33 protein-coding genes and 1 pseudogene are annotated in these 41347 nt (G+C 68.0%); 15 read left to right on the top strand and 19 right to left on the bottom strand.

Annotated features, from left to right (window positions below):
- Positions 1 to 119 precede the first annotated feature (119 nt).
- Positions 120 to 2216, bottom strand: coding sequence for a bifunctional 2',3'-cyclic-nucleotide 2'-phosphodiesterase/3'-nucleotidase (locus KHO18_RS21845; RefSeq protein ID WP_211943897.1), 2097 nt, complete (start codon positions 2214 to 2216; stop codon positions 120 to 122).
- 242 nt (positions 2217 to 2458) lie between these two features.
- On the opposite strand from KHO18_RS21845, the gene modA reads away from it, so the two are divergent.
- From modA to KHO18_RS21830, 3 genes are read left to right on the top strand one after another with little or no spacing between them, the layout of a single operon-like run.
- Positions 2459 to 3214, top strand: a complete 756-nt coding sequence (gene modA / locus KHO18_RS21840; RefSeq protein ID WP_144197358.1) for a molybdate ABC transporter substrate-binding protein — start codon at positions 2459 to 2461, stop codon at positions 3212 to 3214.
- 41 nt (positions 3215 to 3255) lie between these two features.
- Entirely contained in the window at positions 3256 to 3972 is a 717-nt protein-coding gene (modB, locus tag KHO18_RS21835; RefSeq protein ID WP_144197357.1) for a molybdate ABC transporter permease subunit, read from the top strand.
- Positions 3973 to 3985: 13 nt separating this feature from the next.
- On the top strand, positions 3986 to 4711 hold the full coding sequence (locus KHO18_RS21830; protein WP_149136586.1) for an ATP-binding cassette domain-containing protein: 726 nt from the start codon (positions 3986 to 3988) through the stop codon (positions 4709 to 4711).
- On the opposite strand, the gene KHO18_RS21825 is transcribed toward KHO18_RS21830, so the two are convergent.
- From KHO18_RS21825 to KHO18_RS21810, 4 genes are all read right to left on the bottom strand, one after another.
- Positions 4712 to 5518 (bottom strand): TOBE domain-containing protein, encoded by an 807-nt coding sequence (locus tag KHO18_RS21825; protein WP_211943896.1) that lies wholly within the window; start codon positions 5516 to 5518, stop codon positions 4712 to 4714.
- A gap of 93 nt (positions 5519 to 5611) precedes the next feature.
- Entirely contained in the window at positions 5612 to 5854 is a 243-nt protein-coding gene (locus KHO18_RS21820) for an RNA recognition motif domain-containing protein (protein ID WP_144197354.1), read from the bottom strand.
- Between the two features lie 42 nt (positions 5855 to 5896).
- Positions 5897 to 6676 carry an enoyl-ACP reductase FabI gene (gene fabI / locus KHO18_RS21815; protein WP_211943893.1) on the bottom strand — a complete coding sequence of 260 codons (780 nt, stop codon included), beginning with the start codon at positions 6674 to 6676 and terminating at the stop codon, positions 5897 to 5899.
- 13 nt (positions 6677 to 6689) lie between these two features.
- Complete coding sequence (locus KHO18_RS21810; RefSeq protein WP_144197352.1) at positions 6690 to 8978, bottom strand: DUF3141 domain-containing protein; 2289 nt, start codon at positions 8976 to 8978, stop codon at positions 6690 to 6692.
- Positions 8979 to 9253: 275 nt separating this feature from the next.
- On the opposite strand from KHO18_RS21810, the gene KHO18_RS21805 reads away from it, so the two are divergent.
- Positions 9254 to 10222, top strand: a complete 969-nt coding sequence (locus KHO18_RS21805; protein WP_211943892.1) for a phosphate acetyltransferase — start codon at positions 9254 to 9256, stop codon at positions 10220 to 10222.
- 40 nt (positions 10223 to 10262) lie between these two features.
- Complete coding sequence (locus KHO18_RS21800; protein WP_211943890.1) at positions 10263 to 11486, top strand: acetate/propionate family kinase; 1224 nt, start codon at positions 10263 to 10265, stop codon at positions 11484 to 11486.
- Between the two features lie 27 nt (positions 11487 to 11513).
- Here KHO18_RS21800 and KHO18_RS21795 read toward each other — a convergent pair whose 3' ends face one another.
- Positions 11514 to 12275 (bottom strand): tyrosine-protein phosphatase, encoded by a 762-nt coding sequence (locus tag KHO18_RS21795; protein ID WP_144197349.1) that lies wholly within the window; start codon positions 12273 to 12275, stop codon positions 11514 to 11516.
- A 310-nt stretch (positions 12276 to 12585) separates the two neighbouring features.
- Here KHO18_RS21795 and KHO18_RS21790 point away from each other — a divergent pair, with 310 nt between their 5' ends.
- The 4 genes from KHO18_RS21790 (at position 12586) to KHO18_RS21775 (ending at position 16507) form a co-directional block, all read left to right on the top strand.
- Entirely contained in the window at positions 12586 to 14097 is a 1512-nt protein-coding gene (locus KHO18_RS21790) for a DASS family sodium-coupled anion symporter (protein WP_211943888.1), read from the top strand.
- 36 nt (positions 14098 to 14133) lie between these two features.
- Positions 14134 to 15183, top strand: a complete 1050-nt coding sequence (locus KHO18_RS21785; RefSeq protein ID WP_144197347.1) for an Ldh family oxidoreductase — start codon at positions 14134 to 14136, stop codon at positions 15181 to 15183.
- 55 nt (positions 15184 to 15238) lie between these two features.
- Entirely contained in the window at positions 15239 to 15934 is a 696-nt protein-coding gene (locus KHO18_RS21780) for a transglycosylase domain-containing protein (RefSeq protein ID WP_211943887.1), read from the top strand.
- A 102-nt stretch (positions 15935 to 16036) separates the two neighbouring features.
- A complete protein-coding gene (locus tag KHO18_RS21775) occupies positions 16037 to 16507 on the top strand; it encodes an MgtC/SapB family protein (RefSeq protein WP_211943886.1) in 471 nt (156 codons plus the stop codon).
- A 1-nt stretch (position 16508) separates the two neighbouring features.
- On the opposite strand, the gene KHO18_RS21770 is transcribed toward KHO18_RS21775, so the two are convergent.
- The 5 genes from KHO18_RS21770 to KHO18_RS21750 form a co-directional block, all read right to left on the bottom strand.
- Positions 16509 to 16757: a formate dehydrogenase subunit delta gene (locus tag KHO18_RS21770; protein ID WP_144197345.1), complete on the bottom strand. Its 249-nt coding sequence runs from the start codon at positions 16755 to 16757 to the stop codon at positions 16509 to 16511.
- A gap of 7 nt (positions 16758 to 16764) precedes the next feature.
- Entirely contained in the window at positions 16765 to 17634 is an 870-nt protein-coding gene (fdhD, locus tag KHO18_RS21765; RefSeq protein ID WP_211943885.1) for a formate dehydrogenase accessory sulfurtransferase FdhD, read from the bottom strand.
- A 4-nt stretch (positions 17635 to 17638) separates the two neighbouring features.
- The gene (gene fdhF, locus KHO18_RS21760; RefSeq protein ID WP_211943884.1) at positions 17639 to 20515 is read right to left on the bottom strand and encodes a formate dehydrogenase subunit alpha; all 2877 of its coding nucleotides are present in this window, start codon (positions 20513 to 20515) and stop codon (positions 17639 to 17641) included.
- A 93-nt stretch (positions 20516 to 20608) separates the two neighbouring features.
- A complete protein-coding gene (locus KHO18_RS21755) occupies positions 20609 to 22165 on the bottom strand; it encodes a formate dehydrogenase beta subunit (RefSeq protein ID WP_211943883.1) in 1557 nt (518 codons plus the stop codon).
- Complete coding sequence (locus tag KHO18_RS21750; protein ID WP_144197341.1) at positions 22162 to 22674, bottom strand: formate dehydrogenase subunit gamma; 513 nt, start codon at positions 22672 to 22674, stop codon at positions 22162 to 22164. Before KHO18_RS21750 ends, KHO18_RS21755 begins: the two co-directional genes overlap by 4 nt.
- 146 nt (positions 22675 to 22820) lie before the next feature.
- On the opposite strand from KHO18_RS21750, the gene KHO18_RS21745 reads away from it, so the two are divergent.
- Positions 22821 to 23918, top strand: coding sequence for a helix-turn-helix transcriptional regulator (locus KHO18_RS21745; RefSeq protein ID WP_211943882.1), 1098 nt, complete (start codon positions 22821 to 22823; stop codon positions 23916 to 23918).
- A 42-nt stretch (positions 23919 to 23960) separates the two neighbouring features.
- On the opposite strand, the gene KHO18_RS21740 is transcribed toward KHO18_RS21745, so the two are convergent.
- The 3 genes from KHO18_RS21740 to KHO18_RS21730 form a co-directional block, all read right to left on the bottom strand.
- Positions 23961 to 25685: a M30 family zinc metallopeptidase gene (locus KHO18_RS21740; protein WP_211943881.1), complete on the bottom strand. Its 1725-nt coding sequence runs from the start codon at positions 25683 to 25685 to the stop codon at positions 23961 to 23963.
- 173 nt (positions 25686 to 25858) lie between these two features.
- The gene (ppk2, locus tag KHO18_RS21735; protein ID WP_144197338.1) at positions 25859 to 26809 is read right to left on the bottom strand and encodes a polyphosphate kinase 2; all 951 of its coding nucleotides are present in this window, start codon (positions 26807 to 26809) and stop codon (positions 25859 to 25861) included.
- Between the two features lie 88 nt (positions 26810 to 26897).
- Positions 26898 to 27938 carry a transporter gene (locus tag KHO18_RS21730; RefSeq protein WP_144197337.1) on the bottom strand — a complete coding sequence of 347 codons (1041 nt, stop codon included), beginning with the start codon at positions 27936 to 27938 and terminating at the stop codon, positions 26898 to 26900.
- 177 nt (positions 27939 to 28115) lie between these two features.
- Here KHO18_RS21730 and KHO18_RS21725 point away from each other — a divergent pair, with 177 nt between their 5' ends.
- The 4 genes from KHO18_RS21725 (at position 28116) to KHO18_RS21710 (ending at position 32062) form a co-directional block, all read left to right on the top strand.
- Entirely contained in the window at positions 28116 to 28364 is a 249-nt protein-coding gene (locus KHO18_RS21725; RefSeq protein WP_144197336.1) for a hypothetical protein, read from the top strand.
- 136 nt (positions 28365 to 28500) lie between these two features.
- The gene (locus KHO18_RS21720; protein WP_144197335.1) at positions 28501 to 28785 is read left to right on the top strand and encodes a hypothetical protein; all 285 of its coding nucleotides are present in this window, start codon (positions 28501 to 28503) and stop codon (positions 28783 to 28785) included.
- Between the two features lie 103 nt (positions 28786 to 28888).
- Complete coding sequence (locus tag KHO18_RS21715; protein ID WP_144197334.1) at positions 28889 to 29563, top strand: DsbA family oxidoreductase; 675 nt, start codon at positions 28889 to 28891, stop codon at positions 29561 to 29563.
- A gap of 285 nt (positions 29564 to 29848) precedes the next feature.
- On the top strand, positions 29849 to 32062 hold the full coding sequence (locus KHO18_RS21710) for a di-heme oxidoreductase family protein (RefSeq protein ID WP_211943880.1): 2214 nt from the start codon (positions 29849 to 29851) through the stop codon (positions 32060 to 32062).
- Positions 32063 to 32161: 99 nt separating this feature from the next.
- Here the strand turns inward: KHO18_RS21710 and KHO18_RS21705 are convergent, their stop codons facing one another.
- Together KHO18_RS21705 and KHO18_RS21700 are read right to left on the bottom strand one after the other, a co-directional pair.
- Positions 32162 to 37663, bottom strand: coding sequence for a trifunctional serine/threonine-protein kinase/ATP-binding protein/sensor histidine kinase (locus KHO18_RS21705; protein ID WP_211943879.1), 5502 nt, complete (start codon positions 37661 to 37663; stop codon positions 32162 to 32164).
- A 152-nt stretch (positions 37664 to 37815) separates the two neighbouring features.
- Positions 37816 to 38838, bottom strand: a complete 1023-nt coding sequence (locus KHO18_RS21700) for a LysR family transcriptional regulator (protein WP_211943878.1) — start codon at positions 38836 to 38838, stop codon at positions 37816 to 37818.
- Positions 38839 to 39141: 303 nt separating this feature from the next.
- On the opposite strand from KHO18_RS21700, the gene KHO18_RS21695 reads away from it, so the two are divergent.
- Positions 39142 to 39516: a response regulator transcription factor gene (locus KHO18_RS21695; RefSeq protein ID WP_144197332.1), complete on the top strand. Its 375-nt coding sequence runs from the start codon at positions 39142 to 39144 to the stop codon at positions 39514 to 39516.
- A 29-nt stretch (positions 39517 to 39545) separates the two neighbouring features.
- On the opposite strand, the gene KHO18_RS21690 is transcribed toward KHO18_RS21695, so the two are convergent.
- The 3 genes and pseudogenes from KHO18_RS21690 to KHO18_RS21680 all read right to left on the bottom strand — a co-directional run.
- Positions 39546 to 40220 carry a response regulator transcription factor gene (locus KHO18_RS21690; RefSeq protein ID WP_211943877.1) on the bottom strand — a complete coding sequence of 225 codons (675 nt, stop codon included), beginning with the start codon at positions 40218 to 40220 and terminating at the stop codon, positions 39546 to 39548.
- A 185-nt stretch (positions 40221 to 40405) separates the two neighbouring features.
- A complete protein-coding gene (locus KHO18_RS21685; RefSeq protein WP_144197330.1) occupies positions 40406 to 40984 on the bottom strand; it encodes a superoxide dismutase in 579 nt (192 codons plus the stop codon).
- A 157-nt stretch (positions 40985 to 41141) separates the two neighbouring features.
- Positions 41142 to 41347 (bottom strand): annotated as a pseudogene (locus KHO18_RS21680) (exodeoxyribonuclease VII large subunit); the annotation flags it as partial.

Genomic DNA, 41347 nt, shown 5'->3' with positions numbered 1-41347 from the left:
GGCACCGCCCACGCCGGCTGCGGCCACCGTCACCGCCACCAGCGCGGCGGCGGACAGCGGATGGGCCCGGCGGCGGCGGACGGACGGGGGAAACGGGGCGGCGACAGTAGCGGCGGTCATCAGAGGCTCAGGTCGATCTTGTACTGCGACAGGTTCTTGTTCGAGCCATCGTCGGCTTTGTCGAGCGTGATGTTGGTCAGGCCCGCATCGACCGCCTGCTGGAGCATGCCCACACCCGAGCTGAACACCACCTTGCCGGCCGTCGCCACTGGCGTGAAGCGCCAGCTACGCGCGCCGCCGTGCGCCGCACGCGTCACATTCGCCGCGTTCTTGATATAGGCGATCAGCACGTCGCGGTTGGCGTCCGGCGAGGCGTACACGGTCTTCGTGCCGTCCAGCCCCGGGAAGTTGCCGCCGCCGCTGGCGCGGTAGTTGTTCGTCGCGACGATGAACGACATGGCCGCCGTGACCGGCGCGCCCTGGTAGGTCAGGTTCTTGATGCGGCTGCCCACCGGCTGGGTGACGTCGATCTCGTACTGCATGTCCGCCGAGGTGAACATGTCGAAGTTGTAGCCCGGGAAGCTGCTGATGAGCTGCTGGTCCGTGGCCAGCGCCGGGTCGATCTGGTTGAAGCGCCTGGCGGCCGTCTCCAGCCACGCCTTGACCTCGTCGCCATTCACCTTCACCGCGTAGACCGTGTTCGGATACAGGTACAGGTCGGCCGCGTTGTTGATCGCCAGATTGCCGGCCGAGACGTCGGTGTAGTCGCTGCCGCCGCCGAAGCCGCTCTTGAACGGCGCGGATACCGACAGCACCGGCAGGCTGGCCAGCGCGGGCAGGTTGGCGGTGAGGTAGTCCTTCACGTACTGCGCCTGGGCCATGTTGACGATCTGGATCGCGCCGGGGTCGCCCACATCGGCAAAGTAGCTCGACATGCGGTAGTTCGTGGCGCCGATCGGCGTCTTCACGTACTGGATGGTGGCCTGGTGCTCGGTGTCGATGGCGGCGGCCACGGTGGCGTCCGCCGCCACATAGGTCTTGTCGGCGTTCTGGATCGAGCGCGCCTGGACCGTGGTGCCGGCGCGGTCCACCGACCACTTGCTGCCGTCATAGGCCAGCGCGAGGTGGATCACGCCCAGGTGCTTGCCCCAGTAGTTGGCCATCACGGTCGGCACGCCGTTGACCGTCCCCTTGACCTTGTCCACGCCGGGCAGGTTGAACTGCGGCACGGTGCTGGCGGCGTCCGGGAAGATCTGGTGCGAGTGGCCGATCAGCATGGCGTCCACGCCCGCCACCTTTGACAGGTGGTAGCTGCCGTTTTCCATGTCCGGCGAGTAGGTCGAGTTGTCCAGCCCGCCGTGGGAGATCACCACGATCAGGTCTGCGCCCTTGGCGCGCATCTCGGGGATGTACTTCTGGGCGGTTTCCACCGCGCCTTCGGTATAGACCTTGCCGTCGAGCCAGCGCTTGTCCCAGGCGAGGATGGCCGGCGGCGCGAAGCCGATGATGCCGACCTTGAGCGGCGCGGTGACCGGCTTGCCGTCCGGGCCCGTGGCGGTGACCGTCTTGGTCAGGATCGCGTAGGGCTGGAACAGCGGCGCGCGGGTCTTCACGCTGTAGACGTTGGCCAGCACCTGCGGAAACTTCGGCCCGGCGCAGACCGTCTGCGTGCCCGGCTCGGGCAGGCCATCGACATTGAAGCGGCTGCCCGTGACCTGGCTCAGGTACGGCAGGCCGTAGTTGAACTCGTGGTTGCCGATGCCGCCGCCGTCGTAGCCGGCGTCGTTCATCACCTTGTACATCGCCAGCGTCTCGCTGCAGGCCACGGGCTTCACCAGCGCCTGGTAGTCGGACAGCGCAGTGCCCTGGATGGTGTCGCCGTTGTCCAGCAGCAGGCTGTTCGGGAATTCCTGCCGCGCCGCCTTGATCAGCGTGGCCACGCGCTCGAAGCCGAGCGATGGGTCATCGGCCAGCTTGAAGTAGTCGTAGCTGCGGACGTTGGTGTGGAGGTCGGTGGTTTCCAGCAGCGCCAGCGTGGCCTTGGTGCCGGCCGGCACCGTGGCCGCCGGGGTGCCGCCATTGCCGCCATTGCCGCCATTGCCGCCGCCGGAGGCCGGGGTATCGTCATCGGCGCCGCACGCGGCCACCAAGGCCACCGTGCCGGCCAGGAGCGCCGCGAGGGTAGCGGACTGCAGAGGGGAGATGCGGTGTGACATGGTCTCGGATTCCCTTTTCGCGTTGTTTTTTGTTGTTTGCTGCTGCGCTGGGAATTTTGGTGAGCCAAGGCGTCAACGCTGTGACAGCCACCGGCTGCATCGAAATGTGTTTTTTACGACACATATAGCCCGACTGGACTATTCGATCCGGATGAAGTTGGCTATACGACCGGCGGATTGACGTAGCGCTATATAGCAACTTATATTGCGCCTGTGCCGTCCAGGCGACCTGTCCACCTCTTATGACACCCTTCCTCCGCCGCACCGTCTTTGCCGCAGCCCTGACCTTTGGCGCGCCTTCCGCATTTGCCGCCGACCTCGTGGTGTCGGCCGCCGCCAGCCTGACCAACGCGTTCAAGACGCTGGCCGAGCAGTACGAGAAGGGGCACCCGGACACCAAGGTCGTCCTGAACTTCGGCGCCTCGGACGTGCTGATGCAGCAGATCGTGCGCGGCGCGCCGGCGGACGTGTTTGCCTCCGCCGACCAGGACGCGATGAACCGCGCCGAGGCCGAGAAGGTGATCCAGCCGGCCTCGCGCAAGGATTTCGCCGCCAACCAGGTGGTGCTGATCGTGCCGGCCGACAGCAAGCTCGGCATTGGCGCACTGCGCGACCTGACCCGTGCGGACGTGAAGCGCGTGGCCTATGGCAATCCGTCGTCGGTGCCAGTGGGCCGCTACACCAAGGGCGCGCTGGAGGCCGAAAACCTCTGGGAAGCCGTCTCCGCCAAGGGCGTGCCGGCGCAGAACGTGCGCCAGAGCCTGGACTACGTGGCGCGCGGCGAGGTGGATGCCGGCTTCGTGTTCGCCACGGACGCCGCCATCATGCCGGACAAGGTGAAAGTGGCCGTACGCGTGCCGAACCGCACGCCGGTGACCTACCCCATCGCCATCACCGCGCAGACCCGGCAGCCGACGCAGGCCGCCAGCTTCGTGCAGTACGTGCTGTCGCCGGATGGCCAGGCCGTGCTGGCGAAGTACGGCTTCCAGAAGCCGTAAGCCCCCTGCCCCACATCCCACATCCCACATCCCACATCGACATGGACGGCATCTGGACTCCGCTGCTGCTCTCGCTGAAGGTAGCGGGCTGGGCCACGCTGCTCAACGCCGTGCTGGGCGTGGCGGCGGCGTATGGCATCGCGCGCTGGCGCTCGTCGGCGCGGGATATCGTCGACGCGATCCTGACCCTGCCGCTGGTGCTGCCGCCCACCGTGCTCGGCTATTACCTGCTGGTGCTGGTGGGCCGGCGCGGCGTGTTCGGCGCCTGGCTCGAATCCATCGGCATCACGCTGGTCTTCACGTGGCAGGGCGCGGTGCTGGCCTCCACGGTGGTGGCGTTCCCGCTGGTGCTGAAGTCCGCGCGGGCTGCTTTCGAGGGGGTGGATCACCAGCTTGAGAACGCCGCGCGGGTGCTGGGCGTGTCCGAGACCGGGATCTTCTTCCGTGTCACGCTGCCGCTGGCATTGCGCGGCATCGTGGCCGGTGTGCTGCTGGCCTTCGCGCGCGCGCTGGGCGAGTTCGGCGCCACGCTGATGATCGCCGGCAACCTGCCGGGCCGCACCCAGACGCTGTCCGTGGCCATCTACGAGGCGGTGCAGGCCGGCGACGACAACACCGCCAACCTGCTGGTGCTGGTGACGTCGGTCACCTGCGTGCTGCTGCTGGTGATTGCCGGCCGGCTCGTGCCGCCGGCCGCGCGCGGCATTGGCGACAGTTACGAGCGGCGCCGTTTCCGGCGCGGCCCGGCCACGCGCTGACGGTGAGATCGCCATGAGCATGCACGTCACCATCCGCAAGCGCATTGTCACGGCCGACCGCCAGTTCGCGCTCGACATCGACTTCGATTCCGACAGCCGGCGCATCGCCATGTTCGGCCCGTCCGGCGCCGGCAAGAGCCTGACGCTGCGCGCGATTGCCGGGCTGCTGGCGCCCGACAGCGGCCGCATCGTCCTGAACGGCCGCATCCTGTTCGACAGCGAGACCGGCGTGGATGTGCGCCCGCAGGAGCGCCGCGTGGCCTACCTGTTCCAGGACTACGCGCTGTTTCCGCACCTGACCGTGGCCCAGAACATTGCGTTCGGCCTCAGCAAGGGCTGGCGCAACCCGGCGCGCCGCGCGCTGCCGCCCGAGGCCGCGCGCTGGGTCGATGCGTTCGGGCTGCGCGAGATCGTCAACCAGTATCCGATCCAGATTTCAGGGGGACAGAAGCAGCGCGTGGCACTGGCGCGCGCGCTGGTGGCGCAGCCGGACATCGTGCTGCTGGACGAGCCGTTCTCGGCCCTGGACCCCGCGCTGCGCACGCGCATGCGCGCCGAGCTGCGCGCGCTGCAGGAGAGCCTGGACGTGCCGATGGTCGTCATCTCGCACGACCCGAAGGACGTGGAGGTGCTGGGCGACCACGTACTGGAGATCCGCGACGGCCACATTCACGGCGGCGGGCGCGGCCGCCAGCATCCGCCGGTCTACGCCCCGCAGCAGCCGGCGCACGCCATCTAGTCAGGCCATCGTCCCGAGGATCACGCTGGAGGCCTTGAAAATCGCCAGGGCGCGGGTGCCCTCCTTCAGCCCCAGGTCGGCCAGCGAGCCATTGGTGATGATGGCCGCCACGGTGCCGCCGCCATCGAGGTCGAGCACGATCTCGGCATTCACCGCACCCGGCACCACGCGCGCCACCATGCCCGGCAGCTGGTTGCGCGCGGACAGTCGCATGCCCGGATCGGGCAGCCCGATCAGCACCGACGAAGCCTTGACCAGCGCAAACGCCTCGGCGCCGGGCGCCAGGCCCAGCGTCTCCACGCTCTCGTGCGTGATCGTCGCCACCACCTGCTGGCCGCCGGCGAGCGTCAGCGTCACCTCGTCATTGACCGCCCCGCCGCGCACGGCGGCCACGCGGCCGAACAGCTTGTTGCGGGCACTGGTCTGGATCATGAGGCGTCTCATCAGGTGGATGTCATCGGGATTGGCTTCGGAAAGCGCCCCGCCCAGCTTGTCGAGATAGGCGACGAAGCGCGCGTGCTCGGTCTCCATCGCCCGATAGGTGCGGATCAGCCGCTCGGCGCGTTCGGTCAGCCGCGTGCCGCCGCCGCCCTTGCCGCCGGCGGCGCGCGAGACCAGCGGCTCGCCGGCGCTGTTGTTCATGGCGTCGATGGCGTCCCACGCGGCCTTGTAGCTGAGGCCCACGGCACGCGCGGCGGCAGTGATCGAGCCATGCTCGCCAATCGCGGCCAGCAGCGCGATGCGGTCGCGTCCGCCCCAGTCCTGCGTGCCGGCGCGAAACCAGATGGCGCCTTGGAGTTCTAGCATGTGGAGGTGTACGTTTGCCGAGGTGCGGCTATGGTACTGCGAAGCGGCCCCTCCGGCGACCTCCCTGCCCCCCCGCCATCCCCGCCATCCTCCTCAGCTCTGGTGCGCCGGGATGTACCAGCGCATCACGCTGCCGGCGAAGTATTGCCTGTCGAACTGGCGCAGCAGGCGCCATGCGGTGAACGGATCCACCGCCAGATCCACCCAGGCCCACGGGTGGTTGGGATCGCCATCGCGCACCAGTTCCACCGAGTTCACGGACGCGTAGCCCTTGAGCTTGTCCCGCAGCATGTCCTCGGTCACATCCCGATGCAGCCCACGGATCAATACCTGCATTGCAGCCTCTCCTGATTGCCGATAAGTCTTGCGCCGCCGGCGCTACGCCATGATGTGCACGCCACCGTCCACGTAGACCGTGTTGCCGGACAGCCGGCGCGCGTATGGCGTGGCCAGGAAGGCCGTGGCGAAGCCCACGTCCATGATGTCGACCAGCTCGCCGAGCGGCGCGCGGCCGGCGGCCTCCGCGAGCAGCAGGTCGAAGTCCTTGAGCCCGGACGCCGCGCGCGTCTTCAGCGGCCCGGGCGAGATCGCGTGCACGCGGATCCCCTGTGGCCCCAGTTCGTGCGCGAGGTAGCGGCAACTGGCCTCGAGCGCGGCCTTCACCGGGCCCATCAGGTTGTAGTTCGGCACCACGCGGTTGGCGCCGTCGTAGCTCATCGCGAACATCGTGCCGCCTGCGGTCATCAACGGCACCGCGCGGCGGGCCATGCGGATGAAGGAGTGGCACGACACGTCCATCGCCCGGGCGAAGCCCTCGGCCGACGAGTTGAGCAGCCCGCCCTGGAGGTCGGCCTTCGGCGCGAAGGCCACCGAATGCACCATGGCGTCGAGCCGGCCCCATTGCTCGGTGATGCGGGCGAACAGCGCGGCCATCTGCGCGTCGTCCTCCACGTTCAGCGGCATGAAGATGGAGGCGTCGACCTGCGCCGCCAGCGGCGCGACGTGCGGATGCGCCTTGTCGTTGAGATAGGTCATGGCGATCTCGGCGCCCAGCTCGCGGAATGCGCGCGCGCAGCCCCAGGCAATCGAGTCTTCATTGGCCACGCCCACCACCAGCACGCGGGCGCCGGCCAGCGGCGGATTGGGTACCTGCACCATGGCGCGGCCCTCCTCAGGTAGCGGAATCGGCAGCTGCACCGGCCTCGGCGTCGCGCGTGGCCGGGCTGCTGTGGTCCGCGCCGAGCACCGCCGCCACCTGGCGGTAGCGCGCCAGCCAGTCGTCATCGAGCGGCCCGCCCACGGTCAGTACGCGATGCGCGAGCACCATCACGCGGCGGCGCTCCTTCATGTCCGGCACCAGGGCCGGCAGCGCCTGGAGCGCCGCGTCCGCATCGAGGCTCACCACGTAGTTCTGGCGCCAGACCGCGTCCTTGAACTGCGCCAGCGTGACGCGCTTCTCCGGCGGGTGCTCGCGCGCAAGCTTGCGCAGCAGGTTGAACGGCCGCTCCTCGATGGCGGACTTGCCTTGCGTCACGTAGGCCAGGATGCGCGTGAAAGCGTCCAGGGAGGTGCCATCGCCCATGTGCGCCAGCGCCTCGCGCTTGCGCAGTTCGGCCACCTCCGCGCGCAGCGCCAGGATGGCCGGCGACTCCGCGCGCCGCACCGTGGTCTCCATGCCGAGCATCGCCGGCAGCCACGGCGTGGCGTAGAGCGATTCAAACCACTGCTCCTGCCAGGCGTCGCGCACGTCGCGGTACTGGTTCAGCATCGAGACGATCTGGTCGGACATCGCCGTCTGCATCGCCAGGAACGGATTGTCGGCCGATACCGGCTGGCGGTGCTCGCGCACCATCGGCGCCAGCGCGCCCACCCAGGCCATCAGCGGATTGGTATCGCTGGCGAGCTTGCGCTCCATGCGCGCGGGATGGGTCTCGCGGATCGCCTCGGCGGTGACTTCGGTGGCGGCGGCGCGGACGAACGGCGACGCGTAGGTGTCGTACAGATGCTGGTTGATCTCTGCCACGCGGCGCACCACTTCGAACGGGCGCTCGTCCTCGCGGCCATCGTCGAGCGCGAGGATATCGTCGATGGTGCGGCGCTCGAAGCGGACCAGATAGCGGCCCTCGATCAGGTCGCGGTGCGAGGTACCGGGCGCCACGTCCTCGATCTTCGCTTCATAGAGCCCGGGCGGCAGCACGTCGATCAGGTCGAGCGCACAGAACAGCTCGGTGTGCTCGCGGTTGGCCACGCTGGCCGAGACGAAGATGCCGAGGTGGCCAATCGACGGATGCAGGCAATAGACGATGGTCTGCTGGTTGGCCACGATCTCGTCCACGTTCGCGTAGAGATCGGGAATCCAGTTCAGCGCCTGCTGGGGCGGCGTGATGTTGTCGCCCCAGGACGCGAACACGATCACCGGCGAGCGCACGTTGCGCAGGTCGATCAGGGTCTGGCCGTCGGTGCTGTGGATCTCGCCGGCGGTCAGGTGGTTGCCGACGAAGAGGTTCTGGACGATCCAGTCGATCTCCTCGCGGTTCATCAGGAAGTGACCGCCCCACCAGCGTTCGAACTCAAGGAAGCGCGGGCCTTCCGTGTCGGCCTTGGCGTAGACGTTGTAAAGCTTTTCCCAAAGTGCGTTGGCCGGGTTGAGCTTCTCGAAGTTCTGCACCAGCCACGCGCCGTCGAAACGGCCGTTACCCATGTCGGCGGCCAGCGAGGAGAGCCATGAGCCGCCGAGCAGGCCGCCGCTGTAGCGCATCGGATTCTTGCCGCGCACCCCGGACCAGTACGCCACCGGCGCGCCGGCCAGCAGGATCGGGCCGGTCACGTCGGGCGCGGCAGCGGCCAGGATCAGCAGCGCCCAGCCGGCCTGGCAGTTACCGACCACGAACGGCTTGCCCGGCGCGTTCGGATGGCGCTCGGCCACCGCGCTCAGGAAGCTGGCCTCGAGCCGCGCCACGTCCTCGATGGTCTGCCCCGGGCAGGGATCGCGGAAGAAAGTGATGAAGTAGCACGGATGGCCGCCACGGATGGCGTTGCCGATCTCGCTGTCCTCCTTGAAGCCGCCGATGCCGGGGCCGTGGCCCGCGCGCGGGTCCATCACCACGAAGGGGCGCTTGTCGGGATCGGTCGGATTCGCGTCCGGCGGCACGATGCGCAGCAGCGCGTAGTTGACGGGCTTGGGCATGTCGCGCCCGTCCATCAGCACTTCATGCTCGAACACCAGCACGGGCGGCATGCCGCCGCGCTCATGCTCGGCAGTCTCGTTGCCGCGCCGGCGCAGGATATCGAGGAACAGGATGCTGCGCTGCCAGGCGTCGACGCCATACTCCCAGGCGGCCTGGGCCAGGGGATGGGCAGCGTAAGCGGAGATTGCCGAGAGATCAGGAAACGGCGAAGGCGATGCGGGAGCATCTTGCGCAGGAGCGAGACCGCTCCCGGCGGGTTGGCGTGCATTCATTCCGATTCTCCCCTCTGGGAAGGTGTAGAGGTGGTCAGACGGGTCGCAGCGGCGTACAAGGCGCCTGCTGCGATGCAGCAAGTAAAAATCTACCAGCCTCGGCGGGCGAAGACAACCGACGTCGCAGATTCGTGCAATTTCCGCGCCGGATATGACGCTGGCGTGTCATCGTCGTCCGGCCTATACTCGCAGATACCGTTTGCGCAATGCAGCATCCTTGGCCCCCGGGGGATGCCTGCCCGATTCCAGAATATTGGTTCCAGGGAACGCTGCCCATGCTCACACCTACGTTGGCCCCGTCCGCGTTGCCCCCCACCGGCGACAAATACGCCCAGTTGCTCGCGCGCTGCGCGGGCCTGCCCCCCATTCCCACCGCCGTGGCCCATCCGTGCGACTACAGTTCGCTCGATGGCGCGCTCGAGGCCGCGCGGCTTGGCCTGATCGTGCCGCTGCTGATCGGCCCCGAAGTCCGCATCCGCCATGTGGCCGTGGAACACGGCCTGTCGCTGGAAGGCATCCGGATCATCGACGTCCCGCACAGCCACGCCGCCGCCGCGCGTGCCGTGGAAGCGGTGCGCGCGGGCGAGGCCGAATTGCTGATGAAAGGCAGCCTGCACAGCGATGAACTGATGCATGCGGTGGCCAGCTCGACGAACGGCCTGCGCACGGGCCGGCGCCTCTCGCACGTGTTTGCGATGGACGTGCCCAACTATCACAAGCCGCTGTTCATCACCGACGCGGCGGTCAACATCTTCCCCACGCTGAACGAGAAGGCCGACATCGTGCGCAACGCCATCGACCTGGTACGCGTGCTCGGCATCGAGACGCCCAAGGTAGCGATCCTCTCCGCCGTGGAAACCGTAACCGACAAGATCCCGTCGACCATCGACGCGGCGGCGCTGTGCATGATGAGCCGGCGCGGACAGATCGAAGGCGGCATCCTCGACGGCCCGCTGGCCTTCGACAACGCCATCAGCAAGGCGGCAGCGGACACCAAAGGCATCCACTCCGAGGTGGCCGGCGACCCCGACATCCTGCTGGTGCCCGACCTCGAGGCCGGCAACATGCTGGCCAAGCAGCTCACCTTCCTGGCCGGCGCCGAGGCCGCCGGCATCGTGCTGGGCGCGCGCGTGCCGATCATCCTGACCAGCCGCGCCGACAGCGTACGCGCGCGCATCGGCAGCTGCGCCATCGCCGTGCTGCTTGCGCACGCGCGCCGCACCGCCGCCGCCGTGCCCGCCTGAGCGCGATGCGAGCGCGAAGACTGTCGCCAGGAGAATCATCTTGAGTACCGTCCATCCCGTGATCCTCGTCGTCAACGCCGGGTCGTCGAGCGTGAAGGTTTCCATCTACGTGGTGCCCGAGTCGGCGCACCACAACGTCGATATCCAGCCCGAACTGGCCGCGCACGGGCAGATCGAGGGCATCGGCGTGGCGCCGCGCCTGACCGCACGCATGGCTGACGGCCGCGTCGTGGCCGACGAGCAGTTTCCCGTGGAGCAGGTGGCCGACCACGACGCCGCCTTCCGCCTGATTCGGCTGACGCTGAGCGTGGGCCTGCGCGATACGCCGCCGGTGGCGGTGGGCCATCGCGTGGTGCATGGCGGCGCGGACTTCGCCGATGCGGTGGCGATCGACGACCCCGTGATCGCGCGGCTCGAAGCCCTCGTGCCGCTCGCCCCGCTGCACCAGCCGCACAACCTGACGGCGATCCGCGCGGTGCGCGCCGCCGTGCCGGAACTGTTGCAGGTGGCGTGCTTCGACACCGCCTTCCACGCCGGCCACGACCCGCTCGCGCAACTGATGGCGCTGCCGTACGAGTACTACGAGCGCGGCATCCGCCGTTACGGCTTTCACGGATTGTCGTATGCGTATATCGCGCGCCGGCTGCGGCAGGTGGCGCCGGATCTCGCGGCGGGCCGCGTCATCGTGGCGCATCTCGGCAACGGCGCCAGCCTCTGCGCGATGCGCGAAGGCCGGAGCGTGGAATCGACGATGGGGCTGACCGCGCTGGACGGCATGCCGATGGGCACGCGCTGCGGCAACATCGACCCGGGCGCGGTACTGTGGCTCGCCGCGCAGGGCATGGAAGCCGACGCGATCCAGGCCATGCTGTACGGCCAGTCGGGTCTCAAGGGGATTTCCGGCATCAGCAGCGACATGCGCGTCCTGCTGGCCAGCAACGACCCGCGCGCGGTGCTGGCGGTGAACTTCTACGCCTACCGCGCCGCGCAGGAGATCGGCAAGCTGGCCGTCACGCTGGGCGGGCTCGATGCGCTGGTGTTCACGGCGGGCATCGGGGCGAACTCCGCCGAGGTGCGCACGCGCATCTGCGCCTACCTTGACGGGCTGTTCGGCGTCCGGCTGGACGCGCAGGCCAATGCCGCGAACACCCAGCGCGTGAGCCGCGACGACAGCCGCGTGCCCGTGCTGGTCCTGCCGACCGACGAGGAAGGCATGATCGCGCTGTCCACCGCGCGCATCCTGCGCGAGCGCGGCGGACTATAGCGGCGGTAGTGGCGGTAGCGGCGGCGCTCAGGCTTCCAGATAGTGGCTGCGCAGGCGGTCGATGTCCACGCCTAGCCCATCGGCAATGTAAGCCTCCAGGCCGCCGTGCGCCTGCTCGATGGCGGCAATCGATGCCTCCAGGTATTCCGGCCGCACGTCGAGCAGCGGCATGATGACGTCGGGCGGCACGCCCAGCGCGTCGGTGCGCGCGAGGATCGCCTCGTTGAAGCGGCGGTTCCAGTGATTCGACTCAAGGTAATTGGCGACGATGTCGTCACGCGCCACGCCGAGCGCGGACAGCAGCAGCAGCGACGCAAAGCCGGTGCGGTCCTTGCCGGCCGTGCAGTGGTAGTACAGCGTGCCGCCCGCCTCCGCGTTGCGCAGGAAGCCGGCGAACGCGTCGCGGTAGCGCACCGGGAAATCGCGGTAGACATCGACCATGAAGGCGTGGACCTGGCCCGGCGTGCTGTCACGCAGGCGCGGCATCAGCACGTCCATCGCCATGCTGCCCTCCAGCACGGGCACCGGAATCCAGCGGAAGCGCTCACCGAAGGCGGCCTCCTGCGGGGACTTCTCGCCCGCCGAGCGGAAGTCGATGACCATGTCGAGGCCCAGCGCATGGAGGCGGTCCAGGTCCGCCACGCTGGCCAGCGCCGGATTGCCGCTGCGGAACAGCTTGCCGTGGCGCACGCGGCGCCCAAGCGCGCCGACGAGGCCACCGAGGTCACGTGCATTGCTGATTGTTTCCAGCGGCAGGCACGGACGGATGTGTGTTGGGTGAGTCACCATGTCGGTGTCCGGTTAGCGTTGGTTAAGGCGGTTAAGGCGGTTCGAAAAGATTTCAACATCGCCCCCAATTATTTCAGATCGAGGCCGCGCAGCGCCATCGGAAATCGCCCGATGTCAGCAACCCGTTGCGCCACCGTGACGCGCGGTGTGTCGTCCGCAGTCCCTGACCTCGCAGAGACTTGATCCTGGACAATTCACGCTGACGCAATCCCTTGGCACAGGCGGGCACGCTTCTCATAATGCATGAGTCGACCGCGGCGATCCTGCGTGACGACCGCGTCGACAGGCTCATCCACTTTGGAAGTAAAAGATGCCTGACTCGCATATCTCTGCTGCTCCCGCCGCCGCCATCTCGGCGCCCGTCACCCCAAAGTCGACCCTCCACTGGGGCTTGTACCTCGCCCTCGCCGTGCTCGTCGCGGTACTCCTGATACCCACGCCAGAAGGGCTTCCCGTCGCCGGGCAGCGCATGCTCGCCATCCTTGCCTTCGCGGTGGTCGTGTGGATCACCGAGGCGGTGACCTACGAGACCAGCGCGATCATGATCACCTCGCTGATGGCGGGCCTGATCGGCTTCGCGCCAACGGTGGCCGATCCATCGGTCAACTACGGCACCTCGCGCGCGCTGGGCATGGCGCTGGCCGGCTTCTCAAACACGGCGCTTGCGCTGGTGGCGGCCGCGCTGTTCATCTCGGCCGCCATGACCGTGACGGGGCTCGACCGGCGCATCGCGCTGGTCACGCTCTCCGCCATCGGCACCAGCACGCGCCGCATCCTCATCGGCACCATCGCCGTCACGATCATCCTGAGCCTGGTCGTGCCCAGCGCCACGGCGCGCAGCGCCTGTACGGTGCCGATCATGATGGGCGTGATTGCCGCGTTCGGCGTGGACAAGAAGTCCAATACCGCTGCCGGCATCATGATCATGGTGGCGATGGCCACCAGCGTGTGGAACGTCGGCATCCAGACTGCCGCCGCACAGAACCTGCTGACCGCCGGCTTCATGGACAAGCTGCTCGGGGAGCGCGTGACCTGGCTGCAATGGCTGATCGCCGGCGCGCCGTGGGCGCTTGTCATGTCGGTGGTGCTCTATTTCCTCGTGCGCTGGCTGCTGCCGCCCGAAACCAACGCGATTGCCGGCGGCAAGGAAGCCGTGCAGCGTGAACTGGCCGCGCTCGGGCCCATGACCGGGCCGCAGAAGCGCCTCGCCGCCGTCGCCATCGGCCTGCTGATGTTCTGGGCGACCGAGGGCAAGCTGCACCGCTTCGATACCGCGACCATCACCTTCGTCGGCCTGGTGATCCTGATGCTGCCGCGCTTTGGCGTGATGGACTGGAAGACCATGCAGCAGCGCACCCCCTGGGGCACGCTGATCGTGTTCGGCGTCGGCATCAGCCTTGGCACCGCGCTGCTGACCACGCAGGCCGGCCAGTGGCTCGGCAAGTTCGTGGTCACGCATTCCGGCCTCGCCGACCATGGCGTGCTGATGGTCTTCGCGGTGCTGTCCGCGTTCCTGATCCTGATCCACCTGGGGTTCGCCAGTGCCACGGCGCTCACCGCCGCGCTGCTGCCCATCCTGATCTCTGTACTCCAAACCCTGCCCGGCGACATCAACAAGGTCGGCATGACCATGCTGCTCGGCTTCACGGTCAGCTTCGGCTTCATCCTGCCGATCAACGCGCCGCAGAACATGGTCTGCCTCGGCACGGACACCTTCAACGGCCGGCAGTTCGCGCGCGTGGGCATTCCGCTGACGATCATCGGCTATGGGCTGATGCTGGTCTTCGCGGCCACGTACTGGCGCTGGCTCGGCTGGGTCTGATCGCCATCGCCATGCCATAACAAGAGCGCCCTCATCATGAAACTCAAGCTCGAATCGGCGCGTCGGCTGGCGCGTGACATCCTCGTTGCCCAGGCCGTGCCGGAAGACATCGCGGAAGACGTGGCGGAACACCTCGTCGAATCGGACCGCTGCGGCTATATCAGCCACGGGATCTCCATCCTGCCGAACTACCGGCGTGCGCTGGAAGGCGGCAGCGTCAATGCCGAAGGCCGCGCCGAGTGCGTGCTCGACCGCGATTCGCTGATGGTCTTCGATGGCCATGGCGGCTTCGGCCAGCACGTGGGCAAGGTTGTGATGGTGCAAGCCATCGAGCGGGTGCGCCAGCACGGGCACTGCATCGTCACGCTGCGGCGCTCCCACCACCTGGGGCGCATGGGCCACTATGGCGAGATGGTCGCCGCGGCGGGGCTGGTGCTGCTGAGCTTCACCAACGTCATCAACCGCCCGCCGGTGGTGGCGCCCTATGGCGGCCGCGTGGCGCGCCTGACCACCAATCCCCTCTGCTTCGCCGGACCGATGCCGAACGGCCGGCCGCCGCTCGTGGTGGATATCGCCACGAGCGCCATCGCCATCAACAAGGCGCGCGTGCTGGCCGAGAAGGGCGAGCCGGCGCCCGAGCACAGCATCATCGATGCAGACGGCAACCCGACCGACGACGCCTCGGTCATGTTCGGTGAGCGGCCGGGCGCGCTGCTGCCGTTCGGGGCACACAAGGGCTACGCGCTGGGCGTTGTGGCGGAACTGCTGGCCGGCGTGCTGTCCGGCGGCGGGACGATCCAGCCCGAGAACCCGCGCGGTGGCGTGGCGACCAACAACCTGTTCGCGGTGCTGGTCAATCCTGAATTCGATCTCGGCCTGAACTGGGAGCGCGGCGAGGTGGAGGCATTCGTCAACTACCTGCACGACACGCCACCGGCGCCCGGCTTCGATGCCGTCCAGTACCCGGGCGAGTACGAAGCGGCCAACCGCGCGGCGGCGGCCACGCACCTGGAGATCAATCCCAATATCTGGCGCAATCTGGAGGGACTGGCGCGGTCGCTTGGGGTGACCGTACCCACGGAATAAGCCCGGCGGTCGGCAATTTCCGAATCGTCATCGGACCCATGGCAAAATATGCGCCATGCAACGCCTCTGGTCCGCCTTCGTCAAACTCGCCCTGCTCGCCGTGCTCGGCGGTGCGTTGCTCATCGCCTTCGCGGTGCTGGTTGCCGACCGCCAGCTGCCATCCCTCGACTCCCTGACCGCGTTCCGCAAGACGCCGGATTATGTCGAACTGCGCCAGTTCCCGCCCGCATTGCGCGAGGCGGTGGTGGCCATCGAGGATGACCGCTTCTATCTCCATGACGGCGTGGACTACGTTGGCGTGATGCGGGCCGGCATCGCCAATCTCTCCGACGACCTCTCCCAGGGCGCGTCCACCATCACCATGCAGGTGGCGCGCAACTTCTTCCTGTCGCGCCAGAAGACCTACACGCGCAAGCTCTACGAAGTGCTGATGGCCTACCGGATCGAGCGCGCGCTGACCAAGGACGAAATCCTTGAGATCTATCTGAACAAGATCTACCTGGGCCAGGGCGCCTATGGCTTCGACGAGGCCGCCCAGACCTACTTCAGCAAGCCCGTGGCCCAACTCACGCTGGCCGAATGCGCGATGCTGGCCGGCCTGCCCAAGGCGCCATCGGCCAACAATCCCGTGGTCAATCCGCGCCGGGCGCGCCAGCGGCAGACCTATATCCTGCTGCGGATGATGGAACTGGGCCGTATCTCGCGCGCCCAGTACGACGCCGCGCTGCTCGAGCCGCTGCGCCTGCGCTGAATTTGGGCTGACCTCGGCACTTCCCCTGTCAGCCAGCGCCCGACTGCGCGCGCCGCGCCCTGCGTGCTAGCCTCCCCGCATCACGACCACGGAGAGCCCGCCATGGATGGAATCTGGGGAGAGGTCTACAGCACGCTGCGTTCGGAATTTGCCGATATCCCCGATGTCGCGGAACTGACCCGCATTCTCACGCGGCTCACGCTCGCCATCGTGCTGGGCGGGCTGATCGGGTTCGAGCGGGAAGCGGCCGGCAAGGCCGCCGGCTTGCGCACCCACATGCTCGTGGCGCTGGGTTCGGCGCTGTTCGTGCTCGTGCCGCTCATGGCGGGCATGCCGGTTGCGGATATGAGCCGCGTGCTTCAGGGTGTGGCGTCCGGCATCGGCTTCCTGGGCGCGGGCGCCATCATCAAGCTCAACAGCGAGGAAGACATCCAGGGCCTGACCACGGCCGCCAGCATCTGGACCGTGGCCGCCATCGGCGTGGCTTGCGGCCTCGGCCGCGAGAGCACGGCCGTTGTCGGCACGCTGTTTGGCCTGGTGATTCTTCAGGTGCTGTATCGGCTCAAGAAGTAGGTCACGCGGTGGCCCGCAGCGTGATCTCCAGCTTCTCCCGATGCCGCGCCACAGCCGCCTGCACGATGGGGTCAAGCCCTTCCCCGCCATCCGTCGCGTCCACGTGTGCCAGCAGTGCGCGCCGCATGCGCGGCTCCCAGAAGCGCTTCAGGTGGCTGGCGATGTCGGCCAGCGCCTCGTCGCGGTCCGGCATGGCTTCGAAGAAGCCGCCGATCTGGTTAGCCATCTTGATCAGGTTGTCGATGTGCATGACAGGTCTAAGCCATCCGTAGTCGATGTGGATGCGCGTAGGCGACCAGGCCGCCCGCGCGCACGAATCCCGCCAGCGTGACGCCGGCCGTCCCGGCCAGGCGCACCGCCAGCGCGGTGGGGCCGGACACCGCTGCCAGCACCCCCGCCCCGATGGCGGCCGTCTTCAGCACCATCTCATAGCTCGCGCGGCTGGTCACGATGACCGCGCCGCGCCCGATATCCTCGTCCGAACGGGCCAGCGCGCCTGCCAGCTTGTCGAGCGCGTTGTGCCGGCCCACATCCTCGCGCACCAGCGATACCTCGCCATCGGCGCGCAGCCAGCCTGCCGCGTGCGTGGCGCCGGTGTCGCGCAGCAGGGCCTGGCGGCGCTGCATCTGGGCGAAGGCGGCGTGCAGCATGGCCGGGTCGAAGGAGGCCTCGCTCTGCACCGCGTGCGGCGCCCGCATGACTTCGTCGAGCGATTCGGTGCCGCACAGCCCGCAGCCGGTACGGCCGGCCAGCGCGCGGCGCCGCGCCTTCAGGGCCACGAACGCCTCGCTGGCGATCTCGATCTCCACGGCCACGCCGTTCGGACGCGTGACCACGTCGATGCCGTAGACATCTCTCGGCGCCGCCACGATGCCCTCGCTCAGGCTGAAGCCCAGCGCGAAGTCTTCCAGATCGGCCGGCGTGGCCAGCATCACCGCGTGCGAGACGCCGTTGTACTCCAGCGCCACCGGCACTTCCTCCGCGATATGGTCGATCTCCGCCGTCGCCTCTCCACCGCGCCAGCGCGTCACCGCCATCGACTGCTGGGTGGCGGGGATCTCGCCGGCCTCGGCGGTCTCCCCAGCCTCATCAGGCGCGGTCTCGTACGGCACCATGCAGCGCTTCATCGCCCTACTCCGCCGATGCCTGCACCGGCTCGGTGGCCGCGCGCAGGTGCGCCAGCTGCTCGCGGTTGAACGCCTGGTACTCGCGCTGCCAGGACGACGGCTGCGCCACCGGCATCACCTGCACCGCCGTTACCTTGTACTCCGGGCAGTTGGTGGCCCAGTCCGAGTTGTCCGTGGTGATCACGTTGGCGCCGGACTCGGGGAAGTGGAACGTGGTGTAGACCACGCCCGGCTGCATCCGCTCGCTGACGATGGCGCGCAGCACCGTCTCGCCCGCGCGGCTCTGCACGCCCACCCAGTCGCCGTCCTTGATGCCACGCTCCTCGGCATCGTGCGGATGGATCTCCAGCCGGTCCTCGTCGTGCCAGTGCACATTGTGGGTGCGCCGCGTCTGGGCGCCCACGTTGTACTGCGACAGGATGCGCCCCGTGGTCAGGATCAGCGGGTACTTGCGGTTGACCTTCTCATCGGTCGCCACGTACTTGGTGATGATGAACTTGCCCTTGCCGCGTACGAAGGCATCGACGTGCATGGTCGGCGTGCCGCTCGGCGCGTCGGCATTGCACGGCCACTGGATGCTGCCGAGCGCGTCGAGCTTCTGGTAGCTCACGCCCGAGAAGGTCGGCGTCAGCCGCGCGATCTCGTCCATGATCTCGGACGGATGGTTGTAGTGCATCGGGTAGCCCAGCGCGTTGGCCAGCAGGATGGTGGCCTCCCAGTCGGCATAGCCGCCCTTCGGGGGCATGACCTTGCGCACGCGCGAGATGCGGCGCTCCGCGTTGGTGAACGTGCCGTCCTTCTCCAGGAACGACGAACCCGGCAGGAACACGTGGGCGTACTTGGCGGTCTCGTTCAGGAAGATGTCCTGCACGACGATGCATTCCATCGACGACAGCGCCTCGGCCACGTGCTGCGTGTTCGGGTCGGACTGCACGATGTCCTCGCCCTGGCAGTACAGCCCCTTGAACGAGCCGGTCAGCGCCGCCTCGAACATGTTGGGGATGCGCAGGCCCGGCTCCGGGTTGATCTCGACATTCCAGGCGGCCTCGAAGGCGCCGCGCACCGTCGAATCGGACACATGGCGGTAGCCCGGCAGCTCGTGCGGGAAGGAGCCGATATCGCACGAGCCCTGCACGTTGTTCTGCCCGCGCAGCGGATTCACGCCCACGCCTTCGCGGCCGATGTTGCCGGTGGCCATGGCGAGATTGGCGATGCCCATCACCGTGGTCGAGCCCTGCGCGTGCTCGGTCACGCCCAGCCCGTAGTAGATCGCCGCGTTGCCGCCGGTGGCGTAGAGCCGGGCGGCGCCGCGCAGCTGGTCGGCCGGCACGCCGGTCACGGCTTCCATCGCCTCGGGCGAGTTCTCGGGCAGCGCCACGAAGTCGCGCCACTGCTGGAACGCGCGGTCCTCGCAGCGCTCGGCGATGAACGCCTCGGCCAGCAGCCCTTCAGTGACGATCACGTGCGCCATCGACGTGACCAGCGCCACGTTGGTGCCGGGGCGCAGCTGCAGGTGGAAGTCGGCGCGGATGTGCGGCGAATCGACCAGGTCGATGCGGCGCGGATCGGCCACGATCAGCCTGGCGCCAGCGCGCAGGCGCTTCTTCATGCGCGAGGCGAACACCGGGTGGCCGTCGGTCGGATTGGCGCCGATGACCATGATCACATCGGCCTTGGCCACCGAGCGGAAGGTCTGCGTGCCAGCGGACTCGCCCAGCGTGGTCTTCAGGCCATAGCCGGTGGGCGAGTGGCAAACCCGGGCGCAGGTATCGACATTGTTGTTGCCGAAGGCGGCGCGCACCAGCTTCTGCACCAGATAGCCTTCCTCGTTGGTGCAGCGCGACGAGACGATGCCGCCGATCGAATCCTTGCCGTGCTCGGCCTGGATGCGCTTGAACTGCGCGGCCGCGTAGCCGATGGCCTCCTCCCACGACACCTCGCGCCACGGGTCGGTGATTTTCGCGCGGATCATCGGCTTGAGGATGCGGTCCTTGTGCGTGGCGTAGCCCCAGGCGAAGCGGCCCTTCACGCAGGCGTGGCCCTCGTTGGCCTGGCCGTCCTTGTAGGGCACCATGCGCACCACCTCGTTGCCCTTCATCTCGGCCTTGAACGAGCAGCCCACGCCGCAGTAGGCGCAGGTGGTCACGGTGCTGTGCGATGCCTGACCCAGCTTGATGACCGACGTCTCGGTCAGCGTGGCGGTCGGGCAGGCCTGCACGCAGGCGCCGCAGGACACGCAGTCAGACTCCATGAACGACTGGCTCGTGCCGGCCGCCACGCGGGACTCGAAGCCGCGCCCGCTGATGGTCAGCGCGAAGGTGCCCTGGGTCTCCTCGCACGCGCGCACGCAGCGGTTGCAGACGATGCACTTGGAGGCATCGTAGGTGAAGTACGGGTTCGATTCGTCCTTGGCCAGCGCCGTGTGCGTGGCCACCGGCACCGCGCTGGCGCCGTCGTTGTAGCGCACCTCGCGCAGGCCGACCACGCCGGCCATGTCCTGCAGTTCGCAGTTGCCGTTGGTCGGGCAGGTCAGGCAGTCGAGCGGATGATCGGAAATATAGAGTTCCATCACGCCGCGCCGCAGGTCGCCGAGCTTGTCGCTCTGGGTGCGGACCTTCATGCCCGCCTCCACCGGCGTGGTGCACGAGGCCGGGTAGCCGCGCCGCCCCTCGATCTCCACCAGGCAGAGCCGGCACGAGCCGAAGGACTTCAGCGAATCGGTGGCGCACAGCTTGGGCACGCCCACGCCGGCCTCGGCCGCCGCCCGCATGACCGAGGTGCCGGCCGGCACCGTGACGGCCACACCGTCAATCTCCAGCGTCACCTGCGTCTCGGACAGGCTGGCGGGGGTTCCAAAATCGAAATCGTCGCGTGCGTTCAAGGGATGTCTCCCGTCAAACTTCGTAGGGCTGCGCGCCCCTGAGGGGCGCGTCGTTCTTTGATCTGGCTCGGTGATCCGGCTCGGTGATCGGGCTCAGGCGGCCTTGGCGGGCTTCGGCGCGAGGCCGAAATCCTCCGGAAACTCGTTCAGCGCGGACAGCACCGGGTACGGCGTCATGCCGCCCATCGCGCAGAGCGAGCCGTTGAGCATGGTGTCGCAGAGGTCGCGCACCAGCGCCACCTGCTTCACCGGCTGCTCGCCGGCAATGATCCGGTCGATGACCTCCACGCCGCGCGTGGAGCCGATGCGGCACGGCGTGCACTTGCCGCAGGACTCGATCGCGCAGAACTCCATGGCGTAACGGGCCATTTTGGCCATGTCCACGGTCTCGTCGAACACGACGATGCCACCGTGGCCGACCACCGCGCCGAAGGCCGCGAAGGCCTCGTAGTCCATCGGCGTGTCGAAGCGCGACTCGGGCAGGTAGGCGCCCAGCGGCCCGCCAACCTGCACCGCGCGGATGGCCCGGCCGCTGCGCGTGCCGCCGCCGTAGTCCACCAGCAGCTCGCGCAGCGTGATGCCGAACGCCTTCTCCACCAGCCCGCCCTGCAGAACGTTGCCGGCCAGCTGGAACGGCAGCGTGCCGCGCGAGCGGCCCATGCCGAAGTCCCGGTAGAAGGTGGCGCCGCGCGCCAGGATCACCGGCACCGTGGCCAGCGAAATCACGTTGTTGATGACGGTCGGTTTGCCGAACAGCCCTTCGATGGCCGGCAGCGGCGGCTTGGCGCGCACCACGCCGCGCTTGCCTTCCAGGCTCTCCAGCAGCGCCGTTTCCTCGCCGCAGACATAGGCGCCGGCGCCCTTGCGCACTTCCAGGTGGAAGCGCCGGCCGCTGCCGCGAATGTCGTCGCCCAGCCAGCCGGCCTGCGTGGCCAGGGCGATGGCCGCCTCGGTCACGGCAATCGCGTGCGGGTATTCGGAGCGCGTGTAGATATAGCCGTGCTCGGCGCCCACGGCGAGGCCGGCAATCGTCATGCCCTCGATCAGCATGAACGGGTCGTCCTCCATGACCATGCGGTCGGAGAAGGTGCCGGAGTCGCCCTCGTCGGCATTGCAGACGATGTACTTGATGTCCGACGCGGCGCCCAGCACGGTCTTCCACTTGATGCCGGTGGGGAACGCCGCGCCGCCCCGGCCACGCAGGCCCGAGTCGGTGACTTCCTGGACGATCTGGGCCGGCGCCATGGCCAGCGCGCGGGTCAGCCCCGCGTAGCCCTCATGGGCGATGTAGTCGTCGAGCGAGAGCGGATCGGTAATGCCCACCCGCGCGAAGGTCAGCCGCTCCTGCTTCTTCAGGAACGGGATCTCGTCGGTCAGGCCCTGGGCCAGCGCGTGGGTGCCGCCAGTCAGGAAGCCGGCCTCGAACAACCCGGGCACATCGCTGGCGGACACTGGGCCGTAGGCCACGCGGCCTGCGGCGGTCTGCACCTCGACCAGCGGCTCGAGCCAGAACAGGCCGCGCGAGCCATTGCGCACGATGCGCACGTCTGCACCACGGCTGGCGGCTTCCTGTTCGATGGCGCGCGCCACGTCGTCGGCGCCGAGGGCCAGCGCGGTGGAGTCGCGCGGGACGAAGATCGTCGTGCTCATGCCTGGGCCTCCGCCTCGGTGGCTTTGATGGCTTCACTGGCTTCGGTGGATGCAGGCAGGGCCGCCACCAGCGCGTCGAAGCGCTTCGCATCCACGCGCGCGTGGAGCTGTTCGCCGATCATCACCGCCGGGCCGCATGCGCACTGGCCCAGGCAGTAGACCGGCTCCAGCGTAACGCGGCCATCGGCCGTGGTCTCGTGGAAGCCGCAACCCAGCGCCCGGCTGGCGTGCGCGGCCAGCGCGTCGGCGCCCACGGACTGGCACGCCTCGGCGCGGCAGACCTGCACCACGTGCCGGCCTGCCGGCTGCTCGCGGAAATGGTGATAGAACGTGATCACGCCGTGCACCTCGGCGCGCGAGAGATTCAACGCCTTGGCGATGACCGGCACCGCATCGGCGGGAATAAAGCCGTGGCTGTCCTGAATCTCGTGCAGGATGGGCAGCAGCGCGCCCGGCATGTCGCGCCGGGCATCGACGATGCGGGTAATGGGATTGGGGATGTCCGGCATGGTTGTCTCCGTGCTTGTCATCGTTCTGGCCCCGGCGGCCATATAGGCTATTTATTTCATATTCCGGGGTTTCACAGCTGGCTCTTTGGGCCTTTTTGCGACTATAAGCCCGTGATTTCTGGCGTTCAATATGCTATTTTCTGCATATGCTACGTATCTCGATCGAGCCCCACCTCCAGATCCGCGACGACGCCGCCCCCGATGCCGCGCGGGCCGCGCCCAGCCTTGATGTGTCACGGCTGGTGGCCCTGCTTGGCCATATCGAGGCCACCGGCAACATCGCCCAGTCGGCCGAGGCCGTGTCGTTGTCTTACCGCTACGCCTGGGGCATCCTGCGCGACGCCGAAACGCTGTTCGGCGGCGCCCTGATCGCCAAGACACGTGGACGGGGATCCACCCTCACGCCGATGGCCCAGCAGTTGGTGTGGGCCAGCAAGCGCATCGCGGCGCGGCTCTCGCCCACGCTGGACAGCCTGGCGTCGGAGCTGGAAATTGAACTGAAGAAGCTGATGGATGCCACCGACCCGGCCGTGCGGCTCTACGCCAGCCACGGTTTCGCGGTGGCGGCGCTGCGCGACTATCTCGACGAACAGAAGGTCCGGCACGACCTGAAGTACTGCGGCAGCCTGGAAGCCGCGGCGGCCCTGGCCGAGGGCGCGTGCGACGTGGCTGGCTTTCATGTGCCGATTGGTGCACTCGAACAAGACACCCTGCACCGCTTCGCCGCCTGGCTGCGGCCCGAGACGCATTGCCTGATCCACCTCGCCGTGCGCTCCCAGGGTCTCTTCGTAGGGCCCGGCAACCCGCTCGGGGTGGAAGCACTGGAAGACCTGGTCCGGCCGGATGTGCGCTTCGTGAACCGGCAGGTGGGCTCAGGCACGCGGCTGCTGCTGGAATTGATGCTGGCGCGGCGCGGCATCGACCCGAACCGGATCGAGGGCTTCAGCAACGGGGAATTCACGCACGCGGCGGTGGCGGCCTATATCGGCAGCGGCATGGCCGATGTGGGCTTCGGCGTGGAGACGGCGGCGCGCCGCTTCGGGCTCGAATTCGTGCCCGTGCTCAAGGAGCGCTATTTCTTTGCGATCGAGAAGACGGCGCTGCACAGTCCGGCGCTGTCCGGCGCGGTGTCGGCCATGCGCAGCGCGGCCTACCGCGAGCGCGTCAACGCGCTGCCGGGCTACGACGGCGCGCTGACGGGAACCGTGCTGACCTTCGAAGAGGCGTTCCCGGTCCCGCTATAAGTAACAGAAAGCAGGATGCCGGGAGAGGTCGGCCCGGCCCGGTCAGTAGGCGACGACGGACAGCGTCACGCCGGCCGGCAGGCGCACCTTGTCGCTGTACACGCCATCGGTGGTGGCCGTGCGCTTCAGCGGCAGCGTGCCGAGGCCCTGCAGGAAGCTCGGCACCGACGCCGGCAGCTTGCGCAGCGCGGCATTGGCGGTGGAGGCCGGGTCGATCTCCGGCAGCTCGAAGGTGCCGTCGGTCCATCGCGGATAGCCGTAGCCGGTCGGCGCCTTGGCGGCCGGCATGCCGCTGCCGTTGGTCGCCGCCCAGCGCGTCAGCGCCAGGTTGAACGTCAGGCCCGGCTGGGTGGCCTGGATCGCCTGGTCGAGCACCGTCTTCGAGCCCACCACCTGGCGCGTCAGCAGATCCTTATAGAAGGGCAGGCCGAGCTGGCGGTCCAGGAAGCCGCCGAAGCTGCCGGACACCGAGTAGCTCTCGCACGTGCCGCCGCCCGTGAAGGTCAGCAGCGGGCAGTTGAAGCCGCTGTAGCGGTAGAAGTCCGGGAAGCGCACATCGCGGATCGCGTTGTAGGTCGGGTCGATGCTGAAGCTGAGGAAATCCTCCATCTGCATCGCCGTCATTTCCTCGAGCCAGTCGTCGTAGGCATAGGCGGTGCCCATCGTCACGGCGCGGCGGTAGAAGTTCTGCATGTGCGTCCCTTCGTGCGCCATGGTCATCTTCATCGCCTTCATGCCGGTGGCGCCGCCCAGGGCCAGCGTCTCGCTGTCCAGATACAGCGAAATCGACTCGTTGCTGCGCGAATCGGCGGTCTTCAGCAGGTTGTGCAGGCCCCAGAAGTAGCCCACGGTGCCGCCCGGAGCGCCGTTGCCGTCGAAGTTCAGGATGACGATGTCGATCGGCTGGCCCGCGGGCAGCACGGTGTCCGGATGGGCGTTCGCGCCCCAGACCGCGCCGCCGATGCCGGTCAGCAGGTCATAGATCTTGCCCGAGCCGGCAAAGGCGGCGCCCAGGTCGTCGACGATGGTCGAGTCGATACCGTTGACGATGTTGTACTGGGAGTCTTCCACCCAGACATTGACGATGGTGCCGTCGGTGGCGGTCATCTGCTTGCGCAGCGTGGCGGGGCGCGTGGAACCGTCCGTGTGGTACCAGGACTTGGTCGCCCCCACGCCCGGGATCGCGACGGGCCGCGGCGCCGGCACGCCCAGGGTCTGGCGCAGCGGTTGCGCGGCGGCCACCTTCTCGGCCCAGCCGGTGCGGTTGAATTCGGCGATCTCGCGGCGGCGGGCTTCGGCCTCCGCGTCCGCGCTCAGCGCCTGCGGCGACAGGCGGGTCACCGTGGTGGCGTCAAGCATGCTGGCGGAGAGCCCGCTGGGCAGCAGCGCCAGGGTGTTGTTCAGGTTGGTCAGCAGCAGGGAGATCGAGGTGCCGGCCAGGCCCGAGATCGAGAACTGCACATCCTCCGACGCGCCGCCGGCGGTGTGGCCCCAGATGCCGGTGCCCGCGCCCGAGAAGGCGGCGCTGGTGGCGGCGCTGCATTGGGCGCCGCTGCACGCCTGGTCGAGGCCGGTCACCAGCACCGGCTGCGCCGGGGTCACGGGCGTGTTGGTGTCGCCGGCCTGCTGCTGCGTCGTGGTGGAGCCGGCATTGTCGCCGCCGCCGCCGCCGCAGGCGGTCAGCGCAAGCGCCGCCAGGACGGTCAGCGCGGGCAGGCCGCGCGAAAACAGGGACAGATCAGAACCACGCACTGCGAGGCGACGCATCAGGACACTCCCGAGAAAAAGGTGAGCCCCCGGCAGGGTGCCGGGGTGCGTCCTGTCTTAACGGCGGGTGTCGCCCGTGCTTTAGGGAATTGTCAGGATTTGTCGCGTTCTGTCGTTTTTGCCGCTTTGGCATCAGATCTGGCGGATCGGGGGTGCCGATCCTGCCGATCCGGTCAGTAGACTTCCGGCACGATCATCGCGTCCGGCACCGGCTGGCGCGTGTAGTCGGCGTGGCGCTCGCGCTCGGGCAGCACGATCACCGGCTGCGACGGCTCCACGTACGGCATCTGCCCCAGCAGGTGGCGAATGCAGTTCAGGCGCGCGCGCTTCTTGTCCACGGCCTGCACGATCCACCACGGCGCCTCCGGAATATGGGTGCGCTCGAGCATGATCTCCTTCGCCCGGGTGTAGTCCTCCCAGCGGCGGCGAGACTCCAGGTCCATCGGGCTCAGCTTCCACTGCTTGAGCGGATCGTGGATGCGGCTCAGGAAGCGCAGGTGCTGCTCCTCGTCCGAGATCGAGAACCAGTACTTGACGACCTGGATGCCCGAGCGCACGAGCATGCGCTCGAACTCCGGCACCGAGCGGAAGAACTCCTCGTACTGGTCGTCGGTACAGAAACCCATCACGCGCTCCACCCCGGCGCGGTTGTACCAGCTGCGGTCGAACAGCACCATCTCGCCCGCGGCCGGCAGGTGCGACACATAGCGCTGGAAGTACCACTGCGTGCGCTCGCGGTCGTTGGGCGCCGGCAGTGCGGCCACCCGGCACACGCGCGGGTTCAGCCGCTGCGTGATGCGCTTGATCACCCCACCCTTGCCGGCGGCGTCGCGCCCCTCGAACAGGATCACCACCTTGTGGCCGGTGGCCACCACCCAGCTCTGCAGCTTCACCAGTTCGCCCTGCAGGCGGAACAGTTCGCGGAAATACATGTGACGTTCAGCGCGCTCGTCCTCGCTGTCGGTCACGCCCGAGTTATCGCCGGGACCACCCGATTCGCGCGCCAGCAGGCTCTGGATCAGCGCGGGGTCCCGGTCTTCGAGCTCCAGTTCCAGTTCCTCGTCGTAGTAGTCCGCCACCTCGCGGTGGATGCGCCGGATCAGCGCTTCGTCGTTGTAATCCATGGCATTTCTCCGTCACGTCGCTGCATCGGCTATCGGCAAATATCGTACGCCTGACCCATGGCAATTGCATGAATTTGCGTGGTGCGGGTCACTCTGCCTGCTTGCGAAACGCCCACCGCCCGGCCAGCACCGAAAAGCTGCCCACTACCGCCACCAGCACCCAGAAGCCGTGCGGATGGTCGGCCAGCGGAATGCCGCCCACGTTCATGCCGAAGAAGCCGGCGACGATATTGATTGGCAGCGCCAGCACGGTCACCAGCGTCAGCGTGAACAGCGTGCGGTTGGTCTGCTCGTTGAGCTTGGCGGCGATTTCTTCCTGCAGCAGCTTGATCCGCTCCACCAATGCGGCCAGGTCATCAAGCACGAGCGAGAATTCCTCGGTGGATTCGCGCAGCGCCTGCAGATCAGCCTCGCGCAGCCAGGCCGGCGGGCGGTTCAGCAGGCGGAACAGCGCGCCGGGCTCGGGCGCCAGCAGGCGCTGCAGCCGCACCAGGCCGCGCCGCATGGCGCCCAGGTCGGCCCGGTTGCCCTGCAGCCGCTGGGCGAGCAGCCGATCTTCGATCTGGTCCACACTGACCCCGGTTTCACGCACGATCTGTACCAGCACGTCGGCCTGATCGCGCAGCAGATGCACGACGAGATCCAGCGGGGAGCGAAAGTCCTCACCCCGGCGCACGGCGGCGCGCAGCTTGTCCACCGAGCGCAGCGGGCGCATGCGGGCGGTCACCAGCAGGCGGTGATCGGCATTGGCCCAGAGGGTGGAGATGTCCGTCGAGGTCACGCCGAAGTTGTAGATCACGTCGTTGACCACGGCCAGCAGCGCGTCTTCCTGGCGCTCGATGCGCGTGGAGTGCGAGCCCTGGCGCAGCGCCTCGAAGAAATCGTCGGGCAGGCCGAGGTGGGTCTTCATCCAGCGCTCGCAGGCGCTGTGCGACAGGTTGAAATGCAGCCACAGGAACGGCCCGTCGTGGGGGCGGGCATGGGGCACCCCGGCATCCTGGCGCTGCAGCCAGGCCACCGCCTCGGTGGACGGAATCTCGCGCGGCGGCTGCCCCGGCTCGAACAGGAACCCGCTGACGAGCCCCACCGGATCGGAACCATAGCCGGATTCGACAATGCCGGATTGCATAAACCCCCTGTCCCTTCGTCGACGATCGACACGATGTGCGCCAGCGCGCGACGCTAGCACACCGGCGCGAAAAGTCGGTGACAGACCCCCCATCCCGCGCGAATCCGAATGCGCCGTATGCACTATAACTATCCCATCACCACAAAACCGGGCGCCCGATGCCCACCAGGAGGGGACATGTCGAGACAGATCAAGAACAAGGCCGAAGTCCGCGCGATGATCCGCGCCGAACAGGAGAAGCTGCCGGCGTGCAAGGGATGCTGCTTCGGCGATGTCTGTTGGCACGCGCCGGATGGGGACGGCTGCAACTGGAGCGTCTCGAAGATGGAGGGCGAGAGCGGCGCGGCCTGCCTCGAGGCGCTGGCGCCGAAGATCCGCGCGCTGCAGGAGCAGTTCAACATCGCCGAGGAATCGCCGCGCGGGTAAGGCGCGGCGCGGCCTGGCGGCCGTAAAGCGCGCCCGGGGCATCTTTCGGAAAGCCACGCGAAATAATCCCGGGCCGCGCCTGTTTTGGCGCGGAATTGCGCGTAAAGTGGGCCCATCCACTTTCCCGGAGGCGGCCATGGACACTTCACCGAGCGCCAGCTACAAAGGGTACGACATCTACCCGCTGGTCTACACACATGCCGCGACGCACGAATGGTACGAACGCCGCCCGGACCGCACCTACAGTGCCTCCGTGGTGATCTGCCGCGAAGGGACCGATCCGGTATCGGCCCTGGTGCGGGTCTTTCCGATGCTGGCCCGCCAGTGGGACAGCCTGGGCGGCGCACGCCGCGCGGCGGTACAGGCCGGCACCGAAATCATCGACGGGCACGTGCCCGGACAGTCGATCGTGGGGCTGTAGCCCCGCCCGTCCCTCCGTGACCTAATACCCGCCGCCTGCAAGGGGCGGCGAATCGGGCTACCCTGTCGGCCATCGCCTCTTTCGCGCGCCGCACAGGATTGCCATGACCCAAGCCCAACCCCTCCGTATCGACTTCGTTTCCGACATCGCCTGCCCCTGGTGCGCGATCGGCCTGTCCTCGCTCCAGGTCGCGCTCTCCCGCCTGGGCGACGCCGTGGATGCCGAGATCGTCGTCCACCCGTTCGAACTGAACCCGCAGATGGGGCCCGAGGGCGAGGACATCGTCGGCTACATCAGCAAGAAGTACGGCCGCACGCCGGCGCAGATCGCCGAGACCCAGGCGATGATCCGCGCGCGCGGCGCCGAGGTGGGCTTCACGTTCGGCCCGCGCGAGTGGGTCTACAACACCTTCGATGCCCATCGCCTGCTCCAGTGGGCGGGCCAGCAGGAGCCAGGCAAGCAACTGGCGCTGAAGGCGGCCCTGCTGCGCGCCTATCACGGCGAGGGCAAGGACCCAAGCGGCCACGCCGTGCTGGTGGAAGCCGCCCAGTCGGCCGGGCTCGACGCCGCCGCGGCGCGCGCCGTGCTGGACAGCGACGACTTTGCCGAGGAAGTCCGCGCCGAGGAGCAGCAGTCCCAGGCCATGGGCATCACGTCCGTGCCGTCGATCATTTTCGACAACCGCTACCTCGTCACCGGCGGCCAGGCGCCCGAGGCGTTCGAGCAGGCCATCCGGCAGATCCTGGCCGAGCGCGGCGGTGAAGCGCCCTCCACCTGATCGCCCTGCCCCTCATTTGTCTCGCGTGGACTCGCATTGACGCTTTTGAGTACACGCTTCTTGCGTTGGCGGTGTGACGCCAACGCGACACCCCTCTACGTCGCCCACACTTTCCCGTTCACATTTGCTAACTTTCACCCCCATTAAGTAGGGGCAGCCCTGCGCATCGACGATGCGGCCAGGGCGCCGGCCCATGTCAATACATGACGTTTGTCATGTACTTGTCATCGTTCCGGCGATAAACACGAGCGGCACCGAAGAGTGACCGCCGGCAGCAACGGGAAGATGTTCAACAAAAACGAAGGGGTCAACACCATGCAGGTCCTTACACCACGCCCTCAACCGGGGTGCGACGGGCATCGCGCCACGTCTCGCCGATCGCGTCTATCGCGCCTATCGCGTCTATCCGCCCTGTCCGTCTGCGTTTCCGCCGCCCTGCTGCTGGCCGCCTGTGGCGGCGGCGGTGACGGCGCGCCCTCGGGCACGCCGGCCGGCGATACCCTGGGCTACACGCCGCTGTTCTCGGCAGATACGCCGATGAACGAGCAGATCCAGTACCGCCAGCCTGACGGCACGCTGGTCACGATGATGGGCTCGCGCCCGACCGAGCGCCACGCGCGCGAGCGCGGCGAGGCGTGGGACGCCCCCGACGCAGGCCCGGGCCGCTACCTGACCTTCCCGACGTTCTACTTCCAGAACCGCACCTTCGGCCTCGAGATCCACGATCACGTGCCGGCCGGCATCTCGCGCGTGGACGTGTACCTGCGCGTGAACCAGGGCATCTTCGACGGCACCACGTTCAGCCTGTTCCGCAACATCCTGAACCCCGAGGTGCGCGACTACGGCTGGTCCCTGAACTACGGCTTCAACAATCCGAAGGAAGGCGGCCTGCCGATCTGCCGCGAAGCCCAGCCGAAGGAGGACTGCATGATGTCCTTCGACTCGAACTGGCGTACCGATCCGCACAGCCCGCTCAAGATCGGCGACAAGGTCGAGCTGGCGCCGGCGCCGCGCCTCAAGCGCGACCCGGTGGTGGACGGCGGCGGCAGCCGCTACTACTCGTTCGAGCAACTCTACGTGGTGGGCGTGGGCATGCGCCCGTGGTACGGCATCGCCCCGAACCTCGACTCGGAGCCACTGCCCGAAGAGACGCTGCTCGGCGGCCAGGCCAGCATCTCGTACAACTACTCCGAGGAGCCGATGCGCGTGTTCCAGCAGATGGCGAACAACATCGGCATCGTCAACACGCAGCGTTTCGTGGAGGGCCGCCGGCTGTTCCACACCTCGTTCCTGGACGGCAAGCACTCGGAGCACGACGCCGACAACCCGGTCTTCACGGCCCACATCGGCCAGCTCGGCCCGCGCTACAACCAGCCGCGCTGTATCGAGTGCCATACGAACAACGGCCGCAGCGTGGCCGCCGGCATCGGGGCGAAGCTCGACACCATGTCGATGCTGACCAACGGCGCCGATGGCAAGGCGGATCCGACCTACGGCTACAACGTGCAGCAGCACGCCCAGGACCCGACGGCGACGCCGTTCGACGTCACGCTCCAGGCGCTCGACAAGACCGTGCGCACGCTGCCTGACGGCGAGCGCGTGGAACTGGTGAAGCCGGTGTTCGCCTTCAAGGGCCCCACGCCCGCGCAGTTCTCCGCGCGGCAGGCGCCGCAGGTGATCGGCATGGGCCTGATCGAGGCGCTGGCCGAGACCACCATCCTGGCCCAGGCCGACCCGAACGACGCCAACGGCGACGGCGTGCGCGGCATCCCGAACTGGATCGTCGATCCGGAAACCGGCAAGACGCACCTGGGCCGCTTTGGCTGGAAGGCGTCGAAGGCCAGCCTGCGCCATCAGGTGGGCGATGCGCTGATCAAGGACATGGGCGTGACCTCGCCGACGTTCCCGACGCGCGGCTGCCAGCGCGGCGCGCCGGACTGCCGGAGCGCCTCGGCCACCTCGGTGACGGAGGGCGAACTGCAACGGCTCACGCACTACCTGTCGCTGATCGGCGTGCCGGCCCAGCGCAGCCTGCGCAGCGGCTTCCCGGACGGCATCCGCGTCTCGCCCGAGCATGACGTGGACCCGCCCCTGATCGCACGCGGCGCCGCCCTGTTCAACCAGGTCCGCTGCGTGGCCTGCCACACGGCGACGATGCAGACCGGCAATACGCACCCGTTTGCCGAGCTGCGCAACCAGACCATCCACCCGTACTCGGACCTGCTGCTGCACGACATGGGCCCGAACCTGGCCGACTCGCTGCGCGAAGCCAACGCCGCGCCGAACCTGTGGCGTACCGCGCCGCTGTGGGGCGTCGGCTCGCTGCGCTTCGTGCAGGGCGGCGACCAGAACGTGCGTCTGCTGCACGACGGCCGCGCACGCTCGATGCTGGAAGCCATCCTCTGGCACGGCGGCGAGGCCGACAGCAGCCGCACCCAGTTCGAGGCGCTGCCCAAGGCCGACCGCGACGCGGTGGTCGCGTTCCTGCAGTCGCTGTGATGTCGCTGTGATGTCGCTGTAGTGTTGCGGTAACAGCCGTTGAAGAAAAACCGGGGCCGCGTGCCCCGGTTTTTGCTTTTTTGCCTCGGGCCAGTCCGGCTAGGCCGTCTGCCGCGCGGGCACCGTGAACTGCACCACTGCCCCGCGCGGGGTGTTGGGGCTGGCCCAGAGCCGGCCGCCGTGCCCGTCGATGATCGAGCGGCAGATCGACAGCCCCATCCCCAGCCCGGTGTCCTTGGTGGTGTAGAACGGGGCGAACACGCGCTCGGCGCTGTCGGCGCCGAAGCCCGGCCCCGAGTCGCACACGGTCACGTTCACGCAGCCGTCCTCGGCGGACGCAGTGCGGATCACCAGATGCCGGCCGCCATCGCTGACGCCCCCCATCGCCTCCAGCGCGTTGATGATCAGGTTGAGCAGCACCTGTTGCAGTTCGACACGATCTCCCTCGACGTGGGGCAGACCGTCCGCCAGCGCCGTCTCCACCGTGGCAAGGCCCTTGGCGGCTTCGCCACGGGTCAGCTCCACCACCTCGCGGATCGCCGCGTTCATGTCCACCGGCTCCTTGCGGGGCGGCGACTTCTTGATCAACTGGCGAATGCGCCCCAGCACATCGCCCGCCCGGTTGGCGTCCTTGACGATGCGGGTCAGCGCCTCCCCCACCTCGTTGACATTGGGCGGCTGCGCGCCCAGCCAGCGCAGCCCGGCCTGGGCGTTGGTCACCGTCGCCGCAATCGGCTGGTTGACCTCGTGCGCGATCGACGCCGCCAGCTGTCCCATGGTCGCCACCCGGTTGGCGTGCGCCAGCTCGGTCTGCACCTCGCGGTAGCGCCGCTCGCCCTCGCGCACGCGCTCTTCGGCCTGCTTGCGCTCGGTCAGGTCAAGCACGAACGCCACGCCCTCCTGCCGGCCGGCGCCGAAGGAAGCCAGGCCGACGATGACCGGCACCCGCGTGCCATTCTTGCGGATGTACTCCTTCTCGAATGGCGCGGCGTGCCCGGACTGCTCGCACTGGGCCAGCGCACGTTCGCTGTCCGCGCGCATCTCCGGCGGGGTCAGGTCGCGCCAGCGCACCCGGCCGGAGACCAGATCCTCGCGCGCGTAGCCCACCATGCGCAGGAAGGCGTCGTTGGCTTCCAGCACGTCGCCGGCCACGTTCCAGACAATGATGCCGATGATATTGGCCTCCACCAGCCGCCGGATCTTCGCCTCCCGCTCGGCCACGTCGCGGTACAGCCGCGCGTTTTCGAGCGAGATGGCGGCCTGCGAGGCCACCAGCTTCAGCACCGCGATCCGTGCCGGACTGAACGCGCGCGCCGTGAGATTGTTCTCCAGATAGAGCGCACCAGTCAGCCGCGCCTGGTTCATCAGCGGCAGGCACAGGATCGAGCGGGCGCGATGCTGGCGCACATAGGGGTCGGTGGCGAACGGCGAATCGGCCGCCGCATCGTCCAGCACCACGCTTTCCCGGGTGCGCAGCACATGGAACAGCAGTGACTCCGGCAGCATCTCCGCGCTGGCCGGCACGTCGCGCAACTGAAGCTGGGTGGCATCCGTGCCGGTGGTGGCTTCCGCCGCCACCCGGTGCTCCCCCGCGCCCGACAGCACCAGCAAGCCGCGTTCGGCGCCGGCCTGCTCGATGGCCGTGCGCATGATCATGTCGATCAGGTTCTCCAGCACGATGTCGCCCGAGGCAGCCTTAGACACCTTGAGCACGGTCGCCAGGTCGAGGTGCTCCACCGGCGTGGCGATGGTGGTGGTCGGGCCGGGCACGGGGTCTTCGGTGCGCAGGTACGGATACTGGGCCTCCAGATGCCGCACCTTGCCATCGGCGCCCCAGCGCAGGTAAGCGTAGCGCGCATCCTGCAGGTAGATCCGGGCGATTTTCCCCAGCCCGCGCGCCGCGTAGAAGCGCGACGCCAGTTCGTTGGCCAGCGCCTCGATGTGGACGAAGCCGCTCGCCTGCGCCGCGTCGAGGGTTTGCTCGTAGCCATGCTCGGCATCCAACAGACGGCCTTCCACACGGGCGATCTCGGCGCCGACCAGCATGGCGCGGTCCGCGAAGTTCTCCGGGCAGTGCTCGGCCCAGTGCGCGAGTTGCCGGTGATGCGCGGCCAGCGCGTCCAGATGGGGCTGGCGCTCGTCCGCCGGGGCGCTGTCGCAGGCGGCGGCCTGGGCCAGCGCGGCGTAGCAGTGATATTCCGCCTCCTCGAAAAACGAGGACGAAGTCCAGAGCAGCGCCCGCGCCCGCGCGGCGGCGGCCATGGCGGTGACGTAATCACCACACAGGTAGCGCGCCTGGAGCTTGCGGGTCCAGTACCAGCACTCGGCCAGCGCGAGGTCCGGGCTGGCCGCCAGATGCTGTTCGACGCGCGCCTCCTCGAATGGCTCGCCATCCAGCCTGCCGAAGACCGGCGTCAGGCCGCGCAGCATGCGCACCAGCGCCAGCTGCGTGGCGATAAAGTCGATCACCAGCCCGAAGCGCACCTTTTCGGCGTAGGCCAGCCCGCGCTCGGCCTCCACCTGCACCTCGGCCAGCGGCTCGCCGGCAAAGATCATGTCCGAGTTGCGGCTGTTGCCCGCGTAGGCGCCGTACGGCAGGTCGCCGATGCGGTTCGCCGCCGCGAACGCGCGGCGCAGCAGCGGCTGGCACTCGCGCACCGGCCGCAGCCAGCGCATGACGAAGATCGAGAAACAGAGGTAGGTCTTGGCCTCGAAGCGCGTGAGGCCGCGCCGGTCCACCAGTTCGCAGCCCAGCTGGCCAAAGCGGAAGCCGGCCTGATAGTCGCCAAATCGCCGCCCGGCCACCCGGCCGACATTGGCGTAGAGCACGCAGGACGCATCGCAATTACCGCGCTCCATGCTGAGGCTGACCGCCTTGCAGATGGTCAGGCAAGCCAGGTTGGCATCGGTCTGCAGGGCGGGCGCGAACAGCTTGCTCAGCGCCTCCACGGTGCCGAGGGACGCCGCGTCGTCCATCAGCGGCAGGTCGATCAATGCCTCGATGGGGCGGTCGCCGAGGCGGGTCCAGATCTCGTCGTATTCGCGCCGGACGGCGTTGTCGTCCGGGTGAGGCGTCCATTCGATGCCGACATGCCGCAGGTAGTCCAGGCACACGGCCACCGCGCGGTCACTCTGGTCGAGCACGAGGCAGATGTCCATCTGGAGGCAGGCGACCCGGCCCTTCTCGACTGTGGTGGTGGCGCGCGGGGTCAGCGCGCCCAGGCGCGCGTCCGCGATATCCAGCTGGCCGGTCAGGAACTCGCATTCCACCCGGTGCTGCTCCAGCGCAAAGCGCAGCGCGTGGCGGTGCGCCCACCCTTCGTCGCCCAGCAGCTCCGCCCCCGTGCTCAGGTAGGCCAGCGCCGAGGCGTAGGCCGTGGAGGCTTTGGCGCGCTGCCCGGCCATCAGGTTCAGCGCCGCCAGCCGCTCGCGCTCGTCCGGCTCGGTCATCAGCGCCGCCCCGCGATTGAGCTGGCCGGCGATCTCGAAGATGGCCTCGTCGAGCGTCTCCGGCGGCGTCTGGGCGGCGAGCAACCGGCCCACGCGCAGATGGGCGGCGGCGCGCGAGGCTTCCGGAATCCGCAGGTAGGCCGCCTCATGGACCCGGTCATGCGCGAAGGCATAGGCGCCATCGGCCCGCTCGACCAGCTCCTGGCGGACGGCCTCCCACAGCGCCGCGTGGACCTGCGCGTCCGGCACGCCCAGCACGGTGCTCAGGGTCGCCATCTCGGCTACGTTGCCGAGGCAGGCCAGCTGCTGCAACGCCTGCTGGGTCTCGGCCGGCAGGCGGGCCAGCTTGCCGACCATCAGGTCCACCACGTTGTCGGTGTAGCCCTTGGCGTGGATGCGGTCGGGGTCCCAGGTCCACTGCCGCGCGTCGTGGTCGAAGGCCAGCAGGTCCTCCTCCACCAGCGCCTGCAGGAACTGGATCACGAAGAACGGGTTGCCGGCGGTCTTGTCCTCCACCAGCTGTGCCAGCGGCGCGATGCGCGCCCGTTCGCAATGGAGCGACTCGGCAAACAGCTGCTCGATGTGGGCGCGGCTCAGCGGCGCCAGCTTGATGTCATCGATCTTGACCCCGGCGTTGCGGATGGCCAGCAGCTTGCCGGTCAGCGGATGGGTGGCATCGACCTCGTTGTCCCGGTAGGCGCCCACCAGCATCAGGTGGCGCAGGTCGGAACGGACCAGCACATCCTCGATCAGGTCGAGCGTGGCGGCGTCCAGCCACTGGAGGTCATCGAGGAACAGCGCCAGCGGGTGCTCCGGCTGGGCAAACACGCCGATAAAGCGCCGGAACACCAGCAGAAAGCGCTGCTGGGCCTGCTGCGGCTCCAGGTCCGGCACCGGTTCCGGCTCGCCGATGATCAGCTTCAGCTCGGGAATCAGGTCCGTCACCAGCCGGGCGTTGGGCTCCAGCGCCTCCAGCAGCGCACCGCGCCAGCGCGCCAGCTCCGTGTCGGGCTTGCCGAGCAGCGTGCGCACCAGGCTCTGGAACGCCTGCACCAGTGTCGAGTACGGGATATCGCGCTTGTACTGGTCGAACTTGCCGGAGGCGAACAACCCGCGCGGCGGCACCAGCACCCGGTGCAGCTCGTTGACCACCGAGGACTTGCCGATGCCCGAGTAGCCGGACACCAGCACCAGTTCCGGCGTGCTGGTGCGGATGATGCGGGCGAAGGCCGAGAGCATGGTGTCGACCTCCTGCTCGCGCCCGTACAGCTTCTCGGGGATCATCAGGCGGTCGCGCGTGCCGTGCTCGTCGAGCGGAAAGTCCTCGATGCGGCGCTGGCGCTCCCAGTCTTCCAGGCAGCGCCGCAGGTCGTGCTCGACCCCGGCGGCGGTCTGGTAGCGCTCCTCGGCGGTCTTGGCCAGCAGTTTCATGACGATGCGCGACAGCGCGGCCGGCACGGTCTCCACCCGCATGCGGGGCGACGGCGGCATCCGGGCGATATGGCAGTGCACCCACTCCATGGCGTCCGTCGCCGTGAAGGGTAGCGCGCCGGTCAGCATTTCGTAGAGGGTGATGCCGAAGGCGTAGAGGTCGCTGCGCGAGTCGATCGACCGGTTCATCCGCCCGGTCTGCTCGGGCGCCATATAGGCCAGCGTGCCGGCGATGGTCTCGGGCGGTTCCGGGGCCTGGCGCTCGCGCGGCAGGCGCGAGGCGAGGCCGAAGCCGGTCAGCCGGGACTGGCCGTCGGCGCAGTTCACGAGGATATGGGTGGGCTTGAGGTCCTTGTGGACCAGACCGCGCTGGTGCAGCTTGCAGAGCGCCAGGGCGATGCCGGTGGCGTGGCGCAGGAAGGTGCCGGCATCCATCGGCGTGCCCAGCATCGCCGCGAGCGGCTCGCCGCCCGGATCGTCGAGCATCAGCACGGTCCGCCCGCCGTCGCGCAACAGCTCCAGCGGGCGCAGCGCCCAGGCGCCGTCCAGTTCGTCCCGGAGCGCGAACTCGTGCGCGAGGCGGTCCAGCGTGGCGGGCAAAGGGTGTTCCGCCGCCGGGCGTGCCAGCAGCACCGCGTGGCCGCCGCCCTCGCCCGGAAGCTGGTCTCGACAGAACACGCGTTCGCCGTCGTCCCACAGGACGTGCAGTCTGTTACCCATTGGCGCCGACAAACGTTATGGATCTGCGTCAGCATATACCAAGGTGAACCGGACGCCATGGGGTGTGCGCTGGCCGGTACAGCGGAACGCGCAGGCCAGCGGGGAGGCCGGGCCCGGCGTGATGGCGCATGCGCAATCGATCACATTTTGCGTCAGGCCGCCAGCCGCTCCGGGGCGGCGTCGCCTCCGGCCAGCTGGAGCAGGTCGAGCGCGCGGATCTGCTCGGTCATGAAATCGACGAACACCCGGATGCGCGTGGGCAGGTGCTGGCGGCACAGGTAGCTGATGTAGTGGCCCCGGTCGCTCGGCACATGCTGGTGCAGGGCCATGACCAGTTCCCCGCGCGCGAGGTAGTCGGACACCTGGTGCGCCGGCATCTGGGCGATGCCCCGGCCATCGCGCACGGCCTGGAGCACGAGGTCGGCATCGTTGAAGGTCAGCCGGGCGGTCGGCAGCACCTTGCGCAACTGGCCGTCCACCTTGAATTCCCACTCGGCCACCCGCCCGCCGGTAAAGCGCTGGTTGATGCAGTCGTGCTGGCCGAGTTCGTCCAGCGTGGCCGGCAGGCCGCGCTTCTGGACATAGGCCGGCGCCGCGCAGACCACCATCTGCATCGGAATCAGCTGCTTGGCGATGATGCTGGAGTCCTCGATATAGCCGTCGCGGAACGCCACGTCGACCTGGTCGGCAGCGAAGTTGGCGGGCCGGTCATCGAGCAGCAGATCCACCGAGATCTCGGGGTAGGCCTCGGAGAACTTGAGCAGCAGCGGCGCCACCACCTTGCGGCCGAAGCCCACGGTGGAGCAGACACGCAGCATGCCGCGCGGCGGGCCGTTGCGCAGGTCGAGCATGTCGTTCATGGCGCCGACGATCTGGGTCACGCCGAGGTTGCAGTTCTCGAAGAAGCGCTCGCCCTCGCGGGTCAGGTTCGTGGTGCGCGTGGTGCGCAGGAACAGGCGGGTGCTTAGCTGCTCTTCCAGTTTCTGCACGCTGCGGGAAACCGCCGAACGGCCGATGCCCAGCCGCTCGCCGGCGCGGACAAAGCTGCCCTCCGTGGCCACCGCCATGAACGCGATGATGCCGGCGTAGCTGGTGGCGAAGCAGCTGGACAGCGCGTCGGCGCGATTGGCCGTTCCCACGCGAAAACCACACTGAGATGTCACCGTCTGATGCATTTGATGGCCCCCCTATCAAGCGTGCCGGCAGTCTGCGGGTGCACTGCGCACTCGCACCGGCCATGACACAAGGTTACGTGCCGGAGGGGCGTAAAACTATTCTGCGGACGGGTAGCGGCACGTCCTACCTAGGATGCGCAACGTCATACTCGGGTATTACCCGAGGCCATCGGGCGAGGCGTAATACGTTTGTATAATGCTCCGCCGCAGGCATGAGCGCTACGCTGGAAACGTCAACACATTCATGCGCAGGTGCACGCCTGCCGCGTGCCATTTCCATCCCCAAGGGTCGAGGTCGATCTTTTGTCTTCTGATCAGATTGTGTCGATTGTCGACGATGAAGAGGCGGTCCGCCTCGCGACGGAGAGCCTGGTGCGCTCGTTCGGCAGGCAGACCCGCCTGTTCGCATCGGCGGAGGAGTTCCTGCAATCGGACCTGCTTGCCGTCACCGCCTGCCTGATCTCCGACGTGATGATGCCCGGCATGTCCGGCGTGGCGATGCATGAGCGCATCCTGTCGCTCGGCCATGCGCCGCCGACCATCTTCATCACCGCCTTCCCCACGGCAGACCTCAAGGCCCGCGCGGCCGAAAACGGCGCGCTGGCCGTGCTCGACAAGCCGGTGGACCCGGACGCCATCGCCCACTGGCTCAGCGTGGCGCTGGACCTGCCATCGTAAATCGACGAATTCTGGAGCGTTGCGCCCGCTCAGGCCGGCTTGTGCGGCTGCGGCTGGACGCCCAGTGCCTCGGCCTTGCGGACCAGATCGGCCACCGAGCGCGCGCCCATCTTCTTCATGACCCGGCCACGGTGGATCTTCACGGTGACTTCCGTGAGATCCATCTCATAGGCAATCTGCTTGTTCATCAGGCCGGCCACCACGAACACCAGCACCTCACGCTCGCGCGGGGTCAGCGATTCGTAGGCCGTGCGCAGGCCCGCCACCGACTGCTCGGCGGCCAGCCGCTCGCCGTCACGGGCCAGGGCGTTGGCCACCGCGTCCAGCATGTCCTGGTCGCGGAACGGCTTGGCGAAGAAATCGACCGCGCCAGCCTTCATGGCCTTCACCGTCATCGCAATATCGCCATAACCGGTCATGAACACGATCGGCATGCGCACGCCGCTCTTGGCGATCTGCTCCTGGAAGGCGAGGCCGCTTTCGCCGCGCAGCCGGACATCGAGAATCAGGCAGCTTGGCGCGTCATGCTTGGTAAAGGCCAGGAATTCCTGCGACGATTCGAAGGTCTCCACGCGCAGGCCGGTGGAGCGCAGCAGCCCGCTCAGGGCGAGCCGGACCGCCTCGTCGTCATCGACCACGTAGACCACGCGCTCCTTGCTGTCCCGCGGGCTTTGGGCCAACGTCGATTGCGACCACGCACTCATCTTGCCTCCTGGGATTACTACCGCCTGTCACCTTCGCTCTTCTCGCTATTGTAGGAGATTTACTATGTGCAGGCGTTGCCGCACGGGTGTTCCCGGGCGGGGGCCGCAGACGCAAAAAAGGCCCCGTGACGGGGCCTTTTCCTACCGCCTTCGTGACGAATTTGTCACGCTTGCGGAACCTGGATTCAGGCGAAGTTCTGCGACGCGAAGTCCCAGTTCACCACGTTCCAGAATGCCTCCACGTACTTCGGACGGGCATTGCGGTAGTCGATGTAGTAGGCGTGTTCCCACACGTCGCAGGTCAGCAGCGGCTTGGCGTCAGTGGTCAGCGGCGTGGCGGCGTTGGAGGTGGAGACCAGGTCCAGCGAACCGTCGGTCTTCTTCACCAGCCAGGCCCAGCCGGAGCCGAAGGTGCCCACGGCGGTCTTGGTGAACTCTTCCTTGAACTTGTCGAACGAACCCCACTTGGCGTTGATGGCATCTGCCAGCGCACCGGTCGGCTGGCCACCGCCGTTGGGCTTCATCGATTCCCAGTAGAACGTGTGGTTCCACACCTGGGCAGCGTTGTTGAAGATGCCGCCCGACGACTTCTTCACGATGGCTTCCAGCGTGTCGTTCTCGAACTCGGTGCCCTTGATCAGGTTGTTCAGGTTCGTGACGTAGGTCTGGTGGTGCTTGTCATGATGGAACTCCAGGGTCTCCTTGGAGATGTGCGGAGCCAGGGCATCATGCGCGTACGGGAGCGGGGGGAGCTTGTGTTCCATTGTTCTGTCTCTAGGTTTGGGGTGGGGAGTTGCCGATTGTAGGTGACTTGCCAGACCCGCGCAAACGCGGGCGGAATGCCCCCTGGACTCATGTTAGTTTGCGCGGAAGACAATGGCGGGTCGATTGAGAATCAGTCCCATCCCGGCCCGGCAGGACTCAAAATGCCGCCAGCTTGGCCTGCACGCCGGCGATCTCCAGATCCGCCACGCCGTCGGCCAGATGCGCCTCCACCACGCTGCCGGCGCGCAGTTCGGCCGGCGAGCGCAGCGCCCGGCCACGCTGGTCCAGCAGCACCGCGTAGCCTCGCTCCAGCGTGCGCTGCGGCGCCAGCAACTCCAGCGCGCCGGCCACGCGGCCCAGCC

This window comes from Cupriavidus campinensis, assembly GCF_905397395.1.
In the GTDB taxonomy this organism is placed as follows: Bacteria; Pseudomonadota; Gammaproteobacteria; order Burkholderiales; family Burkholderiaceae; genus Cupriavidus; species Cupriavidus campinensis.
This window is presented reverse-complemented; position numbering and strand designations above follow the sequence as displayed.

Coding starts and splice junctions, on each gene's coding strand:
- KHO18_RS21845 (WP_211943897.1), bottom strand. CDS start 2,216: ATGTCACACCGCATCTCCCCTCTGCAGTCCGCTACCCTCGCGGCGCTC.
- modA (WP_144197358.1), top strand. CDS start 2,459: ATGACACCCTTCCTCCGCCGCACCGTCTTTGCCGCAGCCCTGACCTTT.
- modB (WP_144197357.1), top strand. CDS start 3,256: ATGGACGGCATCTGGACTCCGCTGCTGCTCTCGCTGAAGGTAGCGGGC.
- KHO18_RS21830 (WP_149136586.1), top strand. CDS start 3,986: ATGAGCATGCACGTCACCATCCGCAAGCGCATTGTCACGGCCGACCGC.
- KHO18_RS21825 (WP_211943896.1), bottom strand. CDS start 5,518: ATGCTAGAACTCCAAGGCGCCATCTGGTTTCGCGCCGGCACGCAGGAC.
- KHO18_RS21820 (WP_144197354.1), bottom strand. CDS start 5,854: ATGCAGGTATTGATCCGTGGGCTGCATCGGGATGTGACCGAGGACATG.
- fabI (WP_211943893.1), bottom strand. CDS start 6,676: ATGGTGCAGGTACCCAATCCGCCGCTGGCCGGCGCCCGCGTGCTGGTG.
- KHO18_RS21810 (WP_144197352.1), bottom strand. CDS start 8,978: ATGAATGCACGCCAACCCGCCGGGAGCGGTCTCGCTCCTGCGCAAGAT.
- KHO18_RS21805 (WP_211943892.1), top strand. CDS start 9,254: ATGCTCACACCTACGTTGGCCCCGTCCGCGTTGCCCCCCACCGGCGAC.
- KHO18_RS21795 (WP_144197349.1), bottom strand. CDS start 12,275: ATGGTGACTCACCCAACACACATCCGTCCGTGCCTGCCGCTGGAAACA.
- KHO18_RS21790 (WP_211943888.1), top strand. CDS start 12,586: ATGCCTGACTCGCATATCTCTGCTGCTCCCGCCGCCGCCATCTCGGCG.
- KHO18_RS21785 (WP_144197347.1), top strand. CDS start 14,134: ATGAAACTCAAGCTCGAATCGGCGCGTCGGCTGGCGCGTGACATCCTC.
- KHO18_RS21780 (WP_211943887.1), top strand. CDS start 15,239: ATGCAACGCCTCTGGTCCGCCTTCGTCAAACTCGCCCTGCTCGCCGTG.
- KHO18_RS21775 (WP_211943886.1), top strand. CDS start 16,037: ATGGATGGAATCTGGGGAGAGGTCTACAGCACGCTGCGTTCGGAATTT.
- KHO18_RS21770 (WP_144197345.1), bottom strand. CDS start 16,757: ATGCACATCGACAACCTGATCAAGATGGCTAACCAGATCGGCGGCTTC.
- fdhD (WP_211943885.1), bottom strand. CDS start 17,634: ATGAAGCGCTGCATGGTGCCGTACGAGACCGCGCCTGATGAGGCTGGG.
- KHO18_RS21755 (WP_211943883.1), bottom strand. CDS start 22,165: ATGAGCACGACGATCTTCGTCCCGCGCGACTCCACCGCGCTGGCCCTC.
- KHO18_RS21750 (WP_144197341.1), bottom strand. CDS start 22,674: ATGCCGGACATCCCCAATCCCATTACCCGCATCGTCGATGCCCGGCGC.
- KHO18_RS21745 (WP_211943882.1), top strand. CDS start 22,821: ATGCTACGTATCTCGATCGAGCCCCACCTCCAGATCCGCGACGACGCC.
- KHO18_RS21740 (WP_211943881.1), bottom strand. CDS start 25,685: ATGCGTCGCCTCGCAGTGCGTGGTTCTGATCTGTCCCTGTTTTCGCGC.
- ppk2 (WP_144197338.1), bottom strand. CDS start 26,809: ATGGATTACAACGACGAAGCGCTGATCCGGCGCATCCACCGCGAGGTG.
- KHO18_RS21730 (WP_144197337.1), bottom strand. CDS start 27,938: ATGCAATCCGGCATTGTCGAATCCGGCTATGGTTCCGATCCGGTGGGG.
- KHO18_RS21725 (WP_144197336.1), top strand. CDS start 28,116: ATGTCGAGACAGATCAAGAACAAGGCCGAAGTCCGCGCGATGATCCGC.
- KHO18_RS21720 (WP_144197335.1), top strand. CDS start 28,501: ATGGACACTTCACCGAGCGCCAGCTACAAAGGGTACGACATCTACCCG.
- KHO18_RS21715 (WP_144197334.1), top strand. CDS start 28,889: ATGACCCAAGCCCAACCCCTCCGTATCGACTTCGTTTCCGACATCGCC.
- KHO18_RS21710 (WP_211943880.1), top strand. CDS start 29,849: ATGTTCAACAAAAACGAAGGGGTCAACACCATGCAGGTCCTTACACCA.
- KHO18_RS21705 (WP_211943879.1), bottom strand. CDS start 37,663: ATGGGTAACAGACTGCACGTCCTGTGGGACGACGGCGAACGCGTGTTC.
- KHO18_RS21700 (WP_211943878.1), bottom strand. CDS start 38,838: ATGCATCAGACGGTGACATCTCAGTGTGGTTTTCGCGTGGGAACGGCC.
- KHO18_RS21690 (WP_211943877.1), bottom strand. CDS start 40,220: ATGAGTGCGTGGTCGCAATCGACGTTGGCCCAAAGCCCGCGGGACAGC.
- KHO18_RS21685 (WP_144197330.1), bottom strand. CDS start 40,984: ATGGAACACAAGCTCCCCCCGCTCCCGTACGCGCATGATGCCCTGGCT.